The organism is Candidatus Palauibacter soopunensis, from assembly GCF_947581735.1.
GTDB classification, from domain to species: Bacteria; Gemmatimonadota; Gemmatimonadetes; order Palauibacterales; family Palauibacteraceae; genus Palauibacter; species Palauibacter soopunensis.
This window is the reverse complement of record NZ_CANPVT010000036.1, coordinates 1-57671: the sequence shown is the minus strand read 5'-3', so window position 1 is coordinate 57671 and position 57671 is coordinate 1. Positions and strand designations below refer to the sequence as shown.

The 57671-nt window shown below is 70.7% G+C and carries 43 protein-coding genes (1 of these 43 running past the window's edge); 31 read left to right on the top strand and 12 right to left on the bottom strand.

Features of this window, described 5'->3' with window-relative positions; translation table 11 throughout:
- The 3 genes from purB to truA form a co-directional block, all read right to left on the bottom strand.
- Positions 1 to 1357, bottom strand: the 5' portion of a protein-coding gene (gene purB, locus RN901_RS10205; protein WP_310758174.1) for an adenylosuccinate lyase. 74 nt of this gene lie to the left of the window's left edge; 1357 of the gene's 1431 nt are visible here — the first part of the coding sequence; its start codon is at positions 1355 to 1357; the stop codon falls past the left edge of the window.
- 161 nt (positions 1358 to 1518) lie between these two features.
- Positions 1519 to 3021 (bottom strand): trypsin-like peptidase domain-containing protein, encoded by a 1503-nt coding sequence (locus tag RN901_RS10200; RefSeq protein ID WP_310758173.1) that lies wholly within the window; start codon positions 3019 to 3021, stop codon positions 1519 to 1521.
- 75 nt (positions 3022 to 3096) lie between these two features.
- The gene (truA, locus tag RN901_RS10195) at positions 3097 to 3915 is read right to left on the bottom strand and encodes a tRNA pseudouridine(38-40) synthase TruA (protein WP_310758172.1); all 819 of its coding nucleotides are present in this window, start codon (positions 3913 to 3915) and stop codon (positions 3097 to 3099) included.
- A gap of 52 nt (positions 3916 to 3967) precedes the next feature.
- Here truA and trpD point away from each other — a divergent pair, with 52 nt between their 5' ends.
- A complete protein-coding gene (trpD, locus tag RN901_RS10190) occupies positions 3968 to 4981 on the top strand; it encodes an anthranilate phosphoribosyltransferase (protein ID WP_310758171.1) in 1014 nt (337 codons plus the stop codon).
- 808 nt (positions 4982 to 5789) lie between these two features.
- Positions 5790 to 6611, top strand: coding sequence for a hypothetical protein (locus RN901_RS10185; protein WP_310758169.1), 822 nt, complete (start codon positions 5790 to 5792; stop codon positions 6609 to 6611).
- 132 nt (positions 6612 to 6743) lie between these two features.
- On the opposite strand, the gene lexA is transcribed toward RN901_RS10185, so the two are convergent.
- Positions 6744 to 7352 carry a transcriptional repressor LexA gene (lexA, locus tag RN901_RS10180; RefSeq protein WP_310758168.1) on the bottom strand — a complete coding sequence of 203 codons (609 nt, stop codon included), beginning with the start codon at positions 7350 to 7352 and terminating at the stop codon, positions 6744 to 6746.
- Between the two features lie 172 nt (positions 7353 to 7524).
- Here lexA and trpC point away from each other — a divergent pair, with 172 nt between their 5' ends.
- The 7 genes from trpC to RN901_RS10145 are packed head-to-tail and all read left to right on the top strand — an operon-like array spanning position 7525 to position 12792.
- Positions 7525 to 8376 carry an indole-3-glycerol phosphate synthase TrpC gene (gene trpC / locus RN901_RS10175; RefSeq protein WP_310758167.1) on the top strand — a complete coding sequence of 284 codons (852 nt, stop codon included), beginning with the start codon at positions 7525 to 7527 and terminating at the stop codon, positions 8374 to 8376.
- Entirely contained in the window at positions 8373 to 9002 is a 630-nt protein-coding gene (locus RN901_RS10170) for a phosphoribosylanthranilate isomerase (RefSeq protein ID WP_310758166.1), read from the top strand. Before trpC ends, RN901_RS10170 begins: the two co-directional genes overlap by 4 nt.
- Positions 8999 to 10231: a tryptophan synthase subunit beta gene (gene trpB, locus RN901_RS10165; protein WP_310758165.1), complete on the top strand. Its 1233-nt coding sequence runs from the start codon at positions 8999 to 9001 to the stop codon at positions 10229 to 10231. The genes RN901_RS10170 and trpB overlap by 4 nt, the downstream gene beginning before the upstream one ends.
- Before the next feature lie 2 nt (positions 10232 to 10233).
- Positions 10234 to 10452 carry a hypothetical protein gene (locus RN901_RS10160; protein WP_310758164.1) on the top strand — a complete coding sequence of 73 codons (219 nt, stop codon included), beginning with the start codon at positions 10234 to 10236 and terminating at the stop codon, positions 10450 to 10452.
- 39 nt (positions 10453 to 10491) lie between these two features.
- A complete protein-coding gene (locus RN901_RS10155) occupies positions 10492 to 10779 on the top strand; it encodes a hypothetical protein (RefSeq protein WP_310758163.1) in 288 nt (95 codons plus the stop codon).
- A gap of 47 nt (positions 10780 to 10826) precedes the next feature.
- Positions 10827 to 11474, top strand: coding sequence for a VOC family protein (locus RN901_RS10150; RefSeq protein WP_310758162.1), 648 nt, complete (start codon positions 10827 to 10829; stop codon positions 11472 to 11474).
- Between the two features lie 31 nt (positions 11475 to 11505).
- Positions 11506 to 12792 carry an ABC transporter substrate-binding protein gene (locus RN901_RS10145; protein WP_310758161.1) on the top strand — a complete coding sequence of 429 codons (1287 nt, stop codon included), beginning with the start codon at positions 11506 to 11508 and terminating at the stop codon, positions 12790 to 12792.
- A 7-nt stretch (positions 12793 to 12799) separates the two neighbouring features.
- Here RN901_RS10145 and RN901_RS10140 read toward each other — a convergent pair whose 3' ends face one another.
- Together RN901_RS10140 and RN901_RS10135 are read right to left on the bottom strand one after the other, a co-directional pair.
- The gene (locus RN901_RS10140; protein ID WP_310758160.1) at positions 12800 to 16633 is read right to left on the bottom strand and encodes an amidohydrolase family protein; all 3834 of its coding nucleotides are present in this window, start codon (positions 16631 to 16633) and stop codon (positions 12800 to 12802) included.
- Entirely contained in the window at positions 16630 to 20034 is a 3405-nt protein-coding gene (locus RN901_RS10135; RefSeq protein WP_310758159.1) for an amidohydrolase family protein, read from the bottom strand. Before RN901_RS10135 ends, RN901_RS10140 begins: the two co-directional genes overlap by 4 nt.
- A gap of 111 nt (positions 20035 to 20145) precedes the next feature.
- Here RN901_RS10135 and rocF point away from each other — a divergent pair, with 111 nt between their 5' ends.
- The 7 genes from rocF to RN901_RS10100 all read left to right on the top strand — a co-directional run bounded on the left by rocF (position 20146) and on the right by RN901_RS10100 (position 30038).
- Positions 20146 to 21054 carry an arginase gene (gene rocF, locus RN901_RS10130; protein WP_310758158.1) on the top strand — a complete coding sequence of 303 codons (909 nt, stop codon included), beginning with the start codon at positions 20146 to 20148 and terminating at the stop codon, positions 21052 to 21054.
- 95 nt (positions 21055 to 21149) lie between these two features.
- Positions 21150 to 23210, top strand: a complete 2061-nt coding sequence (locus tag RN901_RS10125) for a S9 family peptidase (RefSeq protein WP_310758157.1) — start codon at positions 21150 to 21152, stop codon at positions 23208 to 23210.
- Positions 23207 to 24052: a tryptophan synthase subunit alpha gene (gene trpA / locus RN901_RS10120; RefSeq protein WP_310758156.1), complete on the top strand. Its 846-nt coding sequence runs from the start codon at positions 23207 to 23209 to the stop codon at positions 24050 to 24052. The genes RN901_RS10125 and trpA overlap by 4 nt, the downstream gene beginning before the upstream one ends.
- Positions 24049 to 26451 carry a choice-of-anchor B family protein gene (locus RN901_RS10115; protein ID WP_310758155.1) on the top strand — a complete coding sequence of 801 codons (2403 nt, stop codon included), beginning with the start codon at positions 24049 to 24051 and terminating at the stop codon, positions 26449 to 26451. Before trpA ends, RN901_RS10115 begins: the two co-directional genes overlap by 4 nt.
- A gap of 37 nt (positions 26452 to 26488) precedes the next feature.
- A complete protein-coding gene (locus RN901_RS10110; RefSeq protein ID WP_310758154.1) occupies positions 26489 to 26941 on the top strand; it encodes a CDGSH iron-sulfur domain-containing protein in 453 nt (150 codons plus the stop codon).
- 6 nt (positions 26942 to 26947) lie between these two features.
- Entirely contained in the window at positions 26948 to 29260 is a 2313-nt protein-coding gene (locus tag RN901_RS10105; protein ID WP_310758153.1) for an acyl-CoA dehydrogenase, read from the top strand.
- 49 nt (positions 29261 to 29309) lie between these two features.
- Positions 29310 to 30038, top strand: a complete 729-nt coding sequence (locus RN901_RS10100; RefSeq protein WP_310758152.1) for an ion transporter — start codon at positions 29310 to 29312, stop codon at positions 30036 to 30038.
- Positions 30039 to 30101: 63 nt separating this feature from the next.
- On the opposite strand, the gene RN901_RS10095 is transcribed toward RN901_RS10100, so the two are convergent.
- Both RN901_RS10095 and RN901_RS10090 read right to left on the bottom strand, forming a co-directional pair.
- Positions 30102 to 31094, bottom strand: a complete 993-nt coding sequence (locus RN901_RS10095; protein ID WP_310758151.1) for an ADP-ribosylglycohydrolase family protein — start codon at positions 31092 to 31094, stop codon at positions 30102 to 30104.
- On the bottom strand, positions 31091 to 32920 hold the full coding sequence (locus RN901_RS10090) for an NFACT RNA binding domain-containing protein (RefSeq protein WP_310758150.1): 1830 nt from the start codon (positions 32918 to 32920) through the stop codon (positions 31091 to 31093). Before RN901_RS10090 ends, RN901_RS10095 begins: the two co-directional genes overlap by 4 nt.
- 61 nt (positions 32921 to 32981) lie before the next feature.
- Here RN901_RS10090 and RN901_RS10085 point away from each other — a divergent pair, with 61 nt between their 5' ends.
- Positions 32982 to 33563 (top strand): HD domain-containing protein, encoded by a 582-nt coding sequence (locus tag RN901_RS10085; protein WP_310758149.1) that lies wholly within the window; start codon positions 32982 to 32984, stop codon positions 33561 to 33563.
- Positions 33564 to 33791: 228 nt separating this feature from the next.
- The gene (locus RN901_RS10080) at positions 33792 to 34307 is read left to right on the top strand and encodes a LytR C-terminal domain-containing protein (protein ID WP_310758148.1); all 516 of its coding nucleotides are present in this window, start codon (positions 33792 to 33794) and stop codon (positions 34305 to 34307) included.
- Between the two features lie 30 nt (positions 34308 to 34337).
- Here RN901_RS10080 and rlmN read toward each other — a convergent pair whose 3' ends face one another.
- Positions 34338 to 35408: a 23S rRNA (adenine(2503)-C(2))-methyltransferase RlmN gene (gene rlmN, locus RN901_RS10075; protein ID WP_310758147.1), complete on the bottom strand. Its 1071-nt coding sequence runs from the start codon at positions 35406 to 35408 to the stop codon at positions 34338 to 34340.
- Between the two features lie 174 nt (positions 35409 to 35582).
- Between rlmN and aspS the strand changes: the two genes are divergently transcribed.
- The 6 genes from aspS to meaB all read left to right on the top strand — a co-directional run bounded on the left by aspS (position 35583) and on the right by meaB (position 43857).
- Entirely contained in the window at positions 35583 to 37400 is a 1818-nt protein-coding gene (gene aspS, locus RN901_RS10070; protein WP_310758146.1) for an aspartate--tRNA ligase, read from the top strand.
- Positions 37397 to 38368: a PhoH family protein gene (locus tag RN901_RS10065; protein WP_310758145.1), complete on the top strand. Its 972-nt coding sequence runs from the start codon at positions 37397 to 37399 to the stop codon at positions 38366 to 38368. The genes aspS and RN901_RS10065 overlap by 4 nt, the downstream gene beginning before the upstream one ends.
- Complete coding sequence (locus RN901_RS10060) at positions 38365 to 40857, top strand: HDIG domain-containing metalloprotein (RefSeq protein WP_310758144.1); 2493 nt, start codon at positions 38365 to 38367, stop codon at positions 40855 to 40857. The genes RN901_RS10065 and RN901_RS10060 overlap by 4 nt, the downstream gene beginning before the upstream one ends.
- Positions 40854 to 41360 (top strand): rRNA maturation RNase YbeY, encoded by a 507-nt coding sequence (gene ybeY, locus RN901_RS10055; protein ID WP_310758143.1) that lies wholly within the window; start codon positions 40854 to 40856, stop codon positions 41358 to 41360. Before RN901_RS10060 ends, ybeY begins: the two co-directional genes overlap by 4 nt.
- 81 nt (positions 41361 to 41441) lie before the next feature.
- Entirely contained in the window at positions 41442 to 42803 is a 1362-nt protein-coding gene (gene mgtE / locus RN901_RS10050; RefSeq protein ID WP_310758142.1) for a magnesium transporter, read from the top strand.
- Positions 42804 to 42828: 25 nt separating this feature from the next.
- Complete coding sequence (meaB, locus tag RN901_RS10045) at positions 42829 to 43857, top strand: methylmalonyl Co-A mutase-associated GTPase MeaB (RefSeq protein ID WP_310758141.1); 1029 nt, start codon at positions 42829 to 42831, stop codon at positions 43855 to 43857.
- Here meaB and RN901_RS10040 read toward each other — a convergent pair.
- Positions 43844 to 44680: a transporter gene (locus tag RN901_RS10040; RefSeq protein ID WP_310758140.1), complete on the bottom strand. Its 837-nt coding sequence runs from the start codon at positions 44678 to 44680 to the stop codon at positions 43844 to 43846. The genes meaB and RN901_RS10040 overlap by 14 nt on opposite strands.
- Before the next feature lie 137 nt (positions 44681 to 44817).
- Between RN901_RS10040 and RN901_RS10035 the strand changes: the two genes are divergently transcribed.
- The 3 genes from RN901_RS10035 (at position 44818) to RN901_RS10025 (ending at position 48287) form a co-directional block, all read left to right on the top strand.
- The gene (locus RN901_RS10035) at positions 44818 to 46485 is read left to right on the top strand and encodes a methylmalonyl-CoA mutase family protein (protein ID WP_310758139.1); all 1668 of its coding nucleotides are present in this window, start codon (positions 44818 to 44820) and stop codon (positions 46483 to 46485) included.
- Positions 46486 to 46519: 34 nt separating this feature from the next.
- Positions 46520 to 47521 carry a TM2 domain-containing protein gene (locus RN901_RS10030; RefSeq protein WP_310758138.1) on the top strand — a complete coding sequence of 334 codons (1002 nt, stop codon included), beginning with the start codon at positions 46520 to 46522 and terminating at the stop codon, positions 47519 to 47521.
- Positions 47522 to 47633: 112 nt separating this feature from the next.
- Complete coding sequence (locus RN901_RS10025; protein ID WP_310758137.1) at positions 47634 to 48287, top strand: outer membrane beta-barrel protein; 654 nt, start codon at positions 47634 to 47636, stop codon at positions 48285 to 48287.
- 42 nt (positions 48288 to 48329) lie between these two features.
- On the opposite strand, the gene RN901_RS10020 is transcribed toward RN901_RS10025, so the two are convergent.
- Positions 48330 to 51419, bottom strand: coding sequence for an amidohydrolase family protein (locus RN901_RS10020; RefSeq protein ID WP_310758136.1), 3090 nt, complete (start codon positions 51417 to 51419; stop codon positions 48330 to 48332).
- Positions 51420 to 51582: 163 nt separating this feature from the next.
- Between RN901_RS10020 and RN901_RS10015 the strand changes: the two genes are divergently transcribed.
- A complete protein-coding gene (locus RN901_RS10015; protein ID WP_310758135.1) occupies positions 51583 to 52413 on the top strand; it encodes a carbonic anhydrase family protein in 831 nt (276 codons plus the stop codon).
- Between the two features lie 17 nt (positions 52414 to 52430).
- On the opposite strand, the gene ggt is transcribed toward RN901_RS10015, so the two are convergent.
- Positions 52431 to 54305 carry a gamma-glutamyltransferase gene (ggt, locus tag RN901_RS10010; protein ID WP_310758134.1) on the bottom strand — a complete coding sequence of 625 codons (1875 nt, stop codon included), beginning with the start codon at positions 54303 to 54305 and terminating at the stop codon, positions 52431 to 52433.
- Positions 54306 to 54443: 138 nt separating this feature from the next.
- Here ggt and RN901_RS10005 point away from each other — a divergent pair, with 138 nt between their 5' ends.
- The 3 genes from RN901_RS10005 (at position 54444) to RN901_RS09995 (ending at position 57506) form a co-directional block, all read left to right on the top strand.
- Positions 54444 to 55055: an AAA family ATPase gene (locus RN901_RS10005; RefSeq protein ID WP_310758133.1), complete on the top strand. Its 612-nt coding sequence runs from the start codon at positions 54444 to 54446 to the stop codon at positions 55053 to 55055.
- A 10-nt stretch (positions 55056 to 55065) separates the two neighbouring features.
- Positions 55066 to 56706, top strand: coding sequence for a benzoate-CoA ligase family protein (locus RN901_RS10000; protein ID WP_310758132.1), 1641 nt, complete (start codon positions 55066 to 55068; stop codon positions 56704 to 56706).
- 89 nt (positions 56707 to 56795) lie between these two features.
- A complete protein-coding gene (locus tag RN901_RS09995) occupies positions 56796 to 57506 on the top strand; it encodes an outer membrane beta-barrel protein (protein ID WP_310758131.1) in 711 nt (236 codons plus the stop codon).
- The last annotated feature ends 165 nt before the right edge of the window (positions 57507 to 57671 follow it).

Below are 57671 nucleotides of genomic sequence, written 5' to 3'. Positions count from 1 at the left end.
AGCGCTCCACCTGGCGGGCGGAGCGGCCGACGAGCCGGTGCGGGTCGGCGAGCGCGCGGAGATCCTCCATGCCGAGCCCAAAGGCGCCATCGTCGGCGATGCGCGCGAAAAAGTCGTTGTCCTCCGCGCCCTCGTCGAGCCGTTCGCGCGCGGCCAGCGCGTGCCCCCGCACCCGTTCGTGCAGGTCCTGCCGGTCGCCGCCCCTCCGCACGCCCGCGATGAGGATCTCCTCGGTGACCATGAACGGGAGCGCCCGGCCCAGCCGGCGCGCCACGACGGCCGGGTGCACGACGAGCCCCGCGCTCACGTTGCGCGCCAGGATGAGGAGCGCGTCCGCCGACAGGTAGCCTTCGGGGAGCGAGATGCGGCGGTTGGCGGAGTCGTCGAGCGTGCGCTCGAACCACTGCACGGAGGCGGTCCACGACGCGTCGAGTTCCAGCGTGCAGAGGTGCCGCGCCAGCGCGCAGATCCGCTCGCTCCGCATCGGGTTGCGCTTGTACGGCATCGCCGACGAGCCGATCTGGTGCTTCCCGAACGGCTCCTCGATCTCGCCGAACGCCTGCAGGATCCGGATGTCGTGCCCGAAGCGCGCCGTCGAGGCGCCGATGCCGGCGAGCACCGCGAGCGCCCGGTGGTCGACCTTCCGCGGGTACGTCTGGCCGATGACATCATAGGTGCCGGCGAAGCCGAAACGCGCCGCGAGCCGCTCGTTGAGCCGGTCCACCTTCTCCCCGTCCCCGTCGAACAACTCGAGGAACGTCGCCTCCGTCCCCGTCGTGCCCCGCGCGCCCCGGAAGCGGAGTTCCGCCCGCACGGCCTCGATCTGCTCGAGGTCGAAGAGGAGATCCTGGAGCCAGAGGCAGGCGCGCTTCCCGATGGTGGTGGGCTGGGCCGGCTGGAGGTGCGTGTAGCCGAGCGTCGGCTCGGCGGCCTGCTCGCGGGCGAAGGCCGCGAGGTCCTCGATCGTCCCCAGCAGCCGGTCGCGCACGATGTCGAGACCCTGCTGATGCTGGATGAGGCCGTGGTTGTCGCCCACGAAGGCGCTCGTCGCGCCGAGGTGGATGTATTTCCGGGCCTCCGGGGCGACCTCGCCGAAGTGATGCACGTGCGCCATCACATCGTGACGGAGGTCGCGCTCGATGACGGCGATCCGGTCGAGGTCGATCTGCTCCCGCGCCGCGTGCATCGCGACGATGGCGTCGTTCGGAATCTCGACGCCGAGCGCCCGTTCTTCCTCCGCGAGCGCAATCCACAGGTCGCGCCAGACAAGCGCCTGCATGCGAGGGGAGAAGATCGCCGCCATCTCGCTCGAGGCGTAGCGGTCGATGAGAGGATGTGGGTAGTGACGTTCCGCCATCAGGCGCGCAGTCCGGATCCAGCGGCCCTCCCGGGGCGACCTCGGTCGCCGTAAGGTCGCAGTCTAGCCCATGACCGCCCCGCGCAAAAGTCCCGGGGACCAATCTCCGGGCGCTCCGGCCCCCGCCGAGGCGGCTCCGGCCCCGGCCGTGCGCCGGTGGGTCAGCGGACGCGGAAGGGCCGGAGGTATCCGATCTCCGTCCCGCGCGCGATGTAGAGCTGGACGGAACCGTCGCCGGATCGCGCGTAGTACTCGAAGAGTTCGCCCGCGTCCTCGGCGGAGCGCACCTCGTTGCGGTTGATGCTGAGGATGACGTCGCCTTCGCGGAGCCTCGTCCCGCGGGCCTCGTCGCCGACCGAGGCGATGAGCGCGCCGGCGTCGACGCGGAGGTTGAGTTCCTGCTGGATCTGGGACGTGACCGTGATCAGCCGGAGCCCCGCGAGCACCTCGATGCGCTCGGCCCGCCCCGTCGGCAGCTCGTCCAGCCGGAATCGCGCCTGGAGTTCACTTCCCCCCCTCTGGAAGGTCACGTCCACGGTCGATCCCACTCCGGCGTCCACCAGGCCCACCTGCCAGTCGAGGTCGTGGTTGATGACGCGCCCGTTGAGGGTCACGATCTCGTCCCCCGCCCGCAGTCCCGCGTCGTCCGCCGGCGTCCCCTCCAGGACCTCGACGACGAGCGGCCGGCCGAACACGGATTCGGGGTCGGGCCGGTCGGTGAGCACCTGCAGTCCCGCCCACGGCCGGCGCACGCGCCCGAACTGGAGGAGTTCGGAGGCGACGACGAGCGCCCGATCGATGGGGATCGCGAAGCCCATCCCCTCCGACCCGCCGGAGCGCGAGAAGATCGAACTGTTCACGCCGATGACGTCGCCGTCCGCGTTCGCGAGCGGACCGCCCGAATTGCCCGGGTTGATCGACGCGTCGGTCTGGATCATGTCGGCGTAGAGCACCTCCTCGCCGCCCGGCGCCTGGATGTCGCGTCCCACGCCGCTGACCACGCCTGACGTGACCGTCGCCTCGGTGTTGCGGAGGGCGTAGCCCGACGGATTCCCGAGTGCCACCGCGGGCTCCCCGATGAGGAGATTCGAGGACGTGCCCAGCGGAGCCGCGGGCACGCGGCCGGGGGGGACCCTCACGACGGCGAGGTCGGTGAGTTCGTCGAAGCCCACCACTTCGGCCTCGAACCGCTGTCCGTCGCGGTCCACCACCTCGATGCGGTCCGCGCCGCTCACGACGTGCGCGTTCGTGACGATGGTGCCCGCGTCATCGATGGCGAATCCGGAACCCAGGCCGGCCTCGACCCGCGAACGGCCTCCGCGGTTGAAGAAGCGAGCGAACATGTCCTGCGACTGGACGGTCCGCTCGGTCCGAAGACTCACGACGGAGGGGAGAACACGGACCGCGGCGATGACGGTGGGCGTCCGCCGGGCGCCCGATATCTCGGCCACCGACTGAGGCGCGGTCCGGTTCGCGGGGTCCGCCAGGGAGGTGCGGGCGAACGGATTGGTCGCGGGCCGGCTCTCCTCCTCCGGCGGCGGCCCGTTCCCCAGTGTGGTGACGAGCGCCCCCACTCCGAGGCCGGCAAAGATCAGGACCGTGGCCGCGACGAACACGCGCGCGGCCGACGCCAGCAGTCTCCTGACCCGATTTCCCTCGTTCATGGACTCCGCCACCTCATGTCGCTCGTGAGATCTTCAGGCCACACGATAACTGTACGCCGAACCACCCCGCAGGGTTCACGTTCGATGCCCTTCGGCCGGGAGCCAGGGGATCCCGGGGCCGGAATTCCATTCGCCGCCGTACCGAACGCCCGTCAGGTAGAGCCCGCCCGGCGGAGCGGGGAAGACCGGTCTCGATGCGGCTTCTCCCACCAACAGTCGCTCGAAGTCTTCGGACGGACGGCGCCCCGCGGCGATTTCCACGGAGGTCCCCACGAGGTAGCGCACCATGTGGTGGAGGAAGCGGTCGGCGACGATCTCGAAGGAGACGAAAGGCGGGGGGTCGAAGCACCAGGCCGCGCTCGCGACCCGGCAGCGCGTCCCGCGCTCGGGCTGCCCGGCGCGGGCAAAGCGCTCGAACGACCGTTCCCCGGGGATCGCCCCCGCAAGCCGGGCGAGCGCGTCGCGGTCCAGCGGCCACCGCGGGATCCATGCGCGGTCGCGCAGGAACGGCCGCCTCCGGCCGCCTTCCGCGATGACATACCGGTAGCGGCGCCCCTCGGCGTCGAAGCGCGGATGAAAATCGTCCGCCGCGTTCCTCGCCTTCCGGACCGCGATGTCGTCGGGAAGACAGGCCCCGAGCGCCCGGGCCAGCTCCTCCGCACTCCAGGCGGGCGGCCCGCCGAACGCGATCTCCTGCGCCGTCGCGTGAACCCCGGCGTCCGTGCGGCCGGCGAGGTCGATTCGGACCGGCTGATCGAAGAGTTTCCCGAGCGCCTCCTCCACCTCGCGCTGGACGGTGCGCACCCCGGGCTGTAGTTGGGATCCGTGGAAGGAGGTCCCATCGTACTCGATCGTGGCCCGGAAACGGGCGCGCGGGGCCGCGGCATCTGACATGCGCGAAGATTAGCGACTTCCAGCCGACAACGGGAAACCAGGAGGAAACCAGGTGACGAACACGATCCGGCGCGTCCTCTCCGGAGAGACCCTGGATGCCGCCGCCGCCGAAGCCACGTTTGACCGCTTCATGAGCGGCGAGGCCACGCAGGCCGAGATGGCCGCGCTCCTCGCGGCGCTCAGGATGCGCGGGGAAACGGCCGCCGAGGTCGCCGGCGGCGTCCGCGCGCTCCGGAAGGCCATGATTCCGCTCCTCCTGGACGACGACCGCATCATCGACACCTGCGGGACGGGCGGGGGCACGCTGACCACGTTCAACATCTCGACCGCGGCCGCATTCGTTGCCGCGGCCGGCGGCGTCCGCATCGCGAAGCACGGCAACCGTTCGTTCACCTCGAAGTGTGGCAGCGCCGATGTGCTCGAGATGCTCGGGATCCCCATCGAACTTCCTCCCGAGGACGAGAAGCGGATGTTCGAGGAGACCGGGTTCGTGTTCATGTTCGCGCCGGCCCACCATCCGGCCATGCGGCATGTGGGCCCCGTCCGCGCCGCGCTCGGCGTGACGACGATCATGAACCTGCTCGGCCCGCTCGCGAACCCCGCGGGCGTGCGGCGGCAGGTCGTCGGCGTCGCCCACCCCGATCTTCAGCGCCTCGTCGCCGACACCCTCCTCGAACTCGGCCACGAGCGCGCGCTCGTCGTCCACGGCGAGCCCGGTATGGACGAACTGAGCCCCCTCGGCCCGACCCGGGTCTTCCGCATCGAGAACGGGACGCTGTCCGAGTTCGAGGTTGCGCCGTCCGACTTCGGCTGGCCCGAGTACGCACCCGGCGATCTGGCCGGAGGCGAACCGGAGGAGAACGCGGAACGAGTCCGGCGCGTGATCGGCGGCGACGAAGCCGGGGCCGGCCGCGCGGCCGTCGTGCTCAACGCCGCCGCCGCCTTCTGGGTCGCGGGCGACGTGGACACCCTGGCCGCCGGCGTCGCCGCCGCCGAGCAATCCATCGATTCCGGCGCGGCCGAGGCGCACGTTCGATCCCTGCAGACGTTTCGACCGACGGTCTGACCCCGTCGATTCGTAGCCTGGAAGCCGGCCCGCGAGGCTGCGGAGTCGGTCGCAGGATGATTGTGTCCCCTTTCGGCAAATATCGTCCCCTATTCATCGATGTTGTCCCTTACCGGCTCTCCGGCGACCTCCGAGCTTAACCCTGCGAGCCTGCGCCGAACGGAGGGGGACAAATGAGGAACGTGGCCAAAACCATCTGGGTCGGAGTCATCGCGGTCGCCGCATCTGTTGCGGTGCTTCAATGGCGCCGGCGCCCGAGCGGACACGGCGTTCGGCGACGCCAGCGTTGGTAGGGAGGAACCCGGAATGAGAAAGCCCCCCCGGCTGTCGATGTGGATTCCGCTCGCCATGGTTCGGCGCCTGCTCGAACGGCGCCGTCGAGCCTGCGACGAGCGCCGCGCCGCTGGAGGTGCGTGGCGCGAGCCTCGACGCAGTAGCCGATTCATCCAGGTTCGTGCTGGCCTCGGGCGCGACGGTGCCCAACGGCGGCTATGACCGAGTTCCGTCCGTTTCCGGACGAGGTCGCAGGATGATTTCGTCCGCTTTCGGCAAGAATCGTCCCACATTGGCGGATTTTGTCCCTTCCCGGCTGCCGGACGGTCCCCATCTTTGAAGGCAGCGAGAGTCGCCGTCTCGACGGCCACCCACCTCCCACCAAAAAAACCGTCGGGGCGGCGGCTCTCGCTTCCAGCCTTTGACGGGCCCTGCCGCAGCTTGGCGGTCCACGGCGGGCAGCGGAACTCCGAACGGGTCCAGCGGGTAGTCGGCGGCATGAAGTGGGAAGGGCACCGGGGAGGAGTCGGCCGAAATGATCCGGGTCTTCGCGGATACGCCTCGTGATGCGGACAGGATAAGGCGGGCGGTCGACGGCGACGTTCAGGTCGTGGAAAACGCCGAGGAACTCGCTGCGGACCCCGGTTGCGACCACAGCCGCCTCGACTGCGACCACGGCCACCTCGAGTACGACCGCGGCCGCCTCGACTGCGTCGTCGTCGGCTGCCACACACGTTTTCTGCGCGAGAGGATCGGTCTCCTCGCTCGACTCGAGCGGGAGATGCCATGGGTGCCGGTCATTCTCGTCACGGACCGCGACGCGGATGCCGCGAAGCTGCTGGCCTCCACGCGCTGCTCCGCTCTGGTCTGGTTCGACGATCCCGCCGCTCGGCTTCGCTCCCGAATCGAGGCCGCCTGCGAGACCACGGCATTGGTGCAGCTGGCCGATAGAATCCGCCGCTCCGCACTGCCGCCGGCTCTTCGCCGCGCCCTGGTCCACAGCTTGCGGCAAGCGGGAAGCGACCCGGTTCACAGCGTCGGAGCGCTGGCCACCGCCATGGGCAGTTCTCCGGTCACGCTCTCCCACGAGTTCACGGCCCGCGTCAACGGCGGGGCCACGCTCTGCCGGTTCCTGAGCGCGCTCGTCATCCTCAGGGCCCACCAGCTTCGTCTGTCCGGTTCCAGTTGGACGAATGCGGGCGGCCGTCTCGGATTCGCCCGTCGTACGCTGAACCGGAAGGCGCACACGTGGCCGGGGCACTCGCTCGCGGATCTCGAGCGCATCGCCCCCGACCGGCTGCTTTCGGCATTCGTCGAGGAGTACGTACGCCCGCTTCTGGGGCGGGACGTGTTGTAGCGGCGAGTTCCGGAGACGGGAACCTCCGCCCCGACGGTTTTTGGTGGGAGGTGGGTGGCCGTCGGGACGGGAACTCTCGGGGAGTCGAGAGCGGTCCTCCGTCAACTGCAGTGAGGTTTTTTCGTCCGGGCGTCAGTAGCGCCGGATCACGCCGATCACGACGCCCTGGATCGTCACCTGCGATGGGTGCAGGTACATCGGCGCGAGCGCCGGATTCGCGGGCTGAAGCCGAACGCGCTCCTGCTCCAGGTAGAACTTCTTCATGGTGGCGTTCTCGCCCTCGACGAGGGCGATCACCATTTCGCCGTTGTGCGCCGTCTCGCGCGACTGGACGATGACGTAGTCGCCGTCGCGGATCTGTTCGTCGATCATCGAATCGCCGCGGACCCGGAGCACATAGTGTTCGCTCAGGGAACCCGCGATCATGTCTTCGGGAACGGAGACGGTCTCCTGCTCCTGGATGACCTCTATGGGCTGACCCGCCGCCACGTTGCCGTACAGCGGCAGTTCGACCGCGGCGACCTGGATTTTTCCCTCCACCAGTTCGACCGATCGACTCTCGTTGTAGTTTTTTCGGATATACCCCTTCGCCTGCAGGTTCTGGAGGTGCTCGTGCACCGTCGCGAGCGAGCGGTAGCCGAACTCCTCCGCGATCTCCTCGAAGCTCGGCGAATACCCGCGGAACCGTATGAAGCCCTCGAGGAAGTCCAGCATCTCGCGCTGTCGCTTCGTAAGCGCCATCGTTTCTCACTCCGCTCGCGCTTCCGCACTGCGCGGCCCACCGCAGACCCTTGCGGGGGCCGAAAGGTTACCGAAGTATACCCGAACATGCACCGAAGCGCAACCTTCCACGCGGACCGCGGCCGGCGGCGAGGTTTTGCGGCGGGATACCGGCGGTCGCAGCTTGGCGCCCATGGCATCCAAAACGATTCTCGAAGAGATCCTCGCGGCAAAGCGGGAAGAGGTCGCGCGCCTCCAGTTGTTCCGGAGCGCGATTCGCGCGCAGGCGGATGAAGCTCGGCCCCCGCGGGGTTTCGAGGCGTCTCTGCGCCGGCCCGGGGAAGTCTCCGTCGTCGCGGAGTTCAAGCGCCGATCTCCCTCCGCCGGCGACATCAACCCGTACGCGCAGGCGGCGGGCGTGGCGAGCGTGTACGCCTCCGCGGGGGCGGCCGCGATTTCCGTCCTCACGGACGAGCGCTACTTCGGCGGCTCGCTGGACGACCTCAGGTCGGCGAAGGACGCCGTGGGGGTCCCCGTCCTCCGCAAGGACTTCACGCTGGATCCCGTCCAATTGTACGAGGCGCGGGCCGCGGGCGCGGATGCGATCCTCCTCATCGTACGTGCGCTCCGCGACGCCCGGCTGCGTGAACTGCTCGAACTCGCGAACGACCTCGGCCTCGGAGCGCTCGTGGAGGCGCACGACGAGGAGGAGATCGAGCGGGCGCTCCAGGCCGGGGCCCGGATCGTCGGCGTGAACGCGCGGGACCTCGCGACCTTCGAGGTGGATATCGAGCGCTCGTTGAGCCTGATCGAGGGGCTTCCGGCCGATGTCGTGGCCGTGGCGGAGAGCGGGATCCGGTCCGCGGAGGACGCGGCGGCGGCGGGGTCCGCGGGCGCCGACGCGGTCCTGGTGGGCGGCTGGCTGATGGCGGGCGACCCGGCGGCGGGCGTCGAGGCGCTCGTCGGCCACCCCCGGCGGCCCCGGAGCGGCCGGATGCAGCCGGCTGGTGCCGAGGCCGCGATCGACGACGACGGCGCGCCATGAGCCGGGTCGGGGTGAAGATCTGCGGTCTTCGGGAGCCTCGGGACGCCACCGCGACGTCTCGCGCCGGAGCGGACTACGTGGGCGTGGTGTTTGCCGGGCGGGTGAGGGAAGTCACGGCCGGGGAAGCCGCCGCGGTCGTGGCGGCGCTCGAGGGCGGCGCGCGCGCCGTGGGCGTGTTCGTGGACACGGGACCGGCGGAGATCCTCCGCAAGCGGGACGTCGCGGGGTTCCACATCGCCCAGCTCGCCGGCGCGGAGCCGCCCGAAGTCTGCGACCGCCTGCGGGGCGAGGGGTTGGATGTCTGGAAGGGCCTCCGGCCCACGTCGAGCGACGCCCTGGTCCGAGGGTGGGATGAGTACCGGGAGGCGGCGGACGCGGTCCTCGTGGAAGGGTTCTCGCCGCGCGGACCCGGAGGGACCGGGACCGCCTTCCCGTACGAGTGGCTGGCGGGGCTGCAGCGGGACGGATGCGCACTCGCACTTGCGGGCGGGCTGAACGCGGAAAACGTGGTGCGCGCGATCCGCGACGTGCGCCCCGATATCGTCGACGTCTCCTCGGGCGTCGAGCGGGCCCCGGGGGAGAAGTCGATCGACCTCATCCTCGACTTTCTGGCGGTGGCGAAGTGAGCAGCCCGGCCCCCGGCTGGTTCGGCGACTTCGGCGGGCAGTTCGTGCCCGAGACGCTGATCCCGGCGCTCGACGAACTGACCGCGGCCTGGGCCGAGGCCCGCGACGATCCCGCCTTCCGGGAGGCCCTCGAGGCCAGCCTCGCGCACTACGTGGGGCGACCCACGCCGCTCTATCGCGCGCCGCGCCTGGGGGCGGATCTCGGGCTCGACCTTTGGCTGAAGCGCGAGGACCTCAACCACACGGGCGCCCACAAGATCAACAACACGATTGGCCAGGCGCTGCTCGCGAAGCGCATGAACAAGGCCCGGATCATCGCCGAGACCGGCGCGGGCCAGCACGGCGTGGCGACGGCCACCGCCTGCGCGGCGCTCGACTTCGAGTGCGCCGTCTACATGGGCGAGGAGGACATGCGTCGGCAGGCGCTCAACGTCGAGCGCATGGAAATGCTGGGCGCGGAGGTCATCCCGGTGTCGAGCGGGAGCCGGACGCTCAAGGACGCGACGAACGAGGCGATCCGCGACTGGGTCACGAACGTGGACACGACACACTACATCATCGGCTCTGTCGTGGGCCCGGCGCCCTATCCGGCGCTCGTACGCGACTTTCAGCGCGTCATCGGCGATGAGACGGTCCGGCAACTCGCCGAGCACGGCGTGCAGCCGGATGCCGTCTTCGCCTGCGTCGGCGGCGGCTCGAACGCGATCGGCATCTTCACCCCCTTCATCGAGCGCAACCGCGACGTCCCGGCGGAGGCGTCCGTCGCCCTCGTCGGCGTGGAGGCGGCGGGGCACGGCGTCGAGACCGGCCGGCACTCCGCCTCGCTCACGGCGGGCGAACCCGGGGTGCTTCACGGCAACTACAGCTACCTGCTCCAGGACGAGGACGGCCAGGTGGTTCCCGCCCATTCCGTGTCGGCCGGACTCGACTATCCCGGCGTCGGCCCGGAGCACTCGTGGCTCAAGGAGACGGGACAGGTCCGCTACGAATCCGTGACGGATGAGGAGGCCCTCTCCGCCTTCCGGGACCTCTGCCGGCTCGAGGGGCTGATCCCCGCGCTCGAGAGCGCCCACGCGCTGGCGGGCCTGCGGCGGGAAGCCGCGCGCTGGGCGGGGAACCGCGTCGTCATCTGTCTCAGCGGGCGGGGCGACAAGGACGTGGAGGAAGTTGCCCGCGTCCTGTCGGCCGGCCGCGAACCCGGCCCCGACCCCGGCCCCGAGGGGCACTGACCGTGGCCTTCATCGACTACCCGGATCCGTCGGGGATCCCCGAGGAAGACCGCGTCGCGGACGACGACAACATCATCCGCATTCACGGCGTCCATAGTCGCGTCATCCGGCTCCACTACGATCTCTACCGCGAACTGATGTACGGGCCGGGTCCTCTCTCCCGGATTCAAAGGGAGATGATCGCGGTCGTCGTGTCGGGGCTCAACGCCTGCCGCTACTGAATTGTCCATCACGGAGAGGGTCTCCGTCGTCTGCTCGAGGTGGCCGGCGCCGGCGGTTCCGGCGAGGACGCCGAACGCCTCATCGCCGCCCTCGCGACGGATCATGCGGCGGCCGAACTGGACGAGGCCGACCGGGCGATGCTCGACTACGCCGCGCAACTGACGCTCGCGCCCGGCGGCGAGCACGGATCCGCGGTCGACGGATTGAAGGCGCACGGTTTCGATGATCGCGCGATCCACGATATCTGCGCCGTGACCGCCTACTATGCGTTCGTGAACCGGATCGCCGACGGGCTCGGCGTCGAACTCGAAGACGAGGGAGGCTGACGGAAGTGGCCATGCTCCCGCCGACACCGCCGCGGAGCGGACCGGGTGTGCCTGGCGCCCCCGCCGTCCCGGCGAATCTCGACCATCTGCTTCTGGGGACGGCCGACCTCGCGGAAGGGGTAGCGTGGGTGGCCGACCGGCTCGGCGTCGAAGCCCCGTTCGGCGGCCGCCACGGGAACCTCGGCACCGCGAACCACCTCCTCTCGCTCGGGGGCGACATCTACCTGGAGATCCTCGGTCCGGACCCCGAAGCGCCGCCCCGGGACGAGCCGCTGCCGTTCGGGATCGAAGAACTCGCCGAGCCCCGGCTCGTCACGTGGGCGGCCCGCGGGACGGACCTCGCGGCGCTCGTCGCGCGGGCCTCGGGCCGGGGCGTGCCGCTGGGCCCGGTGCGGCCCGGCTCCCGGCTCCGGCCGGACGGCAGCGAACTGAGCTGGGAGATCACGGCCTTCACGTCCGTCCTCCACGACGGCCTCGTACCTTTCTTCATCGACTGGGGAACGACGCCGCACCCGGCCCGCGCGACGCCGCCGGGCGGGCAGCTGATCTCGTTCCGGGCCGAACACCCGGACCCCGCCGCGGTACGATCCACCCTCGAGTCGCTGGACCTGGCGCTCGAAGTGGACGAGGGGCCGGAGCCCGCGCTCGTGGCGAGGATCCGTACCCTGGACGGTGACGAAACGGAGCTGCGCTAAAGGGATGTCTTCAAGTTTCGAGGCGATATTCATGGGACTCACGAGCGGGATATATCGGGCACATCGAGCCGGTCGGACGACCGGCTTTGCGGCAGGCCTCCTGGCACTGGCCCTGGTCGCGGCCGGGTGCGTGGACGACCCGGCGGACTCCACGGGGCCGGAGCCGGGCTCGGACGGGACGCCGATCACGCTGGCGGCGGCCATCTCCGAGACCGGGCGGCACGGCGTGGAGGGGATCGAAGTCGTGCGGGGGTATCGACTCGCCGTCGAGATCCTCAACGAGAAGGGGGGGATTCGCGGTCGGCCGGTACAACTGGAGATTCGCGACGACGGGAGCGATGCCCAGGCGAGCGCGCGCCTGTACGCGGAATTCATCGCCTCCGGCGCGGTCGACGCGCTGCTGGGACCCTACAGCAGCCCGATCACGGAGACCGTCCTCGCCGTCAACGAGGCCGCGGGGATGCCGATGGTCGCGGCAATGGCGGCGGCGCCCTCGATCTGGTCCGAGCGGCAGCGGCAGTGGAGCGTCCAGTTGCTGACGCCCGGACCGGCCTACCTGCAGGGTTCCGTGGAGGTGGCCGTGTTCGGCGGGGCGCAGACCGTGGCCATCGTGTACGAAAACACCTCGTTTCCGGCATCGGTGGTCGAGGGCGTGCGCGAAGCGGTCCGCCGTCACGGGCTGGAGATCGTGCTGGACCGGTCCTATGAGGTCGGAGCGGCGGACCACCGGGCGATCACCGCCGCGGCCCGGGACGCCGGCGCGGACCTCTTCATCGGCGGGGGCTACACGGCCGATGCCGCCGGCTTCGCGGCCGCGGCACCCGCCGTGGGCTACCGGCCGGTCCTCATGAGCCTGATCATCGGGCCCGGCCAGCAGCACTTCGCCGAAGACGTGGGGCAGGCCGCGCGGTGCGTCGCCGGCAACTCGCCGTGGCACCCGGCCATTGAGACGTCCGGGTTCATCGCGGACAACGCGACCTTCGTCGGCCGCTACGAGGCGGCGCACGGAACGACGCCGGGCTACCACGCGGCGGGCGGCTTCGCGGCCGTGGAACTCCTGGCCGAAGGGCTCGACCAGACGGCCGCCGGGCCGGGCGGAACCAACCGCGGCGCGCTCCGCGACTACCTGTTCTCGGCCCGGACCGGGACCATCGCGGGCCCGTACGAGGTCTCCCCCATCGGTGATCCGCAGGCCGGGGCTCAGCGAGCGCTCAAGGGGTTGCAGGTCCAGTGGCAGGACGACGGCGCCGGCGGACTCGCCCTCCGGATCGTGCACCCGTGGGCCGCCGCCAACGCCGTCCCCTGCTACATGCGCTGAACGCCCGCTAGTTCCCGCGGATCCCGGCGGCGGCGCCGGCGGCGTTCTCCTCCGCCGGCCGCTGCCGCTCGAGTGTCCGCGCCTCGGGATGGATCTCGTCGAGGGTCATCCCGTCGTACAGCCGTCCATCCTTCATCACGTAGCGGATGTCGACCGTGTTCCGCAGGTCGTCGAGCGGGTTCGAGTTGAGGACGACGATGTCCGCGAGCTTGCCCTCCTCGATGCTCCCGAGCTGATCCCCGAATCCGATCGCCTCGGCGCCGAGGATCGTCGCCGCCCGGAGCATGTCGAAGTTCGACGCGCCGCCGGCCGCCATCGCCCACAGCTCCCAGTGGTACCCGACGCCCTGGATCTGTCCGTGGCTCCCCACGGCCATGCGGGCGTCTTCTTCGAGCATCTTCTTCACGAACTCGCCGTGACGCGCGAAGACGTACTCCTCCTCGAGGAACCAGCCGCCTTCTCCGGGGCTCCCGCCCGCGCCGGGCCCGCGCCGCCTCGCCCGCGCGTCGATGTTCGCCTTGGGCACGAACGTCGCGAGTTTCTCGTCACCCAGCACGTCCTCGTGGGTGTAGAAGTAGTTCTCTCCGAACGGGCCGCCGTATGAGACGAGCAGCGTCGGGCTGTTCGTCGTCTCCGACGTCTTGAACAGCTCGACCACGTCGGAATAGATCGGCGCGATCGGCAGGTTGTGCTCGATGCCCGGGTATCCGTCGATCGCGTGCGTGATGTCGATCTTGTAGTCGAGCCCGCCCTCGGTCGTGGGCATGAGTTCGAGGTCGCGCGCCGCCTGGATGATCCACTGGCGCTGCTGGCGGTTGCCCGTCATGTACATCTTGAGCGTCTTCGTGTCGAAGTACTCCGCGTAGCGCCGCAGGATGGTCTTCGCGTGGTCCGCGTTGCGGAGGTTCTCGCCCGCGAACACGCCCGGTCCCGTCGAGTAGATGCGCGGGCCGGTCATGCCGCCGGTCCGCACCCGGTCGGTGTAGCTCAGGATGTCGGTCGTGGCGGTCTGCGGGTCACGCGTCGTCGTGACGCCGTAGGACAGCGTCGCGAGGTACTGCCACACCTCTTCCGGATGGACCTCCGGCACGAGCCACTGCGCGTGGTAGTGGGTGTCGATGAAGCCGGGCACGAGCGTCTTGCCGCTCACGTCGATCACCGTGGCGCTGTCCGGGACCTCGACGGAGTCGGCCGGACCCACGGCGACGATGCGGTTGTCCGTCACGAGCACCACGCCGTTCTCGATGATGCGCGGTTTCATGGCGGGTTCCTTCGGCTCCTCCTCCTCGCCGGCCGCCGCCGCAGCCGTGTCGGAGGGCGCCGCCTCGGGTTCGGGCGGATCCGCGCCCGCCGTGTCGGCCGGGGCTCCCGTGGTGTCGCTCGCGGCCTCGTCGGGGACCTCCGTCATCGTCAGGATCCGCGCGCCCGAGAGCGCGACCGTGCCGCGCGGGAAGTCGCGCGGCAGCTTCGCCTCGATCCTGCGCTCGTGCGCCTCGTACGTCTCCGTCGTGTCGGCGAGGACCTCCTCGTCGCCCGCGCGTACCGCGGCGGATTTTGCGGCCACCTCCTCCGCGGCCTGCCGGATCGAGTCGGCGCGGGCCAGCAGGGAGTCGGCCACGACCTGCACGGAGTCGGCCTGGAGCCGCGTGATCTCGTCCTCCAGCTCCTCCGGCACCTCCTCGTCGGCGCTCTCGAGGCTGTCCGCCTCCGCCCGCTTGTCCGCGAGCGTGTCGGTGATCGCCGCCGCTCTCACGCGCAGGAGGGCGCGCGCGCGGGCCGTGACCTCCTCTTCCTCCTCCTCGGCCTCGACGTGGTCCAGGTCGTAGGTGAACAGGACATTCCCCAGGGCCCAGTGGAGGGCGCCGCCGTCCGGCGCCCACGAAGGGAACTCTCCGCCCACGTCCGTAACCTTTCGGATCGGCAACGGAGCGGAATCCAGCGTAATGAGCATGATCGTCGGCGGCTGCTCTCCGATCTCGGCCACATCCACCACATAGAGATCCCGCCCGAACTGAACGAAGGCGCGGTCCCCCTCGGGAGAGAGCATGATCAGGCCCGCCGGCGTCGGTCCGCCCGGCTCGGCCGGAGGGTCGGGGTCCGTGGGATCGGGGCCCTGCCGCCACGGGAAGACGCGCCGGGGCAGGAACTCCCACTCGTTGGGGTGCGGGTCGCCGATGCCGGCGAGGCCCTGGCGCCCGCGCACGATCAGATGCCGCTTCACGTCCGTGCCGTCCCAGCGGAAGGACACCAGCCCCTCCACCGGGCTGTAGGCGTAGATCCGGTCCGGGTCGTCCGCCGCGAAGTGCGGCACGTCGCGGAGTCCCGTGGGTGAGATGACCTCGGCGTCCGCCGGCTCCGGTCCCGCCGCCGGCACCCACACGAACTCGCCGCCGATGGGCCCGAAGAACGCGCCCGCCGCCTCCTTGAGCTGACGCGCGGCGCCGCGCGAGGCGACGATCCGCCCGCCGTCGGGCGACCACGCTACGTTGTAGTAGAGGGCCGCCGTGGCCGAGAGCCGGATCGGCTCGCCGCCCTCCGCGGCCACCTTCATGATGTGGCCGCCGTCGGTGTCGTCCCACGTCGTGTAGGCGATCCAGCGGCCATCGGGCGACCACTGCGGGTGGAACTCGCCCGCATCGCCCTCCGTGAGGCGGCGCGCCTCGCCGTCGGGCAGGTCGCGGATCCAGAGGCGGTCGAAGGCCGTGAACACCACCTGTTCGCCATCGGGCCCGACGACGGGGCTCCGGATCTGGCTGGCGGTGACCATCGCCGTGGTGTCGATCTGATACTCGAACGACACCCGCGGGCCGACATCGAGTTCGACTTCCGCCTCGAACGGAATCTCCGCGGGTTCGCCTCCGTCCATGGGGACGTTCCAGATCCTGCCCCCGTAGGAAACGACGATCGCCGAGCCGTCGGGCACGAAGGCGTAGCCCGGCAGGAGGTCGAGCGGCGCCCGCGATTCCTGCTCGTCCCGCTGCACGGGATAGGCGAGCCAGCTTTCCTCGCCCGTCTCGAGGTCGCGCTTCCGCAGCCCGGTCTCCGCGTTGTAGCGGGTGCCGTATACGAGCCAGCGGCCGTCGGGCGAGATCGCCGGGCGGAACGCGGACCCGTACCGGCGGGTCATGGTCGTCGTCGTGCCCGTCTCGCGGTCGTAGCGGTAGAGCTGGTAGAGCGGCAGCACCGCGTTGTACGTCCAGTCGCCGGACCCCCCCGCGTACCAGATGTAGCGGCCGTCCGGGCTGAACGCCGCGCCGATCCGCTTCTGCTGGGGGGATCCCGGCAGCGGCAGCGGCGACCCGCGCTCGGCGTGGTACATGGCGAGCTGCGCCACCCCGCCGAGGCCGTTCGAGCGGCTGGCCACGATATAGACGCCGTCGGGGCTCCATGCGGGCGACAGCATGAGGCTGGACCCGCCGCCGGCCACCCGGGTGGTGTCCGTGAGGTCGAGGCGCAGGGTCCACAGCGCGTCGCCCCCGCTGCGGTCGGAGATGAAGGCCACCGCCTCGCCGTCCGGGCTGAAGCGGGGCTGCGTCTCGTACGCCATGCCCGTGAGGAGGGGCGACGCCTTTCCGCCCTCGATCGGCATCGTATAGAGATCGCCGAGGAGGTCGAACACGATCGTCGTCCCGTCCGGACTCACGTCGAGCGACATCCACGTGCCCTCCGTGGCCGTGAACGTGGCCTTGCGGGCGCCGCGCAGAGGGAGCGGGTCGCGGTTTCCCGGGCCGCCCGGGCCGAACACCACCTGGGCCGCCGCCGGAACCCCGGTCACCGAAGCGATCAGCGCGGCCAGCGCCGCCGCCCTCCCGATCCGTGCCAGCCTATCGCGGGGGCTCATCGGTCACCTCCCCGGACGCCGGCGCTTACCGCGGGCGCCGTATCCCTCCACGGTTCGTTCGGAGCCGGCCGTTGTCTCGGCCACAGTTCGTCGAGCGTGTCGCCGTCGTAGAGTCGCCCGTTCATCATCACCATGTCGATCGCGTTCGTGTTCCGGATGTTCGCGAGCGGGTCCGCGTCGAGGATCACGAGGTCCGCCAGCTTGCCGGGTTCGATGGAGCCCAGATCGCCGCCGAGGCCGATCGCTTCGGCCCCCATGAGCGTCGCGGCGCGCAGCGCGTCGTGCTCGTCCATGCCGCCGCTCTGCAGCGCCCACAGCTCCCAGTGGTAGCCGAGGCCCTGCAACTGGCCGTGGCTGCCGACGCCGGTGTTCCCGCCGCCCTCCACCAGGTCCGCGAGCCACGCCGCGTGCTTCGGGAAGGCGTATTCGTCCTCGTGGAACCAGCCGCCCGGCCCCGGCCCCGTGAAGAGCCCCAGGCGCCGCGCCTTGATGTCGAGTTCCCGCTTCGGCGTGAAGTGCGTCAGCTTCTCGTCGCCGAAGATGTCCCAGCGCGTGTAGAAGTAGTTCTCCGCCCACGGCCCCCCGTAGGAGACGAGGAGGGTGGGGGAGTTCACGGTCCCGGAGGTCGCGAACAGTTGGACGACATCGTTGTACGCCGGCACGATCGGCATCGAGTGTTCGATCCCCGGATATCCGTCCATGGCGTGCGTCATGTTGAGGCGGTACTCGAGGCCGCCTTCCGTCGTCGGCATGAGGCCGAGTTCGCGCGCCGCCATGATGAGCCACTGCCGCTGACGCCGGTTGCCCGACATGTACATCTTGAACGTCTTCGTGTCGTAGTACTGGCTGTATTTCCGCAGGACGTCGAGCGCGTGCTCGTAGCTGCGGACGAAGTCGAACTGGAAGACGCCTGGGCCCGTGTGATAGACGCGCGGCCCCACCATCCGGCCCGCCCGCACCATGTCCTCGTACGAGAGGACGTCGGTCGTCGCCGTCTGCGGGTCGCGGGTCGTCGTAACCCCGTAGGCGAGGTTCGCCTGGTAGATCCACGGCCGCGCCCAGTGGAAGTCCCACAGGTTCCACATGTGCGCGTGCGTGTCCACGAACCCGGGGACGACGGTCTTGCCGCCGATGTCGATGACCTGCGCGCCCTCGGGCACCTCGCCGGGCCCCGCCCGCACCGACGCGATGCGGTTGTCCGTGATCACGATGTCGGCGTTGTCGACGATCTCGTCGCCGTTCATGGTGATCGCGCGTCCGCCGCGGAGGATCACGGTCCCGCGCGGGATGTCGCGCTCGGCCGTGACCTCGATCTGCCGCTCCGCCGGCGTGTAGGCCGTGTCCGCGAGCGCCGCGTCGAGGTCGTACGTGAAGAGGGCGTTGCCCAGCGACCAGTGGACCGTGCGGCCGTCCGCGCCCCACACCGGGAACTCGGCCCCGAGGTCGTTGAGCTTCCACGCGGGGACGCCCGCCGAGTCCGGCTTGGCGACGTCGACCCTCGGCAGCGTGGCGCCGAGGTCCGGCACCGTCACGGCGTACAGATCGTCGCCGACGTGGGCGAGCGCGAGATCGCCCTGCGGCGCCATGACGACGGACCCGGCCCCCAGCCGCAGGATGAGTTCGCGCGGCTGGTCGTCGTCGTGCGTCCGCGGCATGGGAAGGTCCGACTGCGGCGAGCGCTCGTACCGCTCGTACGCCGCCGGCACGCCGCCCGCGTCGAGGTTCGCCCGGGCCGTCACCGCCAGGTGCTGCCGCCGGTCCGTATCGTCCCAGCGGGCGGAGGAGAGCGCGGTCGTCGCGCTGGGTGGACTCGGCGACCCGGGCACCGCGTCGGCGCGCGCGAAGCCGTAGTAGTAGATGCGGTCCGGGTCCGCGGTGAAGTGCGGTTGCCGGCGTCCGCCCGTCGGTCCGATTCGGGTCAGGGCTCCGCCCTCGGCTGGGACCCACACGAACTCCGAGTCGAGCCCGAAGCCGATGAAGGGGTCGACCGCCTCCTGCACGTTCCGGCGCGACGAACGGATCGCCACGATGCGCCCGCCATCGGGAGACCAGGCAGGCTGCTGGTAGTAGGCGGGCTCGCGCGTGAGGTTCGTGCTCGCGCCGCCCTCCGCGGACACGCGGCGGATGTGGCCCTCGCCCGCGTCATCGTCCCAAGTCACGTAGGCCACCGAACGCCCATCGGGAGACCACACCGGGTGATACTCTCCGACTTCGCCCTCCGTGAGGCGGCGTGGCGTCCCGTCGGGAAGGTCGGCGACGTAGAGCCGGTCGAGCGCGGTGAAGGCGACCCGCGCGCCGTCCGGCGATGGCCGCGTGTTGCGGATCTGCTTCACGACGAAGGTCGGCGTGTCTTCGATCGGGTATTCGAACTCGACCTCCGGACCGATCGCGACCTCCGCGTTGACCGTGAACGGGATCTCCGTCGGGTCGCTCCCGTCAACCGGCACGCGCCAGATCCCGCCGCCGTAGGAGATGACGAGCGCCTCGGAGTCGGGCGTGAAGGTGTAGCCCGGATGCACGTCCATCGACGCCGTCGACTCCTGGTCGTCGCGCTGCACCGGGTAGGCGAGCCAGCGCTCCTCTCCCGAGTCCAGCTCGCGCAGCCGGATCCCCGTGTCCGCGTCTTCCCGGCTGGCGTACGCAAGGAGTTCGCCGTCGGGGGAGAGGGCCGGCCGGAAGGCCGATCCGTACCGGTTCGTCATCGGCGTCCGCGTCCCCGTCCGGCGGTCGTAGACCCAGAGCTGGTACTGGGGGAAGATCGCGTTGTACTGCCAGGTGCCGAGGCGCTGCGCGTACCAGACGTAGCGCCCCTCGGCGTCGACCGCCGCGCCGAGCATGCGCTGCGCCCCGCTCCCGCCCACCATCTCGAGGCCGGTGCCGCCGTCCACGTGATAGAGCCAGAGCTTCTCCAGTCCGAAGAACGCCCGCGAACGCGAGACGACGACGTACTTGCCGTCCGGCATCCACTCCGGCGAGAGGAAGACGCTCCCGATCCCCTTGCTGAGTTGCGTCGGCTCGCCCCCCTCCGCGTCGATGAGCCACACGTTCTCGTCGCCGCTTCGGTCCGAGACGAAGACGATCCGCGACCCGTCCGGGCTGAAGCGCGGCTGCATGTCGTGCGGCAGGCCGCTCGTGAGCCGCGTCGCCTCGCCGCCCGTAATGGGCATGCGGTAGAGGTCGCCCAGCAGGTCGAACACGATCGTCTCGCCGTCCGGACTCACGTCGAGCGAGATCCAGGTCCCCTCGCTCGTCGTGAAGCGGGCCCAGCGCGCCGGCTCGAGGGGGAGACCCCGGTCGGGGTCCTTCTTCTCCTCCTCCTGGGCCGCGGCGGGCGGGGGTGCGAGCAGCGGTACGAGCAGCAAGAGGGCGGCGGCCCGGAGGCAATGGTGGCACGAGAACATTCGCCGACTCCGTTCGGGAGTTGAACCCTTATTCTGTGGACAGGGTGAAGTACGTACGAGCGATATAGTAGTGTCGGCCGGTAGTCGCCACCAACCAAAAAGGAACGATTCTTGGACCACCATCGAGACATCGCGCTGATCTCCGTCTCCATCGACCTCGGCGCCGGACGCCGGGGCGTGGACATGGGTCCCTCCGCTCTGCGCATCGCCGGGATCAGCCGGGAGATCGAAGCCATCGGCCACGGCATCACCGAACTGGGCACCGTGACGGCCGGCGGGCTGGAGACCACCGACGCGGGCCAGCACGAGTTGCGCTTCCTGGACGAGATCGTCCACGTCGCCGAGGAGACGCGGGAGCTCGTGCGCAAAGGACTGGCCCGGGGCTGCACGCCGCTCGTGCTCGGCGGAGACCATTCGCTCTCGATCGGATCGGTGGCGGCCGTCGCCGACCACCACCGGTCCCGGGGGGCGGCCATCGGCGTCATCTGGGTGGACGCCCACGCCGACATGAACCGCCCCGCCACTACGCCCACCGGGAACATTCACGGGATGTCGCTCGCGGTGCTGCTGGGGCACGGCGAGCCGCAACTGACCTCCGGCCGGCCGAGCGTCGTGCCCGAAAACGTGAGCGTCCTGGGCGCGCGGTCGCTGGATGGGGGCGAGAAGCGGCTCATCCGGGAGCTGGGTGTCCGCGTGTTCACGATGTCCGAGATCGACGAGCGCGGCGTGGGGGCCTGCATGGACGAGGCCCTCGAGCGCGCCAGCGCCGGAACCGCCGGGTTCCACCTCTCGTTCGACGTCGACGTGCTCGACCCGCGGATCGCGCCGGGCGTGGGAACGCCCGTGCGCGGCGGCCTCACCTACCGCGAAGGGCACCTCGTGTGCGAGAAGGCGTGGCGCTCCGGAAAGCTGCTGAGCCTGGAACTCGTCGAACTCAACCCCGTCCTCGACCACCGCAACCAGACCGCCGAACTGGGCGTCGGCCTCGTCGCCTCCGCCCTCGGCGCCGCCATCCTCTAGTCCCTCGCGCCGCTCGCCGGGTGGCCGCTGCTTCGGGGATTTCCGATACTGACGGGTTCGACCCCGGGCCGGTCACGAAGCCGAAGGAGCGAAGGATGAAGACGACGTTCGGAAGCGCCGCCCTGCTGACAGCCATCGCCGCCGGAGCCCTCGTCGCGGACGCGGCGGCCCAGACGCGCCGGCTGTCGCTCGACCACTACATGGACATGGAGTCGGTCTCCGACCCCCGGATCTCGCCGGACGGATCGAGGATCGTCTACACCCGCGGCTGGGTGGACAAGGTCAACGACCGCCGCGAGTCGTCCCTCTACATGATGAATGCGGACGGCAGCCGGCAGCGGGCGCTCGTCGACGGCGGCGGGGCGCGCTGGTCCCCCGACGGCACCCGCATCCTGTTCACGGCGGCGGGCGAACCCTCGGGGAGCCAGATCTTCGTGCGCTGGATGGACGAGGAGGGCGCTACGACCCAGGTCACCCGCCTCGAGAACGGCCCGTCCTCTCCCCGCTGGTCGCCGGACGGAGAGTGGATCGCATTCACGAGCCGGGTGAACGACCGCGCGGACTTCGCCGGCGTCGATCTCCCCTCCCGGCCGGACGGGGCGACGTGGACCGAGGGGCCGAAGATCGTCGAGCGCGCCGGCTACAAGCGCGACCGCCAGGGCTACGTCGACACCGGCTGGACGCATGTGTTCGTCGTCCCGGCCCACGGAGGCGCCGCCCGCCAGCTCACGACGGGGGACTGGAACCACGGCGGGATCGCCTGGAGCCCCGACGGGAGCGAGATCTACTTCTCCTCCTACCGCGCGCCCGACTGGGACCGGCCGGAGCACTGGCAGGAGTCCGAGATCTACGCCGTCTCCGTGGCCTCCGGGGCCATCCGCCAGCTCACGGACCGGCGCGGCCCCGACGGGGGTGCCGTGCCCTCGCCCGACGGCCGCCTCATCGCCCATACCGTCGGCGACGAACACCGCGACACCTACCGGAACCAGAAAATCTACGTCATGAACCGGGACGGGTCCGGCTCGCGGCTCATCTCGGGGGACTACGACCGGCAGTCCGGCGGCTTCCAGTGGGCGCCCGACGGGAGCGGCCTCTACTTCAACGTGAACCGGGAAGGGTACCGTCAGCTCCACTTCGTCTCCGTCGAGGGCGGCGTCACGCAGCTCACCGAGGGGGCGCACCTCTTCTCCCTCTCCTCCTTCGCGGAGGACGGCACCGCGGTGGGCACGATCGCCACCGACCACGAGCCCGGCGACCTCTATCGCTTCTCCCTCTCGAACCCGGGCGAGGTCACCCGCCTCACGGAGGTCAACGCGGACGTGCTCCACGGCGTGACTCTCGGCGAGGTGGAGGAGGTCTGGTACGAGTCGACGGACGGCTTCCGGGTCCAGGGCTGGATCGTGAAGCCGCCCGACTTCGATCCGAATCGCGAGTATCCGCTCATGCTCGCCATCCACGGCGGGCCGCACAGCATGTACAACGGCGGGTTCAACTTCGCCTTCCAGGAACACGCCTCGAACGACTATGTCGTCCTCTACACGAACCCCCGGGGGAGCACGGGATACGGGACGGAGTTCGCGAACGCGATCAACCACGACTATCCGGGCGCCGACTTTCCCGACCTCATGGGCGGCGTGGATGAGATGCTGCGCCGCGGCTACGTGGACGGGGACAACCTGTTCGTGTACGGGTGCTCGGGCGGCGGCATCCTCACCTCGTACATCGTGGGGAACACGGACCGCTTCCGGGCCGCATCGGCGAACTGTCCCATCGTGAACTGGATGTCCGCGATGGGGACATCGGATGCGATCGGCTACCTGCGCACCTTCGAGAAGCCGTTCTGGGAGGACGAGGAGGAGTGGATGGACCGCTCGTCCATCTTCTACGTGGAGAACGTGACGACGCCGACGATGCTGATGACGGGGGAGATGGATCTGCGGACGCCCATGGGTCAGACCGAGGAGTTCTACCAGGCGCTGCACTACGAGGGCGTGCCGACGGTCATGGTGCGCTTCCAGGGGGAGTGGCACGGGACGAGTTCGCGTCCGTCGAATTTCCTGCGCACGCAGCTCTACCTGAGGAAGTGGTTCGAGAAGTGGGGGACGCACCGGCCCGCCGTGACGACGGAGGAGGACGCGGAGGAAAGCGGCTCTTGAGCGTTCCCGGCGGCACAGCGCCCGCCGCGGCCCCCGTCGCGCACGCCGGATCGAGGATCGAGGGCGTGTTCGAAGGTCGGGATGCGGGGGCCGCGTTCATCCCCTTTCTGTCGAGCGGCTTCCCGCGGCCGGCGGACACGCCGCGGCTGCTCGAGCGGCTGGCGGCGGACGGCGCGGACATTATCGAACTGGGGATCCCGTTCAGCGATCCGCTCGCGGACGGGCCCACGATCCAGGCCGCGAGCTGGCGCGCGCTGGAGCAGGGCGTCACGGTCGAGTCCACGCTGGACCAACTGGCGGAAATCTCCGGCGATCTGCCGCCGGTCGTCGTCTTCTCCTACCTGAATCCGATTCTTCGCATGGGAGTGGAGCGTTTCCTGGCGCGGGCGGAGGCCGCGGGGGCGGCGGGACTCCTCGTCACCGACCTGCCCGTGGGCTCGCATCCGGAGCTGGAGCGGCGGCTGGCCGCCGGTCCGCTCGACCTCATCCCTCTCGCGGCCCCCACCACGCCGAGGGCCCGCCTCGAGACCATCCTGGGCCACGCTTCGGGGTTCCTGTACTACATCTCCCGCCTCGGCGTGACGGGGGCGCGGAAGGCGCTGGACGCCTCGCTCGAGGACCAGGTGAGAGGGCTCCGGACGATGGTGCGGCTGCCGGTGGCGGTGGGGTTCGGCATCTCGACCCCGGAACAGGCCGCCGCGGTCGCGGGCATGGCGGACGGCGTCGTGGTCGGATCCGCGCTCATCGCCGCCCTCGGCCGCGGCGAGACCGCCTTCGGGGAGCTGTCCGCCGCCCTCGCCGCGGCCGTGCACGAGAACGACTCTTGCAGGAAGGCAGAATGATGACTCGCTCGCCGCATCTCGTAGTGGTTGCGCTGTTTGCGTGCGTCGTGACCCGGCCGGTGGCGGCGCAGGACGGGTTCGGGGCGGCGGTGTGGGCGCCGGCGGCGGACGAGATCCTCGTCCTCAAGCCGGCGTTCGGCCGCGGGCCCGCGTCGGTGCTTGTGTTCGGTAAGGGCGACTCGGGCTGGTCGCAGGTCCAGGAAGTGTGGTCTGCGGGATCGCTCCTCGGGGAGTCGTTCGGCCGAACCATGGCGCCGGTGGAGGGCGGGTTCCTCGCGGCGAGCGGGGACCCGCAGGTGATGATCGGCGCGTACGGGTTCGCCCGCGGGGCGGACGGCGGCTGGGCGGAGTCGGGCGCTCTGCCGCTCGGGGCCGCAGCCGGCGCGGCCCCCGAAGAAATGAGCATGGGCCGGGTAATGGCGATCCTGCAGCCGCCCGCGCGCGTCGTCGCGGCGGATCGGGATGTGGCGCTCGTCTCGGCGCCGGGCGGGCGGGGCGCCGGCACCGAGGTTCGGGTTTACGTCCGCGGGACGGACGGAACGTGGAGTGCGGCGGGCTTGCTGGAAGCCGGAGATCTCCGGGCCAACGCGCGCTACGGGGCGGCGCTGGCGGTGCGCGGCGGGCTGGCGGCGGTCGGCGCGCCGGGGCAGGGAAGTTCGGGCACGGTGTACGTGTTCGCCCGCGGGGCCGACGGGGCGTGGAGCCGGGAGGCGGCGCTCGATTCGCCCGCGCTGGGCGGGGGCGCCGGCCTGGGCGCCAGCGTCCTCTTCACCGGCGACGGCGAACTCGCCGTGGGCGCGCCCAACGCGGATGGGTCGGTCGGCCGCGTGGTGCTCTTCGCCGGGGGGGCGGAGGGCGACTGGGCCGAAGCGGCGACGCTGCTCCCGGGCGCTTCGGGGCCGGGCCAGCGCTTCGGGGCCGCGCTCGCGGCCGCCGGAGACGAACTGATCGTCGGAGCGCCGGGGGCCGAGGACGGCCGGGGTCGGGTCGATGCCTTCAGCCGCGCGGACGCCGACGGTGAATGGCGCGCCGGCCGTTCCTTCGCGCCCGAGGGCGCCGCCCTCGTGGGGGGCTTCGGGTCCGCGCTCGCCCTTCGCCCCGGCCTCGCCGTGGTCGGCAGCCCCGAATCCGAGGGGAGCGCGGGGCTCGCCGCCGTCTACGAGGCGGCGGAGGACGGCTCCTGGTCGGGTCCCGTCTGGTTGCGCCCCGGGAGTCCGCCCGCCGCGGTGACGTCGGCGGAGGTGCGCTGCGAAGATGACCGGGCCGCGGGCTTCGACTGCGCGGATGTCGACCTGCAGGCGTACCTCCCGCTCGCCTCCATCGGCGGCGAGCCCGGAGAGCGCGTGAGCGACGCGTGGGGCTGGACGGACCCCGAGACCGGCCGTGAGTACGGCCTCGTGGGCCGTTCCGGCGGGGCCGCGATCGTCGACGTCACCGACGCCGTCAACCCCGTGTATCTCGGCGTCATCCCCGCGAACCGCAGCGGCGCCCGCGACCTCAAGGTCTACGCCGACCACCTCTTCTTCACCGGGGACGGGGCCGGCGCCCACGGCCTCGTCGTCTTCGATCTCACCCGCCTGCGCGACGTGGCGAGTCCCCCCGTGGAGTTCGCGCCCGACCTCCGCTGGGACGGGATCGGGAGCGCCCACAACCTCATCATCGACACCGGCGCGGGCACGGCCTTCACCGTCTCCACGAGCGGGGACGGGCACACCTGCGGCGGCGGCCTCGTGATGATCGACATCCGCCAGCCGCTCGCGCCCGAGTTCGCCGGCTGCTACACGGACACCGAGGGGCTCATCTTCCAGGGGCGGACGCACGACGCGCAGTGTCTCGTGTACGACGGGCCCGACATGGACTACCGGGGCCGGGAACTGTGCTTCGCATCGAACGAGACCGCACTCCGGATCGTCGACGTCACGGACAAGTCGAACCCGCGCCCGATTTCGGCCGCCGCGTACCCCGGCGTCGCCTACATCCACCAGGGGTGGCTGAGCGATGACCGGCGCTACTTCTTTCTGGACGACGAACTCGACGAACTCGTCGGCACGACGGACCGGACGAAGACGATCGTATGGGACGTGACCGATCTCGATGACCCCGTCGTGATCGCGGACTACTACGGACCCAACAACGCGACGGACCACAATCTCTACGTGAAGGGCGACCGGATGTACCAGGCCAACTACCAGGCCGGCTTCCGCGTCATCGACATCAGCGATCCCGAGAACCTGCGGGAGGTCGGGTACTTCGACACCACGCCGTACGGCGCCGATCCTCCCGGCTTCAACGGGGCGTGGACCGCGTTCCCGTATTTCGAGAGCGGGACGGTGCTCGTGACGAGCATGCTCGAAGGCGTTTTCCTCCTCAAACCGAGACGAACCGAACTCGTCCCCTGACGGCGGACCCACCGCGATGGGAGAGATGGGAGATCAGATGACGGCAAACGGATGCATCGTTCACTGTGGCGGCGATGGCCCGCTCCTCGTTCGGAGTCCGCTGCGCGTGCGCACGGCGGGCGCGGAAGACGGCATCGCGAAGCCGAAGGCCGCCCTGTGCCGGTGCGGGCAGTCCGCGAACAAGCCGTTCTGCGACGGGGCGCACCGCGACATCGAGTTCCGGGCCGGCGGGCCGATCGACACGACTCGCGCGACATCCGAGCCGGAGGCGCCGTCCGGGCCGTCCGGTGAGGAGGCCGGGGAAGCGGTCGTCACGGCGCACGCGAATGGTCCGCTGCACTTCGACGGCGTCGTGGAGATCAGCGGTGAAGGGCACGACGGGTCCGCCCGCTTCCTGCAGCCCTGGCTGTGCCGTTGCGGCGCGTCGAAGAACAAGCCGTTCTGCGACGGGTCCCACAAGGAGATCGGTTTCGAGGCGGAGGGCCTCTAGCAGCCCATGGCCGAGCCTGGGTCGCTCGCCTTCCATCCTCTCCTGTATGTCGCGTGGGCCGACGGGGAACTCGCGACCGAAGAACTCGCCATGCTGCGCGAACACCTGCGCGAGGCGGGGCTTCCCGAGGGAGCCCTCGCGGAGTGGCTCGATCCCGAGGCGCCGCCCTCGGCGGAGCGGCTCCTCCACCTCCTCGATGAGGTGCGGCGGCGGGCGGCGGAGGTCTCGCCCGAGCGAAAGCGGTCCCTCACGGAACTCGGCATCGCGATCGCGGAGGCCGACGGCGAGCACCCCACGCGCGAGGAGCGCGCGGCCATCCTCCGTATCGAGGAGGCGCTGGGTCTGGGCGGTCCGGACGCGGTGGCGACGCTCTTCGACCCGGCGCGGCCGATCGCGCCGCTTCCCGACGTCCAGCCCAGGTTCGACCCGGACGCGATGGCGCGCTTCCTCGGCGGTCCGGCGCCGGAGACCAGAGAACGCGTGTGTGCGCTCCTTTCGGACGGCCGGTTCGAGGCGGTGGCCGGCCTCTCGACGGCCGACTATCGGGCGCAGGTCTCGGAGTGGTGCCGGGTGCTCGCAGACGAGGGGCTCGGAGCCCTCAGCTACCCGGCGGAGTTCGGGGGCGGAGACGATCCCGCGGCCTTCATCGCCACCTTCGAGACGCTCGCCTTCTTCGACCTCAGCCTGCTCACGAAATTCGGCGTCCAGTTCGGGCTCTTCGGCGGCAGCATCCACCAGCTCGGGTCGGGACGACACCACGAGAAATACCTGAGAGCCGCGGGCACGCTGGCGCTCCCGGGGTGTTTTGCGATGAGCGAGACGCTGCACGGGTCCAACGTCCAGGACATTCAGACGACGGCGGTCTACGACCCCGCGACGCGGGAAATCGTGGTCCACACGCCGGTGCCGGGGGCGCGCAAGGACTACATCGGGAACGCCGCGCGGGACGGCCGTCTCGCCACGGTGTTCGCCCAGCTCGAGGTCGAGGGGGAAGGGCGCGGCGTGCACGCGGTCCTCGTCCCCATCCGCGGCGAAGACGGGGAGCCGCTGCCGGGCGTGACGATCGAGGACTGCGGCGAGAAGCTCGGCCTGAACGGCGTGGACAACGGACGCCTCCACTTCGATCGCGTGCGCGTGCCGAGCGGAAACCTCCTCGACCGCTTCGCCTCCATCGACGACGAGGGGGCCTACCGGAGTCCGATCGCGAGCCCGGCCCGGCGCTTCTTCACGATGCTCGGCACCCTCGTGAGCGGCCGCGTGGCCGTGGCGAGCGCGGCGCTCAGCGCGACGAAGGTCGCCCTCACGATCGCGGTCCGGTATGGCGCGCGGCGCCGGCAGTTCGGTTCGACCGGCGAAGCCGAGCGCATTCTGCTCGACTATCCCGCCCACCAGCGGCGACTGCTCCCGCGCCTGGCCACGACGTACGCGCTCAATTTCGCGCTCCACAACCTGCAGGCCGAGTACGTGGCCGCGGTCACCGCGGAAACGGGAGACTCCGGCGAAGCTGAGGGTGAAACGGGGATCGGGAGTGTCGCGGATCGCCGACGCCTCGAGGCGGCCGCGGCCGGGCTCAAGGCCGGCGCCACGTGGCATGCGACGGACACCATCCAGGCGTGCCGCGAGTCGTGCGGGGGGCGCGGCTACCTCGCGCACAACCGCTTCGCGGCGCTCAAGGCGGACAGCGACGTCTTCACGACCTTCGAGGGCGACAACACCGTCCTCATGCAGCTCGTGGCGAAGGATCTCCTCACGGGCTTCCGCCAGCAGTTCGGGGATCTCGGCGCGCTCGGGATCGCGCGCTTCGCCGCCGGCCGCGCCCGCCGCGCCATGGCCGAGCGCAACTGGGTCATCTCACGGAAGACGAGCGAAGCCCACCTCCGTGACCCCGGGTTCCACGACGCGGTGCTCGATGCCCGCCGCTCGGACCTCGTGCTTTCGCTCGCGCGGCGGGTCCGGCACCGGATCGCGCGCGGGATGACCTCGTTCGACGCCCTCACGGACTGCCAGCACCACGCCCTCACGACCGCCCGGGCCCACGTCGAGTGCGAGATCCTGCGCTCCATGATCGCGGCCGAGCGGCGGACGCCGAGTTCCGGCGTCGCGGAGTGGCTCGAGCGCCTGCGCTCCCTCTACGCGCTCGCCACGATCGAGCGCGAGGCGGCGTGGTTCCTGGAGCAGGGCTATCTGGATCCGCCCAAGAGCAAGGCCATCCGCCGCACCGTGACCGCGCTCTGCGCCGAAGTCCGCCCCCAGGCCATCCCCCTCGTCGACGCCTTCGACGTCCCCCGATCCTGCCTCGAAGGCTCGATCGGCCTCTAGGGCGTGGCGGCTCGCACCCAACTTCGACAACACACTCTCGGGAGGAAGCATGACGGAAGCAGATCGACCACCTCCGACCGCGTCACCGTACCAGATCTTCATGCTGGTCTGCTGCGTGCTCGTGCTCGTGGCTCTCATCGTGGAACTCGCGCTGCCACTGGATCCCGAGATCCTGCGTATCCTCTTCTACGCGGACACGGCCTTCTGCATCGTCTTCTTCGCGGACTTCCTCCTCTCTCTCGCGCGGGCCCAGGACCGCAAGCGATACATGATCACCTGGGGCTGGATCGACCTCCTCTCCAGCCTGCCCGCGATCACGGAACTCCGCGCGTTCCGAATCGGCCGGGTACTGCGGATTCTGAGGTTCCTCCGTGCGGCGCGCGCCGCGCGGGTCGTCGGCTCATTCTGGATGGGACGGCGGGCACAGACGACGGCGCTCGTCGCCGTGTCCGTCGCGATCCTGACGGTGGTGGGCGCGAGTATCGCGGTCCTTTATCTCGAACGGGCGGCGGGGGGCGAGATCGGCTCGGGTCCGGCCGCGTTGTGGTGGTCCTTCTTCACGGTCATGACGGGCCAGCAGGGCGACCCGTTCCCGGTCACGGCTGCAGGGCGAGCCATCGGCCTCGCCCTGATGACGGTCGGCGCGGCACTCGTCGGGACGCTGACCGCGACGCTGGTGTCCTGGGTGATCCGGCCCCGGGAGGACGCCAAGGATCGCCAGCTGAACGCGATCCGCGAGGAAGTGGCCGCGATCCGGGCGCTCCTCGAAGCCCGCTGACCCGATCCGCGCACGCCGCGTGGACGGGGTGCCGATTCCCAGTCCGCGGACCGCCACCGAACGTCAGGTCGCTGGTGGTTCTGAACGTAGGAGTTGAGCAGCGAGGTCGAGGGCGTCGATGGGCCAGTACGTGCTGGGGCGGGGGCGTTTGACGCCGGGGCGGTTCGCTTCGGGGCGGCAGCGGAGGATCGCCCGGGTCCAGCGCGCGGGTATCGCCCGCAGCCCGTGGACCGCGCCCAGGAGCGCCCCGCAGATCGCGGCGTTCGTGTCGGTGTCGCCGCCCCTCATCACGCTGTCGACCACGCCCTCCTCGAGCGATGGGGCGTGCCGCAACTGCCACAGCGCGTTGCGGAGCGCGATCAGGACCCAGCCCATGTGCGTCATGTAGTCGTCCGGCGGCCCGGCGGCCTCCTCGACGCACGCCCGCACTTCGGGGCAGATCTCCCCTTCGTTCGCCCACGCCGCCATCCGTTCGTACAACTCGCGCGGCGTGGGGCCGCTGTCGATCGCGTGTGCGAGCGCCATCGCGAAGAGCGCGTTCGCGTCGAGACAGACGCGATTCGGGTGCGTGAGACGGGCGTCCTCCCGCGCCCAGCGCGCGACGACGTCGAGGCGATGACGGGAGCCGAAGATGCCCAGCGGGCCGATACGCATCAGCGCCCCGTTGGCCTGGCTCTCGTGGCGCGGACTTCCGAGCAGGCCGTCGCGGATCGTCAGGCCGCAGTCGAACGGGTCGGAGTCGAGCCACTCCCGGTAGGCGCGGTTCGCCGCCTCCGGGTCGTACGTGCCGCGGGCGATCAGCGTGCGGGCGAGCGCCAGCGCCATCTCGGAGTCGTCCGTCGGCTGTCCCGCCAGCGTGTCGAACGCGCCCCCGTCCTCGAGGTCGCGGACCCCGTGCGGGTAAAGGCTGCGGATGTCCTCGGGCGACTGGAACTCGACGAGGCTGCCGAGCGAATCGCCGGCGATCTGGCCGATGAGGCAGCCGCGCGCGCGGTCGAGCTTCGCGTCCTCGCCCTGAGACGTTCCCGCGGGAACGTCGGCCGTCGGCGTCCTCACGCTTCTTCCGTGCGCCGGCCCATCGCTTTCACGAGGTCCGAATCCGGTTCGACGAAGATCGTCTGAACGCGGTCCGGGGTCACCGTTCCCGGCGGCGATTTCCGCGGCTTGCGGACGTACTTGCGGCGGGTCCAGACGACCGGGGCCGTGCGATTGTGGCGCGCGCCGCTGTGGACCGCCGCCGCGATCGCGGCTTCGAGCAGGTCGCGCCGCGGCGGATTCTCGTCCCTTCGCCCCCAGCGCAGAATGACGTGCGCGCCGGAGGCCTGGGACGCGTGCAGCCAGATGTCGTCCGGCGCGGAGTGACGGAAGGTGAGATCGTCGTTGTCGCGGGCCCCGCGCCCGACCCGGATCTCCAGCCCGCCCGAGGTCCGGAACCGCGTGTAGGGCACCCGGAGTTCCGGCCCGCCCGCCCGCGGCCCGCTCGCGCCGACGCGCACCGGCTTCCCGCCGGCCGCGGCCCACAGGGCGTCCGACGGACCGGACTCGGCGAGCCGCTCGAGGTGGGCGTCGAACTCGGCCGCGCGCTCCTGGGCCGCCGCGATCGCGCCGGGCAGCCGCTCCAGCGCGCGCTCCCGGCGCCGCGCCTCGTCGAAGAAGGCCTCCGCGTTGGCCACGGTATCGCGGGCGGGGTCGAGCGCAATCTCGCGCGGCGCGCCCTCGAAGTCGGGCAGCGTCACGGCGGAAGCGCCCTTCGGCACCTCGTCCTTGCGGGCGAGGAGGATCTGGCCGAGGAGGCGGGGTTCGTCCGGCGGACCGGCCGCGGCCAACTGCCGCTCGAGCGCGGCGGCCCGGCGCCGGTGCCGCTTCCGGCGGGCTCGGAGGCGTTTCCGGATCTGCCCCGCTTCGTCCCCCGCATCATCGTCGTCCGCGGCCGCGGGGAGCGCCTGGAGGGCGGGGGCGGGGCCGCCGCCGGGGGCGAGCAGTTGCGCGGCCGCGGTCAGCAGTCCGGCGGCGGACCCGCTGCCGGCCCCGGCGGGGTGCGGGTAGGGCTGGGGGCCCCACGGGCGGTCGAGCACGAAGGCCGGCCGGGGCGGCGCGCCCGGCGCATCGGACGCGGCCGGGCCGCCCGATGGCGCCGCCGCGAGCGCGTGGAGGGCCCGGTATCGCGCGTACGTTTCCGCGGGGTCGTCTCCGGCCATGATCCAGTCGACGTTGAGCGCGCTCGTCCACGCCCACGTCCGCAGCACGGTCCGCCGGCGCTCGGCCTCGTCTCCGGCCAGCACGGCGGCCCATTCCGCTTCCGATGGCGGAGCGGCCACGGCTCGCCGCGCGGACGAAGGCGGCACGTAGGATGCCCCGCGGCGCAGCGAGCGGTCGCCCGCATCCCTCGCCAGCAGCGCGGCTTCGATCCGCCACGCCGGACGGGAATCGGCGCCGGACCCCACTGTGCCGGACTCCGCCGTCCCGGACTCCGCCGGATCGGGCTCCTCCCCGCCGGACTCCGCCCGGCGGCAGTGGACGGCGTTCCAGCGCCGGGCCTGGAGTTCGATCGCCAGCATCTCCCACGGACGCCCCGTCCGGTCTCCGAACGTCAGGAGCAGGGCGCGCTCGTCCGCCGGCGCCTTCGCGTCCACGAGCGACAGCCGTCCGACCCGCAACGCCTTCCCCTCCACCCCCGAGGTCGGCGCATCGGCGCCCAGTTCGAGGACGTACCCGTGCAGCGGGTGCAGCATCGCGACGAGCCGCGACCCGTCCTCGAAGGCGAGTTCCACGGCGCGCCGCCCCGATGCCATGCGGAGCCCGGCGATACGGACGCCCCGCCAGCGATCGAGGATTTCGCGGGCGAGGGCCCGGGCGAGGAGGGAGTCGTATCGAATGCCCATTGCGACTATATTCGGTGCCCCGCGCGATCCCGACAAACTCCGCAATCGAGACGAACCTCACGTGGACAAGCTTCACCCCATCATCCACGCAGTCGGCACCGAGGAACGCCTCCCCGACTGGGCCGTGATGAGCCCCGCGCGCATCCGTCACGCCGGGCGGGTCGGCCAGTTGCTGTGGGACTGGGCGGACGCCCTCGGGCACGACACGAGGACGCGGATCCGCTGGCGCGCGGCGGGCCTTCTGCACGACGCTCTCAAGGAGGAAGGCGCGGCAGTCCTGCGACCCCTCGTCAACGGCGCGGACGAGTGGCCCGACGCGCTCCTCCACGGTCCGGCGTGCGCGAACCGGCTGCGCGCGGCCGGCGTGGATGACGAGCCGTTCCTGCGAGCCATCGCCTTTCACACCACCGGACACCGGGATCTCGGCGCCCTTGGACAGGCCCTCTACATGGCCGATTTCCTGGAGCCGGGCCGCCTGGCCGCGGGCCGGGAGCGCGCCGGCCTGCGCCGCCGCATGCCGGACGAGTGGCACACCGTCCTCGTCGAGGTCGCGACCGCGAAGATCGGCATCCTCATCGACTGCCTGATCCCCGTTTCCGCCGCGACCGCCGGGTTCTGGGAGGCGATCACCGCGCCGCGCTGAGGGCAGGTTTTTCGCAAATCGCGAAATGGTTGATTAGGTTGCCGGGGGTGGCAGGACGCAGGATGGGTGTGAGGCAGGGCGGCGGCCGAGCACGGTCGATGGGTGGATGGGAGGACGACGGGAGGCGACAAAGTGCTTTCGAGGTCCAGACGACGGTCCAGGCGGGAGACGCGACGAGGTCCCGAGGGTCGTGCCCCCTATCGCAGGCGGCAGGGTTCATTCCAGCGAGTGGCTTCCGCATTCCGGGGACTGATCACGACGGCGGTTCTCATCGGGGCCGGCGCCTTCATCGGTCTCTTCTGGGAGGAATGGAAGGTCGTACGACTCGCCATTCTGGCCGGGACCGGATCGGTACCGACCGCGACCGCGGCGGGCACGGCGGAAGGTGATCCCGCGGCGACGGGTTCCGCGACGGGAGAGATTCCCGGACGGGAGGACCTGACGAACCGGATCAAGGTCGAAGTCCTCAACGGGGCCGGAGAGAGAGGGCTCGCGCGTCAGTTCGCCGACCGACTCCGGCTCCTCGGTTTCGACGTCGTCGCGACCGGCAACGCCGACCATTTCGACCATGAGATCACGCACGTGCTCGATCGATCGGGCCGCCTCGGGGCCGCGCTGGCCGTCGCCCGCGAGCTGAGCGCGGACTCGCTGGCCATCGCCCTCGATCCCGAACTCTTCCTCGATGCGAGCGTGGTGGTGGGGAGCGACTGGGCCGGCCTGCTCGGGAACCTCGGCAAGGACTAGCAGCCCCGCGACGCCAGCTCTCCCTGGACGCTAGCTCTCCCGCGACAGGCGCAGTTGCCCGCACGCGGCGGCGATGTCACGGCCCCGCGGCCTTCTCACCGCGTTGCCCACCCCGCGCACCGCGAGCGCCTCCGAAAAGCGCGCGATCCCCTCGGCGGAACTCGGACCCCACTCCGGACGCGAGGGGATGGGGTTGAAGGGGATGAGATTCACGAAGCAGATGAGCCCCCGCGCCAGCTTCGCCAGCGGTTCCGCCAGCGCCGGATCGTCGTTCACCCCCCGGATGAGCGTGTACTCGAAGCTGATGCGCCGGTTCTTGTAGCCCTGATACGTGCGCAGGGCGTCGAACAGCTCCGGCAGCGGGTAGCGCTTCTCGATCGGCATCAGTTGCAGCCGCAGTTCGTGGGACGGCGCGTGCAGCGAGACGGCGAGTTCGAACGGCTCCGGGCGCCGGGCGAGTTCCAGGATCCCCGGGATGAGTCCCACCGTCGACACCGTGATCCGCCGCGCCCCGAGACCGAACCCCCCGTGCAGGGAGGCAAGCGATCCGATAACCCCGTCGAGGTTCGCCAGAGGTTCTCCCATCCCCATGTACACCACGTTGGAGATCGGGCTGGACGCCGGCCGCCCCATCTCCTCTCGCGCGACGCGCAGGGAGTCGCGGTACTGCGCCACGATCTCCGCCGCCCTCAACTGGCGCCGGAACCCGAAGTCGCCGGTGGCGCAGAAGCGGCACGCGAGCGCGCACCCGGCCTGCGACGAAAGACAGAGGGTGAGGCGGTCGCGCGTCGGGATGAGCACGGACTCCACCCGCTCGCCGTCCTCGAGCCGCCACAGGTGCTTCACCGTCCCGTCCCTCGAGCGGGCGACGTAGTCCGGTTCGATCGGAGTGAGGGAAAAGGCCGCGTCCAGCGCTTCCCGGAGGCCGGCGGGGAGGTTCGTCATCTCGTCGAAGGCGCGCGCCCCCTGCGCCCAGACCCACTCCTCGACCTGCCGCGCCCGGTAGGCCGGCTCTCCGCGCGCCGCGAAGAACGCCGCCAGCCGCTCCCGTCCGCCGTCTCCCGGCTCCGCGAGCAGTTCCGCTCGTGTGCTTTCCGTCATCCCCCGCTTTCCGGTCTCCCGCTTCTTGCTGGCATCGCCGAAAATCGGCTATCTTTCGCGGCGTTCCGCACTTCGCAGAACCGATTCCGAGCCGATTCCCTTACGCCGCGAGTTCCCCTGACCAAACTATCGCTACCGACCGAACGGCGTGAGCCGGCCTCCCTCGAGACCGCCTTGCGCGACGCCGGCTGCGGGCAGGTCGAGGCCTCGTGGTCCGGACGCGAAGTCAGGGTCATCGGGTGGGTACACCGCCGTCGCGACCTCGGAGGACTCTTCTTCGTCGACCTGCGCGACCGGACCGGCCTGCTCCAGCTCTCCTTCGGCCCGGAGTGGTCTGACGCCCCCGGCCTGCAACTCGTGACGGAGCTGAATCCGGAGGACGTCGTGCAGGCGACGGGCATCGTCGCGCCGCGCCCCGAGCCCAACCCGGAGATGCTCACGGGCGAAATCGAGATCCGCGTGTCGAGTCTTCGGCGGGTGTCCGTCTCCGACCCGCTCCCGATCCTCGTCTATCAGCCCCCGGACGAAGAGCTGCCCTCGGAGGAGCTTCGCCTCAAGCACCGGATCCTCGACCTGCGCCGCCCCGAGATGCAGCGCAACCTGAGGCTCCGTCACGTGGCGACGAACGCGGTGCGCGCCTCGCTCACCGAGCAGGGGTTCGTCGAGATCGAGACCCCGCTCCTCACGCGGCAGACGCCGGAGGGGGCGCGGGACTATCTCGTCCCCAGCCGGGTCCGGCAGGGCCGGTTCTTCGCCCTCCCGCAGTCGCCGCAGCTCTACAAGCAGCTTCTCATGTGCGGCGGCTTCGACCGCTACTTCCAGATCGCGAAGTGTCTCCGCGACGAGGACCTGCGGGCGGACCGCCAGCCCGAGTTCACCCAGATCGACGTGGAGATGGCGTTCGTCGAGCAGGACGACGTCTTCCGCGCCGCGGAGAAGATGTTCGCGCGCGTCTGGCGGGACGGGCTCGAGCGGGACCTCTCCGTGCCCTTCCGGCGCCTGCCCCACGCCGAGGCGATGGAGCGCTACGGCACGGACAAGCCGGACCTCCGCATCCCCTGGGAGATCCGGGATTTCACGGACGCGCTCACCGGCATCGGCTTCGGCATCTTCGACGGCGCCGTGCGCGCCGGCGGACGCGTCCGGGGGCTCGTCCTTCCGGGCGGCGCGGCGCTCTCCCGCTCGCGCATCGCGCACTACGACAAGCTCGCGCAGGAGGCCGGCGCGAAGGGCGCCCTGTGGCTGAAGCGCACCGCGGACGGCTGGTCCGGTCCGCCGGCGAAGGTCGTGGACGAGGACGTCGCGCGCGCGCTCGAGACGGAGTTCGGGGTGGGGGAGGGCGATCTCATCTTCCTCGTCGCCGGGCGCGATGCGGAGAGTTCGCCGGCCCTCGACCGGCTGCGGCGCGCGGCGGCCCGTGAACTCGGCGCCGTGGACGAGAACGGGGAGGAGTGGCTCTGGATCACGGAGTTCCCCCTCTATCACCAGGATCCCGACACCGGCCTTCCCGTTCCGGCGCAGCACGCCTTCACGATGCCGGCGGACCCCGACCCCGCGCGTCTGCGCCAAGACCCGCTCTCCGTGAACGCGATCGCGTACGACATTGTCTACAACGGGATCGAGTTCGCCAGCGGGAGCATCCGTTGCCACCTTCCCGAGGTTCAGCGTGTCATCCTCGAGGCGACGGGGCTCACGCCCGAGGAGGTCGAGGCGCGCTTCGGCTTCCTGCTCGAGGCGTTCCGCTACGGCGTCCCGCCGCACGGGGGGTTCGCGGTCGGCATGGACCGCGTGGTGGCCGAGATGGCCGGTTGCGCGTCGATTCGGGACGTCATCGCGTTCCCGAAGACCGCCGCGGCCAGAGGTCTGCTCGAACGGTCGCCATCGTCGGTGACCCAGGCTGAACTGGAGGAACTCGGGATCTCCGTGACCGGCGGCGCCGGCAAGTCCGGCGAGGCCGACGAGACTGGAGGGACCGGGAGGAGCGGGACTTGAGCGTAGCGACGGAGCGGCGCCTCTCCATCGAGGGGGCCGACCAGCAGCTGCTGGCCGGCGTGAACGACTCGAACCTCACGACGCTGGCCCGCCACTGCGACATCCGCGTCGTCCTCCGGCGCGACGAGATGATCCTCTCGGGTCCGGAAGCCGACGTCGATCGCGCCTCCCCCACCGCGCGGCGCATGATCCGCTACGCGCGGCTGCGGCGCCCCTTCGATGCGGTGGATGTCGAGCGTCTTCTCGAAGCCCCCCCCGACGACGGAGGCGGCTCGCGGAAGTCCGCCGATGCCCGGGGCTCCGGCCAGGGAGAAGTCGCGCTGGCGGGGGCGGGGCGTGCGATCCGGCCCAAGTCCCCGGGACAGGACAAGTACCTGGCCGCGATGCGCGAGCGGGACATCGTCGTCGGCATCGGCCCGGCCGGCACCGGAAAGACCTATCTCGCCGTCGCCGCGGCGGTGGAGGCGCTCAACCGAAAGCGGATCCGCCGCATCATCCTCACGCGGCCCGCGGTCGAGGCCGGCGAGGCGCTCGGCTTCCTGCCCGGCGACATCCGCGAGAAGGTCGACCCCTACCTGCGCCCGCTCTACGACGCGCTCGAGGACATGATGCCGCACGACCGCGTCCGCCGCGCGATCGAGGACCGCGTGATCGAGGTCGCCCCGCTCGCCTACATGCGCGGCCGGACGCTCTCCGACGCGTTCCTGATTCTCGACGAGGCGCAGAACGCGACGACCGCCCAGATGAAGATGTTCCTCACCCGGCTCGGGCTGAACTCCAAGACCGTGATCACGGGGGACAAGACGCAGATCGACCTCCCGCGCCCCGAGGATTCGGGACTCCTGGAGATCGAGGAAGTCTTGCGCGACGTGGTCGGGATCGACTTCGTTTATCTGGATGACGCGGATGTCGTCCGGCACCGACTCGTGAAGGAGATCATCCGCGCGTACCGGGAGTCCGAGCGTTGAGTTTCTTCGGCCGCGTCCGAGACTACCTGCGCCCCGTGAACCGGCCGCCGGTCGGCGGCCGTCGGGACGCGTGGGTCCACCACGGATTCCGGGCCGGGATGGTCACCGTCATCGCCCTCGCCGTTCCCCTGATGTTCCCGCAGAGCACGCCGAGCGGGTTCGACGGCATCGACCCCGGCAGCGTCGCCCGGCAGACGATCAACGCCGACTTCGATTTCGACGTGCCCAAGGACCCGGACCGCCTCCTCGAGCAGCAGGACGATGCGGAGGCCGGCGTGACGCCGAGGCTGCGCTTCGAGCCCGCGCGCGCGGACAGCAGCGTCGAGCGCGTGAATGCCTTCATCGCACGGCTCGATTCCGTCATCCCCGCGGCGGAAGCGCGAGTCGACGAGGACGGACTCCCGGCCGCGGCCGGCGCCGCGCTCGTCCGGGACGAGGTCCGGCGGGTCGCGGGCGGGATCGGGATCGACCTCTCGGCCGGGGGGGTGATCGACTCGCTCCAGGTGGAATACCTCCTCGACGGGGCGTCGCGCGCCGGGCTGCGCGACGAACTCGAGACGGCCTTCGAGGGACTGCGCGAGGGCGTGATCCGAGGGAGCGAACTCGCGGACATCAGCGCCGCGAACGTCGTCGCGCGCGAGGGACCTTCCGGCGACGACCGCGTGCGCGCCGTCGCGGATCTCGTCCGCCTAGACGACTTCACCCTGGCGGCCCGGGAGGGGGTGGGAGACCGGCTGCCGCCGGGGGGCGCGGCGCTCTTCCAGCAACTCGTCCTCATGGCGCAGCCGACGCTGCGCATCGACCAGGACGCGACCCGGCAGGCGCGGGAGCAGGCCCGGGCCGCGATCCCCCAGGTCGAAGGCTTCGTGCTCGAGGGAGAGCGTCTCATCACCGAGAACACGGTGGTGACGGACGACGAATACCGCAGGCTCCTCGCCTATCAGGCCCAGATCCTGGAGCGGGGCGGGACGCGCACGACATCGGACTTCCTCCGCAACGTGGGCATGATCCTCCTCGTCATGAGCATGCTCGGGATTCTCGTCTTCGCGACGTTCAGCTTTCGCCGCGACATCTACGAGGATCTCCCCAGCTTCACCGTCCTGCTCGGGCTCGTCGTCATCGTGATGGCGGCGGCCGGCGCGGTGGCCGCCGTGGAGGGTTCGCCCGCGCTCGTGCCGGTCGCGCTGGCCGGCTTCCTCGCCGCGGCGCTGTTCGACAGCCTCCTGGGCCTCGTCGTCGTCTCGACGATCACGGGAATCCTCATGGGCCAGCCGTACTTCTCGGGACTCGCGGCCCCCATGGTGACCGTGGCGGGCGGGGTCACGGCGGCCTTCGCGTTCCACACGATCCGCACGCGTTCGCAGAGCTGGGTCCTCGTCGCGCTGATCACCGCGGCATACGTGGGGGCCGGCCTCCTGCTCGTCCTCACGGGCCACTACGCGCTGGGCGAGATGGGAACGACCGCGGCGCTCGGGCTTCTCAACGCCACCGTGTGCACGGGACTCGGCGTCGGCGTCGGCCTCCCGCTGCTCGAGGCCTTCACGGGACGGACGACGGAGGCGTCGCTGCTCGAGCTCTCCGACATGAACCGGCCGCTCCTGAGGCGGCTGGCGCGCGAGGCGCCCGGCACCTACGCCCACTCGATCAACGTGGCGAACCTCGTCGAGGCGGCGTGCGAGGCGATCGGGGCCGACTCCGTGCAGGGCCGCGTGGGGGTCTACTATCACGACATCGGGAAGCTCGAGCGTCCGCAGTATTTCATCGAGAACCAGCCGCGCGGGCTGAACCCGCACGACCGTCTCACGCCGTGGCAGAGCGCCGAGATCCTGCGCGACCACGTGCGCCACGGGCTGGTGATGGCGGAGGAAGCGCGTCTGCCCGAGGTCGTGAAGGACTTCATTCGCGAGCACCACGGGACGCAGCTCATCCGCTACTTCCTCGAGAAGGCCCGCGCCCGGGAAGGCGTCGCGGAAGTGGACCCGAGCGACTTCGCCTACCCCGGCCCGAAGCCGCAGAGCAAGGAAACGGGCGTGGCGATGCTGGCGGATGCCGTGGAGGCGGCGTCGCGCGTCCTCTCGAACCCGAGTCCCGAGCGCATCCGGGCTCTCATCGACCGCCTCGTGCAGGACCGCATCGACTACGGTGAACTCGACGACTGCCCGCTGACGTACCGCGACCTCCGCATCGTCAAACGGGAGTTCGCCCACGTCCTCACCGGGCTCTATCACCACCGCATCGACTATCCGCAACCGACGGCGCCCGGCGAGACGCCCGGCGGTCCCGGTGAGACGCCAGCCGGGGAGGGGCCGGAGACGAGCGGCGTGGAGGCGGCGGCGACCGCGGGGGAGGAGGGCGCGTCGGAGCCGATCGACCTCGAGCAGGCCGCGCAGGGCGACACCGGCCCCATCCCCGCCCTGGATTCGCTCCCGGATTCGGACCCGGAGCCGGCCGCCGAGCCGGAAGGAGTCGCCAGCGGGCGCACGGATTGACCGAATCCGTGTCGTTCGCGATCCGCATCGACTTCCCCTCCGGCGAGAAGGAAGCCTGGCGCGGTCCCTCCGAGGCGGAGTTGACGAAGGCCGCACGGGCCGCCCTCGCCGCGGGGCGCGCGGGACAGGCCGGGGAAGCCGGCGCGGGCGATGCCGCGGGCGAGAGCGCCGAGCTTTCCGTCACCTTTCTCCCAGCTGAATCCATGCGCGCCCTGAACCGGGACTACCACGGGGTCGATGACCTCACGGACGTGCTCGCGTTCGGGCTCGGCGAGGACCCGCTCGTTGGCGACATCTACATCTCCCCGGAAGCGGCCGAGGCCTCGGCCGGCGAGCTGGGGCTCGATCCGGGCGAGGAAATCCTGCGCCTCCTCATCCACGGCATCCTCCATCTGCTCGGACACGACCATCCGGAAGGCGAGGCGCGCTATGCCTCTCCGATGTTCGAACTCCAGGAACGGGTGCTGGCGCGGCTGCTGGCCGAGTTCCGTGGCCGCGCGTAGCATTCCCCGTCTTCCGCGGTCTTCCCGAAGGCCCTGATCCGCGAATTGTCCGCCTCCGCGCGGGCCGGCTCCCGAGCGAGCATGCACGAGAATCCGGAAGAGCAGCTCCGGCTCCTGATCGAGGAGATCCGCGTCCGCCTCGAGGCGGGCGACATGGACGCGCTTCTCGCGTTCGTGGAACCGCTGCATCCGAGCGACATGGCGGACGTGCTCGAGCACGTCGAGGAGGCCGAGCGCATGGCCCTCCTCGAACTCATTCCGGCCGCCCTCGCCTCGGACGCCCTCGCCGAGATGGAGGAGGAGGAGAAGCCGGGCGAGCTGCTCGCGAGCATGGAGCCGGAGCGGATCGCCGAAATCGTCGAGGAACTCGCGGACGACGACGCGGCCGACCTCATCGGCGAACTCGACCCGGCGGAGCAGGCCCGCGTCTTCGAGTCGGTGCCGGACGAGGAAGAGCAGGAGATACGGGAACTGCTCGAGTATCCGGAGGAGTCGGCGGGCGGGATCATGACCCGCGAGCTGTGCGCGGTGGACTCGGAGGCGACGGCGGCCGCGGCGATCGAGGAGCTGCGGGCGCAGGCGGAGGAGACCGAGGACCTCTACACGGTGTTCGTCGTCGGGCGGCGGGGGCGGCTGCGCGGTGTCGTCACGCTGCGGGATCTCGTGCTCGCGGCGCCGGAGACGCGGATCTCCGACCTGCTCGAGGAACCCCCGGCCGTGGTCTCGGTGGATCTCGACCAGGAGGAAGTGGGGAGGATCCTGTCCCGCTACAACCTCGCCGCGATCGGGGTCATCGACGACGAGGGGCGGCTGGTGGGGCAGATCACCTTCGACGACGTGATCGATGTCGTCGAGGCGGAGGTCACCGAGGACATCCTGCGCTTCGCCGCGGTGTCGGACGAGGAGCAGTTGCGCGGGACGACGCTCGGCGCGATCCGGAGCCGGCTGCCGTGGCTCGCGGTGAACACGCTCACGCTGTCGGTCGCCGCGGTCGCGGTGTGGCTGTACCGGGACACGATCGAACAGTTGGCGATTCTCGCGGCCGTGATGCCGGTGATCGCGGGACTGGGCGGAAACGCGGGCACGCAGGCGCTGGCGGTTACGATCCGCCGCATCGCGCTCGCCGACGAACTGCCTGAAGAGCGCTGGTCCGCCGTCGTCAAGGAACTCGTCGTGGGCCTCGTGAACGGGCTCGCGATCGGGCTGCTCGTGGCGCTCGTCTCGCTGCTGCTCCCGAACACCGAGGCCATCTTCGGACTCGTCGTGATGATCGCGATGTGGGGGAACCTCGCCGTCGCCTCCGCGCTGGGCGCGTTCTTCCCGATCCTGCTCGAGCGGTTCGGCGTGGATCCGGCGGTCGCTTCGTCGGTCTTCGTCACGACCTTCACGGACCTGTTCGGGTTCGTCCTGCTGCTGGGGCTCGCGACCCGGTTCCTCCTGTGAGGGCGGGGCGCGCGGGAGCCGCGGCGTGAGTCCCGCGTTCGATCCGGGGGGGCTCGCTGACCGCATCGCGGGCGGCGAGCCGCTGGCGCTGGCCCGGGGGATCTCGCACGTCGAGAACGAGAGCGACGGATTCGAGGCGCTTCTCGACCGGCTGGACGGGCGCACCGGACGCGCGCGGCGCATCGGCATCACGGGGCCGCCCGGCGCCGGCAAGTCGACGCTCACGGCGGCACTTACGCGGCATTACCTCGAGCAGTCTCTCAAGGTCGGGATCGTGGCGGTGGACCCGACGAGTCCGTTCACGGGCGGGGCCCTGCTCGGCGACCGCATCCGCATGGGAGAGCTCTCCACGGAGCCCGGCGTGTTCATCCGCTCGATGGCGAGCCGCGGGTCGCTCGGCGGTCTCGCGACCGCGACGCGGGAAGCCGCCGATCTCATGGACGCCGCCGGTTACGACCGCGTGATCCTGGAGACGCTCGGCGTGGGCCAGGCGGAACTCGACATCGCCATCTCCGCCGACACGACCGCCGTCGTCCTCGTCCCGGAGTCGGGAGATGGGGTGCAGGCGATGAAGGCCGGGCTCATGGAGGTGGCGGATCTCTTCGTCATCAACAAGTCGGACCGGCCCGGCGCCGACCGGCTGGAGAAGGAGATCGCGGTCATCATGTCGATCCGCTTCGCGAACCGCCCCGCGGGCGGCTCGGGGGGCGGCGCGGGCGGATCCGGCGACGGCGCGGGTGGCCCCGACGGCGCCGACGAAGCCTGGCGCATGCCGATCACGCAGACGGTTGCGCCGGAGGCCCGGGGGGTCGAGGAGTTCGCGGCGCACCTGGACCGGCACTTCGACTGGCTCCGGTCGACGGGAAAGCTCGAGGCGCACCGCCGGGCCGCCCGCCTCCGCCGCGCGCACGACGCGCTCCTCCGCCGCTCACAACGCGACGCGCAACGGATCTGGCGCCGGGCCGCCCCCGAGACGCTGGATTCCGGGGCTTCCCCCTACGCGATCGCGCGCCGGCTGTACGAAGAGTTCAGGGAGACGCTCAGGGGAACCTGACGACGAGCCCCGTCCCCGCGAAGAAGTCCGCGGCGGACTCGTTCAATCCCACGCCGGCGCGGACGTCCCACTGAAGGTCGTCGCTGAAGCTCCAGGTGAAGCCGCCGTTCGCGTAGTGCTCCGCGCGGGTCCCCTCCGGTTCCGCGTGGAAGAAGGCGAACCACTCGGCGTAGACCCCGGCCCGCGCGCCCACGGAGAACCCGGCCACGGCCGACTGCGCCCACTCCGCGTATTCCTCCTCTCCCCCCCGGGGCCCTCCGCCGCCGGCCTCGCTCAAAGCCCGATTCATTTGCGTGCTGCCCGACAGCGCGACGGTCTCCGAGAGGTCCCAGCCGTAGATGAAGTTCACGCCCGGCAGCGTGCGGTCGCTCGTGAACGCGTCGCCCCCCGTGGGGACCGTCACCTGGGGAAGGATCGCCAGCGCGGGCCGCAGCCCCTCCTGTTCGGCCAGCAACAGCTTTGTGCCCAGGTAAAGGTCTTCCATTCCGGTCTCGGTGAAGCTGCGCCCGTCCGCCCCCGCGCCCACCGACACGGGGCTCAGGCCCAGCCGAAGTTCGAGGCTCTCGCCGAGCACCCCGATTCGCAGGAGAGGCTCGCCCAGCGAGTGCGTCCACACCCCGCCGCGGCTGCCCTCGGGCCGGTCGTGCTCGTAGGTGTAGCCGAACTCGAGCTGGACCACGCCGCGCCCCACCGTCGCGGCCGCCTCCGTGAAGTCCGGCCGGTCCGCCACGAGCGGGCCCCGTTGCGCGTGCGCGCACCCGGCCGCCATCGCGAAGAGCGACCCCATCCCGAGGGCCGGAAGGATCCATCGTCTGCGCATCATCTTGCCTCTCTCAGGCGTTCGCGGCCTGGTGTGGTCTGCACGGGCACGTTCCCGCGGGAACGTCCGTTCCCTACTTTGGGAGCCGGTAGCGCGCGGCACGGAGGCCGCGGCGTGGGCCGGACGATACAGGACGGGGCATGAGCAAGCACGGCGCGCTGAGCGATCAACTCGAGCTTTGGGAGGCGGTCTTCCGTCAGGCGCCGCAGCGCGACGACACCAGCTTCCGGAGCATCTCCGGGCGCGAGATCAAGCCGCTCTACACCCCCCTCGACGCCGGCGACACCGGCCCGGGGGGATACCTGGACCGGCTCGGCACGCCGGGCGAGTTCCCGTTCACGCGCGGCCCGTATCATTCGATGTACCGCACGAAGCTGTGGACGATGCGGCTCTTCTCCGGCTTCGCCACCGCGCACGAGACGAACGAGCGCTACAAGTACCTCCTCCGACGCGGACAGACGGGGCTTTCCGTCGCGTTCGACTTCCCCACCCTCATGGGGTACGACTCCGACGACCGCCGCTCCGAGGGAGAAGTGGGGAAGTGCGGCGTCGCGATCTCGAGCCTCGCCGACATGGAGACGCTCTTCGACGGGATCCCGCTCGACAAGGTCTCCGTGTCGATGACGATCAACGGGCCCGCGCTCATGCTGTACGCCTTCCTCCTGGTGACGGCGGAGAACCAGGGGGTGCCGCTCGACCGGGTCCGGGGGACGATCCAGAACGACATCCTCAAGGAATACCAGGCCCAGCACGCGTGGATCTTCCCGCCCGAGCCCGCGCTCAAGATCATCGCCGACATCTTCGAGTGGTCGGCGGATGCGGCGCCGCGCTTCAACACCATCTCCATCTCCGGCTACCACATCCGCGAGGCGGGGGCGACCGCGGCGCAGGAACTCGCCTACACGCTCAAGAACGGCTTCACCTACGTTGAGCGCGGCATCGAACGCGGGCTCGACGTCGACAGCTTCGCCCCGCGGCTCTCCTTCTTCTGGGACGTGCACAACGACTTCTTCGAGGAGATCGCGAAGTTCCGGGCGGGCCGCCGCATCTGGGCCCGGCACATGCGCGACGTGTACGGGGCCCGGGATCCCCGGAGCCTGAGGCTGCGGACGCACGCCCAGACGGCCGGCGTCTCCCTCACGGCGCAGCAGCCGCACAACAACATTGTGCGGGTCGCGTACCAGGCGATGGCGGCGGCGCTCGGCGGCACGCAGTCGCTGCACACGAACGCGATGGACGAGACGCTCGCGCTCCCCACGGAGGAAGCGGCGAAGATCGCTCTCCGCACGCAGCAGATCCTCGCCTACGAGACCGGCGTCCCGAACACGATCGATCCCCTCGCGGGCTCCTACTTCGTCGAGTCGCTGACGGACGAACTCGAGGCCGAGGCGGAGGAGATCTTCCGCGAGATCGACGACATCGGCGGGGTCGTGTACGGGATCGAGTCCGGCTACTTCCAGGCGCAGATCGCGGCGTCCGCCCGCCGGTTCCAGGACGAGGTGGAGAAGGGGACGCAGACGATCGTGGGCGTGAACCGGTTCGAGGATGCGGAGGAGCCTCCGATCGAGATTCTGAGGATCGGGGAGGAGGCGGCCGCGAAGCAGGAGGCGCGTCTGGCCGATCTCCGCGCGCGCCGCGATTCCGGCGCGGTCGAGCGCGCGCTCGAGACGCTGGGGCGGGCCGCCCGCGAGGACGAGAACCTGCTGCCGCCGCTGCTCGACGCCGTGCGGGCCTACGCGACGCTGGGCGAGATCCGGATCGTGCTGGAGAAGGTGTACGGCCGCTTCAAGGAGCCCGTGGCCTTCTAGCGCCGCCGCTCGCCGCCGCGCCCCCCGTCCTCCGATGCCGAAGCGACGAGACCCCGCCGCCGGGACTTCCGACGACACCTTCTTCGGGATCTCCGCATTGCATCACGGCCCGCCGCAGGTGCCCGGGAGGGGCGACCTCGACTTCTCCCGCGCGGTGCTCGACCAGCTCTACAGCTACCGGCCGAAGCGCGAAGGCATCGCCTATCCGCTGTGGCTCCTGACGGGAATCTTCGGCGGCCACCGCTTCTACCTCGACCGTCCCGGAACCGGCTTCCTCATGCTCCTCACCCTCGGCGGTGGGGGGCTGTGGTGGCTCGTGGACGTCCTTCTGATCCCGCGAATGGTGCGGAAGTTCAACGAAGATCAGGCGCGGCGGCAGTTCCTGGGACTGGCGCCCCGTCAGCTCGCCTTCATGCCCGCCAAGGGGGAGACGCTCCCTCCGGAGCCGCACTGGGCCGCCAAGCGGCGGACGCGCGTCCGCCGGGTGGCCGACTCCGTCGTGATGATGCTGGCGGGCGGGTCCATGGGCGCCTTCGCGCGCGGGTTCGGCGTCTACGAGCCGATCATCGCCGTGCTCGCGCTCATCGCGATCACCCTGTTGGGAACCCGCTGGACCGCCCTCTCCAACCTGCCCATCCTGCGGGGGTTCGACCGCTGGGCGCACCGGCTGCGGCTGTTCTACTACACGAACGATCCCGGCGGGGCGCTGTCGCTCGCCTTCCGCCAGGTATTGGCGATGTTCGCCATCCTCCGCAAGCGGCGGCGGGCCGAGGCCAAGCTCTACCTGCAGTTCGGCGTCTGGTTCACGATCATCTTCACGGTCTTCGATCTCATCGAGGCGGGCATTGGCGGCCCTGGAGGTTTCGACCCCGGTTCCCTGATGATGGACTACTTCCAGACATTCTTCGCCACCTACGCCTTCGCCGCCCCGATCGGAGCGGTCCTCAACAAGCACGTCCTCCTCCAGCGCAGCGACCGCGTGATCTGGGTGCTGAGCGGCGTCGCCGTGCTGTTCATCCTGACGGGCGCTCTCTGAAACGAGGGGCCATCGCGCCGGCGCCGGGCGGAGTGACTTGCCGCGGTCTCCGCTCGTCATCCCGCTGACTGACGGGTACAGGGACGATCACTTCGCTACGAAAGGGGCTCCAATGCTACGCAGAGTCGTCACGTCACTCGCTCCCCTCCTGATCGCCGTCCCGCTGATGGGGCAAACGACGATCGGATTTCGTGGCGGGCTGAGCCAGGCCACCATCTCCACGGATGTGGAGGATACCTCGGATCAGGACGGGCGGCGGGGTGTGGTCGCGGGCCTCGACTTCGCGTTTCCGGTCGGAAACGGGGTCGAGCTTCGGATCGGCGGAACGTATGCGCAAAAGGGTACGGTCCAGTCCGCGGACCTCCCGTCGGAAGGCATCGCGGGCTCGGCCCGCATCGAGGCGAACTGGGTACAGGCATCGGCGCTCCTGCGAATCGGAACGCCGCGAGACCGCGGAGCGTCCGTCGGTCTGTTGCTGGGCCCGTGGGCGGCTTCCCTCCTTTTCTGCGACGCGAGCCTGGATGTCGATCTTGGCGAACTGGGATCGCTGAGTGAATCCGGGTCGTGCGACGCTGCGACGAAACCAACCGACTTCGGCATCGCGGCGGGCGCCGGAGTGGAACTGGCGATCTCCGACGCTCTGCGGCTGGGTGTCGATCTGATCTACTCGCTGGGACTCGTGAACATCGATGACACGTCAATGCAGACCATCAGGACGCGGCACCTGGCGCTTCAGGCCGGGTTCGTGTTCCCGATCGGAGGCTGAAGGGGTCTTCCCCGGTAACCCGGCGGAGCGTCCCCCGCGCGCTCAGGGCACGAGCACGCGGGGAGGCTCCAACAGGTCCTCGAGGTGGAAGATCTCGCCGTCCTTGATGACGATGCGGGCGCGGCGCAGGTCCTCGATGTCCTCCAGCGGGTTGCCCTCGACGATGAGGATGTCCGCGAGGGCTCCGGCGGACAGCGTTCCGATCTCTCCTTCCATCGCGAGCGCCTCGGCGGCGACCGATGTGGCCGTGCGCAGGGCTTCGACCTCGGTGAGGCCACCCCAGACGTAGTTCTCGACCTCCGCGATGAGGGCGGCGCCGTAGGGGATGATGGGGGAGTCCGTGCCCGCCACTACCTTGCCTCCGCCGCGCACGACGCGCGTGACGGTACGGCCGGCGTCGGCGAGCAGTTCGTCGATGCCGCCGGCCCGGCCCCTCGTGAGGGCGCGTGCGGTCATGGCCTCGGCCATCCCCTCGGGGAACACGGCCTCGAAGCGGGCGTCGGTCATCCACGACGGGTCTTCGCCGACGGACTTCCACCAGCCCCCCATGAGCGCCATGGTCGGCGTGATCGTCATGCCGGAGGCGGTAAGGAGCTGGATCGCATCGTCGTACGTCCGGTACATCGCCGTCACCTTCGGCGAATAGCCGCGGCGGCTCGTGCCCGAGATGTGTTCGACGTGGTCCTGGCCGTGCGCGACGGCGGGATAGATCTCGTGACTCGCCACCGGAATCCCGATCCCGTGCGCGAACTCGATGATGCGGCGCTGGATGAGGTCCGGCATGCGGACGTAGGTCTTGATGAGGGAATAGCCCACGTGCTCGGCACGGTCCAGCTCCAGCTCGAGGTTCCCGTTGGGGCCGAGGGAGCCGGCGCCCGAGTAGTAGATCCGGTTGCCGTCCATCGTGCGGCCGGTGGCGAACTCCCGCGGTCCGATGCGGCGGCCCGAGTCGATGGACTCCCGGCGCTCGGCGACCTCGTACGGGTCGGAGGTGGGATCGCGGATCGTCGTCACCCCGTAGGCGAGAAAGGCGCGGCCCAGCGCCTCGCCCATCCCGTAGCCCATGTGCGAGTGCATGTCGACGAGGCCGGGAAGGACGGTGTGGTCGCCCGCGTCCACGACCTCGCCCCCCGCGTCGAGGACCGCGGCGAGGTTCGCGTCGCTGCGCGGGACGACGGAGACGATCCGGTTGCCTTCGATGATGAGGTCCATGTCGCGGGAGATGTCGTCTGAGACGCCGTCCCACACGCGCGCCGCGCGTACGAGCACGGCACCCTCGCGCAGGGGGCGTTGCCACTCCAGCCGCAGCGGAATCTCCTCCGAGCGGCCGTCGTCGAGGTGGTAGCGGCGAAGGCCGCGCGTCGACTGATAGACGATGGACCGTGAGTCGCCCGTCCACGAGATCGCGTCCGCGTGGTGGTTGGAGAGACGTACCGGCGGCCCGCTGGGCGCGCCCTCCGCGTCGACCTCGACCATCCACAGCACGCCCTCGCTGGCGTACGCCATGCGCCGCCCGTCCGGCGACCACACCGGCCCGTCGAGCGCCCGCACACCCATGTTCTCGTGATCGGCCGCCGTGACCCGGCGCGTCTCGCCCCCGTCCAGCGGCTGCAGGAGGATCTCGTTCCGCCCCTCCCGGAAGCGCGACGAGTACTGGGAGAGGACGGACATCGCGATCGTCCGCCCGTCCGGGGAGAACGACGGCCGGCTGGGGGCGAAGAGATCGTTGCGGATCGTGGTGAGTTCGCCCGTCGCGAGGTCCACGGCCTGCACGGCGGCCTGCAGTCCCATGACCGAGGTGAAGACGACCCGGTCCCCGGCGGGGGAGAACACGGGGCCCACCTCGCCGCCCGGCTCGGTGGTGGCGCGCGTCTCGGTGCCGGTGGCCATGTCGCGCACCCAGATGTCGAGCGAGCCCGCCCGGTCCGAGGCGTAGGCAAGCCGCGAGCCGTCGCGCGACCACGCCGGCATCAGGTCGACGAAGGGGTCGTCCGTGAGCCGCCGCGGCGTCGCGCCGCCCGCGGCTTCCGCCCCGTCCGCCGCGATGTCGAGTAGCCACAGGTCGCCGAGGGCGGTGAAGGCGATGCGGCGACCGTCGGGGGAGACCGCCGGGGCGACGATCCCCTGCACGGGCTCCGGTCCTCCCGCCTCGAACGAACGCCGCGCGCGCTCGTAGTCGCGCCGCGTAAACGCGAACGTGGCCTCGAAGGGGATGTCCGCCCCCGGCGCGCCGTCCGCCGACACGCGCCGGATGCGGCCGTCGCCGGTGTAGGCGATCTCTCCCATCCACATGGGACGGAAGGGGAAGACGTCCGCCCCGTCTTCGGTGAGGCGCGTCGGCGTGGCAGCGTCCCCGCCTCCCGCCACGCCGGCGTCGGCCACCCAGAGGCCGGTCTGGCCCTGGACGACGGCCGAGTACGCGATCCGGCTTCCGTCCGGGCTCCACGCCGGCGAAATCGCGCCCGCGCTCCGCGCCACGACCCGGGTCGAGCCGCCGCTCTCGCGGACGATGATCGCCCCGAGGCCGCGGTCCGAGGCGTAGGCCAGGGATTCGCCATCCGGCGACCACTGCGGCGTGAACTCGTGCGTGGGCGCGTCCGTCACCCGCTGGATTCGGCCATCGCCGGGCCCGCCCGAGATGTCGAGCGTCCAGATGTCGTAGTTGCCGGAACGGTCCGACGCGAAGACGATCGCGCCGCCATCGGGGGAGTAGGCCGGCTCCCGCTCGTCGTAGGGACCGAAGGTGTGTTGCACCGGACCGGTCCCGTCGGGCGCGATCGACCAGATGTGCCAGCGCCCGTCCCGAAACGACTGGAAGACGATCCGGCTCCCGTCCGGCGCCCACTGCGGCTGCCGCGCGTCGTAGTACATGTCCGTGATCGCGCGCGCCTCGCCGCCCCCGGCGTCCATCACCCACAGCGTCCCCTGGAGGTCGAGCACCATCCGGCTCCCGTCCGGGGAGACCGCCGCCGCCATGTTCGTCCCCTCCGACACCGTGACCCGCACGTCCCGATCCTGGGCATGCGCCACCGTGGGCAGGAGAAACAGCGCCGCGGGCGCGAGAAACCGCGCCGTCAGGGGGATCAACGCGCGGGACGCTCTTCGGCGCCGGGGGACCGATACCTGGGACATGGTGTCGACTCCGTTCTGTGGGCGATGAACTGGAAGATGATACGGTCCCCGCGTCACCCCCCGGCAAGACCCCGTCAGGTGCGGCGGTACTCTTGACGGGCCGGCGGGGGCGGGCAGATTCGCGGGGATCAGGTCCAGTCCCTCGCGCCCAATGGAGGAAGCGATGCAAGCGGCGACACGTATTCCCACGACATTTGTCGGCTTGGTGCTGCTCTTGCTCATCGGGGCGCAGCAGGGCTGTGGGCCGGAAGGCGAGGATCACGCGGAGGCGGAGGGGCAGATGGAGGCGGAGCACGAGGAGGGGATGGGCGAGGGCGAAGTCCACTGGGGGTACGAGGGCGATCTGGCAGCCGACCGGTGGGGCGGGCTCGACCCGTCCTTCGCGGTCTGCGACACCGGCGTCGAGCAGTCTCCGGTGGATCTGACGGGCGCAACTCCGGGTGATGCGGCCGACGGCGGCGGCCTCGACATCCAGTGGCAGGCCACGGAGGCGGAGGTCGTGGACAACGGCCACACCATCCAGGTCAACGTGGCGGAGGGGAGTTCGATCGTCCTCGAAGGCCGGGAGTTCTCGCTCCTGCAGTTCCATTTCCACCTGCCGAGCGAACACACCGCCGACGGGGCGGCCTCCGCGATGGAGGTGCACTTCGTGCACGCGGCGGAGGAGGGAGACCTCGCCGTGATCGGGGTCTTCATGGCGGATGGCGGCGCCGACGCGACGATCCAGGGTCTCTGGGATGCGATCCCCGGCCCCGACGAGGCGCCCGCCGCCATCGGCGCGTTCGATCCCGGCAGTCTGCTTCCCGAGGGGCGCGGCTACTTCCGCTACCAGGGCTCGCTGACCACGCCGCCCTGCTCGGAGGTCGTGAGCTGGGTCGTGATGACGGAGTCGATCTCCGTTTCACGGGCGCAGGTCGACGCCTTCGCCGCGCTCTATCCGATGAACGCGCGCCCCGTGCAGCCGCTGAACGAGCGGGAAATCCGGCTCTACTAGCTAACGGCCTCTACTAGCTAGCGGCCGAGCGCCGTCCCGCCGCGGCGGGGGTCGGACCAGGCCGCCCAGGATCCGTCCGGCAGCGCCATGATGAGCTGCAGGTCGCCCGACATCCCGCCCGTGAAGTAGGCGTCGGGCGGGCCCGGGTCGCGCTCGAGGACCGTGTGTCCCAGCGCCTCCAGCGCGCTCGCCGTGGCCGCCCCCACTCCCCCGTATTCGTGGAACACGAGGTCGGGAAGGTGCTGGTGGTGCACCCTCGGGGCGTGGACCGCCTGCACGACGTTCATCCCGTGGTCGACGACGTTGAAGATGGACTGCAGCACCGTCGTGATGATCGTGGCGCCGCCGGGGGTTCCGGTGACGAGGAAGAGGTCGCCGGCCGCGTCCTCGACGATCGTGGGGCTCATCGCCGACAGCATGCGCTTTTCGGGGCCGATCGCGTTGCGCTCGCCCTGCACGAGGCCGAACTGGTTCGGGGTGCCCGGCTTGGACGCGAAGTCGTCCATCGTGTTGTTGAGGAAGAAACCCGCCCCGTCCACGACGACCTTGCCGCCGTACCACGAGTTGATGCTGGTCGTGACCGCGACCGCGTTCCCTTCGGCGTCGACGACGCCGTAGTGGGTCGTGTGGCTCTCGTCGAGGAAGGCGTCGATCCCGGGGTTGACCTCGGCGGAGGGGGTCGCGCGCTCCGTGGAGATCGTCGCCGCGCGGCTGTCCGCGTACGCCTCCGAGAGGAACTCGTCGGCGGGAAGCTCGATGAAGTCCGGGTCCGCGAGATACTCGTTGCGGTCGGCGTAGGCGCGCCGGAAGGACTCGGCCATGACGTGGATCGTCTCGGGGCTGTTCCACCCCATGGCGCCCAGGTCCCAGCGCTCGACCATGTTGGCGATCGCGGCCATGGTGAGGCCGCCCGAGGACGGCGGCGGCATCGAATGCACCGTGTAGCCGCGGTAGTCGAAGGCGACGGGGTCGCGCCACACCGTTTCGTAGCGGTCGAGGTCCTCCAGCGTGATGATGCCGCCGCCGCGCTCCATCTCCGCCACGATCAGGGCGGCCGTCTCCCCGCGGTAGAAGTCGTCGGGCCCCTGGTCGCGGAGGCGGGTGAGGACGGCGGCGAGATCGGGCTGCGCGAAGGTGTCGCCGATGCCGGGGACGGCGTCGCCGGGGAGGAAGATGCGCGCGCTGTGCTCGAAGGCGCGGATCCCCTCCTGCGCCGCGTCGAGCGTGGACACCAGCCGCGTCGTGACCTCGAACCCGTTGGCGAGGTCGATCGACGGCTGCACGACGTCGGTCCACTCGAGCGCGCCGAAGCGCCGGTGCGCCTCCCACAGTCCGGAGACGGTGCCGGGCACGCCGGCCGCGAGGTGGCCTCGGACGGAAAGGTCGGTCACGTTCCCGGCCTCGTCGAGGTACATGTCCCGGGTGGCCGCCATGGGCGCCTTCTCCCGGTGGTCCTGCGCGAAGACGGTGCCGTCGGCGAGGCGGATCATCATGAACCCGCCGCCGCCCAGGTTGCCGGCCTCCGGGTTCACGACGGCGAGCGCCAGTCCCGTGGCCACCGCGGCGTCGACCGCGTTGCCGCCGGCCGCGAGGATCTCGATGCCGACGCGCGACGCGTACTCGTCGGTCGAGGCGACCATGCCCTCGGTGGCCGTCACGGGCGCGTCTTCGGCGGCGAAGGGCCACCCGTCGGGGAAGGCGCCCCCCGCCTCGATGAAGACGCTCGCCGCACCGCCTGCAACGCCGGTCTCGGCGCCGGCTCCCGTATCGCCCGGCTGGCAGCCGCCGACGAACAGCAGGAGCGCAAGCGCCGCGCCCAGCGAAAGCGGGGCCCTTCGGTGGCGGAGCGGCCACCGTGGCCGCGAGGTATCGATTCGGTCTGCGTCGCGCATCTGAAATGACTCCCGGGATTGGATATCGGAGTTGGACATCGGGCGCCGGCCTTCCGCTCCGGCATCCGGCCGCCATTGTGCCCCTCGGCCCGACCGGGCGGCAAGCGGCCCGCCGCGCTCCACCGTAGACTGCCGACCATGATCCGCCCAGTTCATGTGAGCCGAATCGCGCCGGACGCGGAGATCGGCGGCCGCATCCAGGTGATGGGCAACAGCGGGTCGGGGAAGAGCACGCTTGCGGCGCGGCTGGCGGAGGCGCTGGGTGCGCCGTTCGTGGAACTGGACGCGCTCAACTGGCTGCCGGGCTGGGTCGGGCTGAACCAGACGGATCCGGACCGGTTCGAGCGCCGGATTCGAGAGGCGACCCGCGGGGAGCGCTGGGTCGTCGCGGGTTCGTATGAGAGGTTCTCCCGGCGGATCCTGTGGCCGCGCCTCGATACCGTCGTCTGGCTCGACCTGCCGCTGCGGCTGCTCGTATGGCGCTTCCTCCGCCGCTCGTGGCAGCGCTCGCGGTCCGGGGAACTGGTGTGGGGGACGAACCGGGAGTGGTTCTGGCGCCACCTCCTGATCTGGCGGCACGACTCGCTCCTCGCCTGGATCATCACGCAGCACAGGCGCAAGCGACGAAACATGGCCGCATGCGTCGCCGACCCGCGCTGGGCGCACATCCGGTTCGTGCGCCTCACATCCCCCGGCGACGTCGAAGCCTTCGCCGCGTCCGTGACCGCAGCACCCTCCGATCTGCCATAGATTCACGATCATGAGTCAGACGGAACTCACGATCGACCGTTCCACCTGCCCCGCGCGGCTGCGGTACGGGGGCCGGTTCAACGCGGCGTCCTGGTATGTGGACCGGCACGTGGCCGAGGGGCGGGGGGGCAAGGTCGCCATCGAGCAGGCTGCGGCGACGGTTACGTACGCGGAACTGGCCGAGCGCGTGGGGCAGGCCGGGAACGCGCTCCTCGGGCTCAGGCTCGCGCCGGGCGACCGACTGCTGATGGTCGTGAAGGACTGCCCGGAGTTCTTCCATTTCTTCTGGGGGGCGATCAAGGCGGGAATCGTGCCCGTGCCCGTGAGCTACCTCATGCGGGCGCGGGATCTCGCGTTCATCATCGCCGACTCGGAGTGCCGGGCGGTCGTCTACTCGCCGGAGTTCGCGGCCGAGGTCGTGCCGGGGCTGGCGGCGGCGCGTACCGGGGCCCGCGGGCTCGTGCTCGAGGCGGCGGGCGGAGTGCTCGACGATCTGGACGCGGCCGCTCCGGAGCTGGAGGCGGCGACCGCCGGGCCGGAGGACATCGCGTTCTGGCTCTACTCCTCGGGCACCACGGGCCGTCCCAAGGGGGTGCCGCACCGCCACCGCGACATGCCCGCCACGTGTGAGCACTACGCCGTCGGGATCCTGGGGCTCGGCGAGGACGACCGCTGCTATTCCGCGGCCAAGCTCTTCTTCGCGTACGGGCTGGGGAACGCGATGACGTTCCCGCTGTGGGTCGGAGGGACCGCGATCCTCGACGCGCGGCGGCCGACGCCCGCGACGACGTTCGAGACGATCGAGACGCTGCGGCCGACGGCGTACTTCGGGGTGCCGACGCTGTACGCAGCCCAGTTGCAGGCGCTGGACCAGGCCGGCGCGGCGGGCGGTGGTCCGGCTCGCGACGGCCGGACGGGGCGGGGCGGTCCCGATCTGAGTTCGCTCAGGCTCTGCGTTTCGGCCGGCGAGGCGCTGCCGCCGGACCTCTTCCGCCGCTGGAAGGCGGCGACGGGGCTCGAGATCCTGGACGGGATCGGGTCCACCGAGGCGCTCCACATCTTCATCTCCAACGCCCCGGGCGACGTGAAGCCGGGGAGCACGGGCCGCGCCGTCCCCGGCTACGAGGCGCGGATCGCGGGCGATGACGGCGCCGAGGCGGGGCCCGGCGAGGCGGGACAGCTGGAGATCCGCGGCGACTCGACGACCCCCGGCTACTGGAACCGTCCGGAACTCGAGGGACGGACGATCGTCGACGGCTGGCTCCGCACCGGCGACCAGTACGTGCGCGACGCACAGGGCTGGTTCCACTACCAGGGCCGCGCCGATGACATGATCAAGGTGGGCGGCATCTGGTGCTCTCCCTTCGACATCGAGGCCCGCCTCATGGAACATCCCTCGGTGCTGGAGGCGGCGGTCGTGGGCCGCGAGGACGACCACGGCCTGGTCAAGCCGGAGGCGCACGTCGCGCTGGCGGAGCCGCTCAGAGAGACGGCGGGCGCGCCATCCGCCGCCGACGCGCTGCGGGCGGAACTCGTCGCGCATTGCCAGGAAGGTCTCCCGCGCTACATGTACCCGCGCTGGATCCGGTTCGTCGCGGAGCTACCGAAGACGGCCACCGGAAAGATCCAGCGGTTCCGCCTGCGCTCGTGACGCCTTCGGCGGTGACTCCGCTCCCGGGTCGGTCGTCAAACAGGGGAGGCCGCGCCCGACCGGACCGCATCCGTGTAGAAGGAGTCTTCGTGTCCGCCCTGATGAAATCCCTCGCTGCGATCCTGCTCACCTCGCTGGCGGCCGCGCCGCTCGCCGGCCAGATGACCATCGGCCTCCGGGGCGGCATCGGCACCGCAACCCTGTCCCGGGACGTGCCGCGACTGGAACGGGGGGAAGAGGGATCCCGATTCGGAGTCGTATCGGGAATCGACGTGGGGATCCCCCTCAGCGGCGTCGTGGATCTGCGCGTCGGCGTGGGGCTGGCCCAGAAGGGCGGCGGTGCGGACCCGCCGCCGTGGCTCGCCGCGGGCCGGGCGTTCATCGATGCGACCGCCGAGTTGGACTACCTTCAGTTGTCCGCGCTCTTCCGCGCGAGTGCCGACGCCGAGCGGGGGCTTCTGACTGTCGGCGTCCTCGCCGGTCCCTACGTGGCCGTGAACCATTCGTGCGATATCTCGGTGAGGACGCTCTTTTCTCCACCCGGATCGGGGGAGTATCGGTTCTACACCGAATTCCTGCCTTCGAGAGCGGAAGCGTCATGCGTCGACTACGCGGGCACCGACTTCGCGTCCACCGACTTCGGACTGGCCTTCGGGACGGGCGTCGAGGTCAGGCTGTACGATTCGATTGCCCTGGCGTTCGATCTGATCTACGGCATCGGCCTCTCCCGTATCGATGACGACGGAACCCGGAACCGTCACCTCGCCCTGCAGAGCGGGTTCGTACTCGTTGTCGGGTAAACGTCGTTTCGCGGGGCCGGCCGTCCTCATCATCGCACTGCTCTCGAGCGGGTGTTCCATGCTCTTCATGACGAGACCGCCCAAGGCCGCTGGACCGGTGGCGCAGGGTCACTGCACCCGCAGCCTGGCAGCGCCCGTCATCGATGGCGTCATCTCGCTGGGCCA

Excerpts from the sequence above, each read along its gene's own strand:
- ggt (WP_310758134.1), bottom strand. The coding sequence starts at position 54,305 with ATGCGCGACGCAGACCGAATCGATACCTCGCGGCCACGGTGGCCGCTC.
- RN901_RS10125 (WP_310758157.1), top strand. The coding sequence starts at position 21,150 with ATGAAGACGACGTTCGGAAGCGCCGCCCTGCTGACAGCCATCGCCGCC.
- RN901_RS10020 (WP_310758136.1), bottom strand. The coding sequence starts at position 51,419 with ATGTCCCAGGTATCGGTCCCCCGGCGCCGAAGAGCGTCCCGCGCGTTG.
- RN901_RS10105 (WP_310758153.1), top strand. The coding sequence starts at position 26,948 with ATGGCCGAGCCTGGGTCGCTCGCCTTCCATCCTCTCCTGTATGTCGCG.
- RN901_RS10110 (WP_310758154.1), top strand. The coding sequence starts at position 26,489 with ATGACGGCAAACGGATGCATCGTTCACTGTGGCGGCGATGGCCCGCTC.
- trpC (WP_310758167.1), top strand. The coding sequence starts at position 7,525 with ATGGCATCCAAAACGATTCTCGAAGAGATCCTCGCGGCAAAGCGGGAA.
- RN901_RS10140 (WP_310758160.1), bottom strand. The coding sequence starts at position 16,633 with ATGAGCCCCCGCGATAGGCTGGCACGGATCGGGAGGGCGGCGGCGCTG.
- mgtE (WP_310758142.1), top strand. The coding sequence starts at position 41,442 with ATGCACGAGAATCCGGAAGAGCAGCTCCGGCTCCTGATCGAGGAGATC.
- RN901_RS10030 (WP_310758138.1), top strand. The coding sequence starts at position 46,520 with ATGCCGAAGCGACGAGACCCCGCCGCCGGGACTTCCGACGACACCTTC.
- RN901_RS10035 (WP_310758139.1), top strand. The coding sequence starts at position 44,818 with ATGAGCAAGCACGGCGCGCTGAGCGATCAACTCGAGCTTTGGGAGGCG.
- RN901_RS10000 (WP_310758132.1), top strand. The coding sequence starts at position 55,066 with ATGAGTCAGACGGAACTCACGATCGACCGTTCCACCTGCCCCGCGCGG.
- RN901_RS10005 (WP_310758133.1), top strand. The coding sequence starts at position 54,444 with ATGATCCGCCCAGTTCATGTGAGCCGAATCGCGCCGGACGCGGAGATC.
- lexA (WP_310758168.1), bottom strand. The coding sequence starts at position 7,352 with ATGGCGCTTACGAAGCGACAGCGCGAGATGCTGGACTTCCTCGAGGGC.
- truA (WP_310758172.1), bottom strand. The coding sequence starts at position 3,915 with ATGTCAGATGCCGCGGCCCCGCGCGCCCGTTTCCGGGCCACGATCGAG.
- RN901_RS10170 (WP_310758166.1), top strand. The coding sequence starts at position 8,373 with ATGAGCCGGGTCGGGGTGAAGATCTGCGGTCTTCGGGAGCCTCGGGAC.
- RN901_RS10100 (WP_310758152.1), top strand. The coding sequence starts at position 29,310 with ATGACGGAAGCAGATCGACCACCTCCGACCGCGTCACCGTACCAGATC.
- RN901_RS10025 (WP_310758137.1), top strand. The coding sequence starts at position 47,634 with ATGCTACGCAGAGTCGTCACGTCACTCGCTCCCCTCCTGATCGCCGTC.
- RN901_RS10115 (WP_310758155.1), top strand. The coding sequence starts at position 24,049 with ATGATGACTCGCTCGCCGCATCTCGTAGTGGTTGCGCTGTTTGCGTGC.
- RN901_RS10185 (WP_310758169.1), top strand. The coding sequence starts at position 5,790 with ATGATCCGGGTCTTCGCGGATACGCCTCGTGATGCGGACAGGATAAGG.
- rlmN (WP_310758147.1), bottom strand. The coding sequence starts at position 35,408 with ATGACGGAAAGCACACGAGCGGAACTGCTCGCGGAGCCGGGAGACGGC.
- RN901_RS10015 (WP_310758135.1), top strand. The coding sequence starts at position 51,583 with ATGCAAGCGGCGACACGTATTCCCACGACATTTGTCGGCTTGGTGCTG.
- RN901_RS10090 (WP_310758150.1), bottom strand. The coding sequence starts at position 32,920 with ATGGGCATTCGATACGACTCCCTCCTCGCCCGGGCCCTCGCCCGCGAA.
- RN901_RS10040 (WP_310758140.1), bottom strand. The coding sequence starts at position 44,680 with ATGATGCGCAGACGATGGATCCTTCCGGCCCTCGGGATGGGGTCGCTC.
- RN901_RS10145 (WP_310758161.1), top strand. The coding sequence starts at position 11,506 with ATGGGACTCACGAGCGGGATATATCGGGCACATCGAGCCGGTCGGACG.
- RN901_RS10200 (WP_310758173.1), bottom strand. The coding sequence starts at position 3,021 with ATGAACGAGGGAAATCGGGTCAGGAGACTGCTGGCGTCGGCCGCGCGC.
- RN901_RS10135 (WP_310758159.1), bottom strand. The coding sequence starts at position 20,034 with ATGTTCTCGTGCCACCATTGCCTCCGGGCCGCCGCCCTCTTGCTGCTC.